Raw genomic sequence first — 57,671 nt, 5'->3', positions numbered from 1 at the left:
AAGTTGAAGATGAAATTCGTCGTGCTTCTCGTCCTGCTGACAATGTAAAAGTCGGCGATATGGTTTCTGGCTCTGTTTATAATTTTACAGAACAAGGTGCTTTTATCTTCACAGACGAACGTTTTATCGCTTTTTTAGATAAGCGTGAAATGACTACTAAGCCACGTGTTGGACAGACTTTAACTACACGTATTACTTTTATTCGTGATGATGGTCGTATCAATGTTTCTATGCGACCAATCAAAGAAAAAGCTATTAATCTTGATGCTCAAATGCTTTATGATACACTTATGGCTCGAGGTGGCAAAATGCCTTATTGTGATGAAACCGCTTCTGAAGTTATTCGTGAACGCTTTGGTATCAGTAAATCTGCCTTTAAACGTGCATTAGGACATTTAATGAAGGAAGGCAAAGTAGAACAAAAAGATGGTTGGACTTGTTTAATATCACAAGAATAACCTACAAGCTATCTGACATATTTTGCCGGATAGCTTTTTTTGAGCAAGGAAAGGAGAGCATTTTGTGCTTACAATCAAAGAATTTCGCAAAGTATCCTCTATAGAAGAAGCTTATGAATTAAATCAAAAAAAGACTAATCGCATCATTGGCGGTATGTTATGGTTGAAAATGCAAACTGGTAATGTAAATATCGCTATCGATTTATCTGGTTTAAATTTAGATACTATCGAAGAAACTGATACAGAATTTAAAATCGGTGCTATGACAACATTACGCGATTTAGAACTTCATGCTGGTTTAAATCAATATACTAATAACAGCATGAAAGAAGCTATGCGTCATATTGTCGGTGTACAATTTAGAAATCTTGCTACTGTTGGTGGTAGTATATATGGTCGTTATGGATTTTCTGATGTATTGACTGTATTTATGGCTCTTGATGCTTATGTAGAACTTCATCATGCAGGTATCATTCCTATCAGTGAATTTGCTAAAATGCCTTATGATAATGATGTTTTAGTCAATATCATTGTGAAAAAAACTGCTTTAAATTGTGCATATTTATCACATAGACAGACAAAAACAGATTTTCCTGTATTGGCTGTTGCTGTATCTAAACTTCATGACAAATGGCAAGCTGTAATAGGTGCTACTCCTCATCGTGCAGTAATCATTGCTGATGAAGAAAATATCTTAGGTGAAAAAGTATCACCTGAAACTATTGAAGCATTTGCAAATTATGTAAAAGATAATGTAAAAACAGACTCTAATATTCGTGGTTCTGCACAATATCGCAAACATTTAGCATATGTTTTAGTCAAACGTGCTTTAGTATCTATAGGAGGAAATGCTTAATGATTTTAAATGTATGGCTCAATGGGAAAAAAATCAGTGAAGAAATTTCAGCTGATACATTATTGATAGATTTTGTCCGCAAACATGGCTGTAGTAGCGTAAAACGTGGTTGCGACACTTCAAACTGTGGGCTTTGTACTTTATTTGTTGAAGATAAACCTGTATTATCTTGCTCTATGCTCGCTGCTCGTGTTGATGGCAAGCATATAACTACACTTGAAGGACTCCAAGAAGAAGCTCGTGAATTTGGTGCTTTCATTGCCAATCAAGGTGCAGAACAATGCGGTTTTTGCAATCCAGGTTTCATCATGAATGCCATTGCTTTATTTAGAGAAAATCCTAATCCTTCCGATGAAGAAATTCTTGAATATTTAGCTGGTAATCTCTGCCGTTGTTCTGGTTATGAAGGTCAACTTCGTGGTATTCGTGCCTTTTTAGATTATAAAAATGGTAAAACGGAGGAACAAGCATGACTAATTTAGATAATTTAAAATATGTCAATCAACCTATCATGAAATCTGATGCTATGTCACTTGTTACAGGTAAACCTGTATATCTTGATGACGTTGCACCAAAAGATTGCTTGATTGTAAAAGTTTTACGCAGTCCTCATGCCAATGCTATCATTGAAAATATCAATACAACTATAGCTAGTAAAGTTCCTGGTATCGAAGCTATTTTCACTTATCAAGATGTATCTCAAAAACGCTTCACTATGGCAGGTCAGACTTATCCTGAACCTAGCCCTTATGACCGTTTGATTTTAGATAAACATGTTCGCTATGTTGGTGACCCTGTAGCTATCGTTGCTGGGGAAAATGAACAAGCTGTAGATAAAGCTTTAAAATTAATCAAAGTTCAATATCAAGTTTTAGAACCATTATTAGATTTCCGTAAGTCTAAAGATAATAAAATTCTCGTTCATCCTGAAGATACATGGCGTTCTCTTGCTCCTGTCGGTGCAGATAATAAACGCAATCTCTGTGCTTGTGGTTCTGAAGGTGAAGGCGATGTTGATGAAGTATTAAAAAATTGCGATGTTGTAGTTGAAGGAACTTATCATACAAAAGCTTGTCAGCAAGCTATGATGGAACCATTCTGCACATACTGCTACATGGATACTTATAATCGCTTAAATATCATAAGCTCCACGCAAATTGTATTCCATGTTCGCCGTATCGTAGCTCACGCTCTTGATATTTCTCAATCAAAAATTCGCGTAACAAAACCTCGTATTGGTGGCGGTTTTGGTGCAAAACAAACTGTAGTAGCTGAAGTTTTCCCTGCTTTTGTAACTTATAAAACAGGAAAACCTTCTAAAATGATTTTCACTCGTACAGAATGTCAAATAGCTTCTACACCTCGCCATGAAATGGAAGTTTCCGTGCGAATTGGTGCTACAAAAGAAGGTAAAATCCAAGCTATAGATGTATATACACTCTCTAATACTGGTGCTTATGGTGAACATGGTCCAACGACTGTTGGCTTATCTGGTCATAAATCCATTCCACTTTATCGTGGTTTAAAAGCATTTAAATTTGCTTATGATGTAGTATATACAAATGTAATGAGTGCTGGTGCTTATCGTGGCTATGGTGCAACTCAGGGTATTTTCGCTGTAGAAAGTGCTGTTAATGAACTTGCTAGCAAATTAAATATTGACCCTGTAAAACTTCGTGAAATGAACCTTGTCAAAGAAGGCGACGTTATGCCAGCTTATTATGGTGAAACTGCTACAAGCTGTACACTTGACCGCTGTGTAACTCGCTGTAAAGAAATGATTGGCTGGGACGAAAAATATCCTGCTCGTGATATGGGCAATGGCAAAATCCGCAGTGTTGGTATGGCTATGGCAATGCAAGGCTCTGGTATCACATGTGTTGACGTTGGTTCTGCTACATTAAAATTAAATGATGAAGGAATTTACACTTTATCCATCAGTTCTGCTGATATGGGTACAGGCTGTGATACTATCTTAGCTCAAATAGCAGCAGAAGTATTGATGTGTCCATTAGAAAATATCTCTGTAATCGCAGCTGATACAGATGCAACACCTTATGATTCTGGTTCTTATGCATCTAGTACAACTTATGTAACTGGTAAAGCTGTAGAAAAAACTGCTCTTGGCTTAATCACTAAAATCAAAGCATTTGGTGCTAATATGCTCAAATGTTCTATTGATGATGTTGATTTTGATGGTAAATCTGTAATCAATATGCATACAAATGAAAGCGTTTCTTTAAATGATATAGCTGTAAGTTCTATGTGCGGTGCAACTCAATCACTTCAACATACTGAATCAAATTCTATGCCATCATCTCCACCACCATTTATGGCTGGCATGGTAGAAATAGAACTTGATAAAGAAACAGGTCATGTAGAAATCCTTGATTACTGTGCTGTAGTTGACTGCGGTACTCCAATCAATCCAAATCTTGCACGTGTACAAACAGAAGGTGGTATCGTTCAAGGTATCGGCATGGCATTATATGAAGATGTAACTTACAACAAAAAAGGTGTTCTCGCTGAAAATTCCTTTATGCAATATAAAGTGCCATCTCGTCTTGATATGGGTAAACTTCGCGTGGAATTTGCTAACAGCTATGAACAATCTGGTCCATTTGGTGCAAAATCCATCGGTGAAATCGTTATCAATACACCTTCACCGGCATTAGCTCATGCGATTTACAATGCTACTGGCGTTTGGTTTAAAGAACTTCCTATCACTAGCGAAAAAATTGCTATGGCTTTATTAAATAAACAAAAATAAGTCATCCATATATAAAATTTTTGAGATTTAAATAGGTTAGATTATATCTAGCCTATTTTTTCTTATATATCCATTAGAAAAATCTTGCAACAATCGCAAAAAATAGGTAAAATATAGTTTATATATTTATAGACGGAAAATTTTTAGGAGGAAAAGTCGCATGCGATTACTCGAAGAGAGAATACAAACAGATGGTATCGTTAGAGAAGGAAATGTTTTAAAAGTTGATAGCTTTTTAAATCACCAAATGGATATCAAATTATTCCGTGAAATAGGTAAAGAATTTAAACGATTATTCGCTAATGAAGAAATTACAAAAATACTCACTATTGAAGCTTCTGGTATAGGTATTGCTTGCATTGTTGCTGAATTTTTTGATGTACCTGTAGTTTTCGCTAAAAAAAGTAAATCTAAAAATATTGCAGGTGCCGTATATACAAGTAAGGTAGAATCTTTCACTCATAATAAAGTTTATGATGTAATTGTTTCTAAAAAATTCTTAACTAAAGAAGATAAAGTATTATTAATTGATGACTTTTTAGCTAATGGAAATGCTTTAAAAGGTCTTATCGAAATCGTAAAATCCGCTGGTGCTGAACTTATTGGTGCTGGTATCGTCATTGAAAAAGGTTTCCAAAAAGGTGGCGCTGATTTACGCGCTCAAGGTGTTCATTTAGAATCTCTTGCTATTGTTGATTCTATGGACGATGTTACAGGTAAAATTAATTTTAGAGAACAATAATATATGTATTTATTATTAAAATAAAAGCATTTAATAATTAGATTTTTGCTCTAACTATTGAATGCTTTTATTTTATTATTAACGAAAATACTTTAAATCCCTTTATAGAGAAATTTTAGGCTAAAAATAAAAAACTTGCTTAAGTCAAAATGTCAAATTATAATATAATTAGTGATAAAAATTTTTAAAATAAAGGTGATTAATATGAGCAATATAGCTGACTTAATTGAAGATTATATCCTACGTCGTCTGGCGGCTGAGCATAATCGCAAAGTAGAATTAAAACGCTCAGATATTGCCGATGAAATATCTTGTGCTCCCTCACAGATAAGTTATGTACTAAGCACACGTTTTACTCAAGACAAAGGTTTCGTTGTCGAATCTCGTCGTGGTCTTGGTGGCTTTATTCGCATTGGTAGAGTTCCACTACAAGATTTAATTTACCAAGATATATTAGCTAAAATAGATGAAGATATCACTTTAGATGAAGTAAATAATATCATTCATTATTTATTTAAACGAGAATTAATCCAAAAACGTGAAGCAGCTTTGCTTTTGCAAACGCTCTCCACTGTATTTGACAAATTAGACGCCAAAGAACGCGTATCTTTTATCAAATCATTAATTATGACTTTGGCTAATTTTAGCTAGATTATTTATAAATAATTTACAAAGGAGGCATTTTTTATGTTATGTGATGAATGCCATAAACATGAAGCTAGTATTTATGTGACTGAAATTACCAGTCAAGGACAAATAGAACATCATCTTTGTGAATTTTGTGCTACAAAATTAGGCCTATTAGCTGAAAAACAAAATGTATTCTCTATAAATGATTTTTTATCTGGAATTTTCAATCATGAACCTAAAACCACTAAACATAGTGATACAAATAATTTAAAAAAACCTCTCATCTGCCCAAGTTGCCATATGAGTTATCAAGATTTTACTAGAACTGGCAAAATAGGTTGCAGTGATTGTTATAAAACTTTTGCCCTTGCCCTAGAACCTTTACTTCGTCGAATTCATGGCTCTAGTACCCATATCGGCAAAATTCCTAATCGCGCTGGTGGCACATTGAGTTTAAAACAAGAAATTTTAAATTTACGCAAACAGATAACTAAATATGTAGAAGCTGAAGAATATGAACAAGCTGCTGTTTTGCGCGACCGCATTAAAGTTTTAGAAAATCAATTACATGCTAAACAAAATTTAGATAAAGGAGTTGACCAAAATGCCTAAATTTACCACTCCTCAATTATCTTGGCTTACTACTTTAGGTAAAGAAGCAGATATTGTTTTAGCTAGCAGAGTTCGCCTCGCTCGTAATTTAAAAAATTTACCATTTCCTAATCGCGCTAATATCAATGATTTAGCTCAAATCAAAGAATTAATCATTCGCTTAATTCCAGCCATAGAAAGTGCTACAGGTTTAAAATTTGACTATCTGGAAATTGATAAATTAACTCATCTTGAACAACAAGTTTTAGTGGAAAAACATCTCATCAGTAAAAAGTTATTGACCAACCCCGAAAATAGATTATTGATTTTGAGCAATGATGCTTCTGTAGCTATCATGGTAAATGAAGATGACCATTTACGCATTCAATGTATGGCTTCAGGCTTAGATTTAAATACACCTTTAGCCAAAGCTTTTGCCATTGATGATGCCATTGAAGCTTATTTAAATATTGCCTTTGATGAAAAAATGGGCTATTTAACAGCTTGCCCTACTAACTTAGGCACAGGTCTTCGTGCTTCTGTCTTACTGCATTTACCTGCACTTGTGATGACTCAACAATTATCAAAAATTGTCAACATTTCACCACAATTAGGCTTAGCTATCCGCAATTTCTTTGGCGAAGATAATGCAGGTAATATTTTCCAAATAGATAATCAATTAACTCTAGGCTTTAAAGAACAAGAATTAATTGATAATCTCAATAGTACTGTAACTGAAATTATCTCCCATGAACGCGAAGCAAGAAAAGCTCTTTTAAATTATTCCCCTGATAAACTCGCTAATCGTGTATGGCGCTCTTTTGGTATTTTAAAATACGCTCGTTTTATCTCAGAAAATGAAATGCTTGATTTAGTAAGTAAAGTGCGCTTAGGCGTTGACCTTGATATCATTGATGAAACAAAACCAGAGCTTTTAAATATCTTATTGATTGCCAGTCAAAAAAATTATATTCAAAACTTACAACAAAATGAAAATATGACACCACAAGAAATTGATAAACAACGTGCTCATATCATCAGAAAAATATTGCAAGAATTAGCCCCAGATATATCTATGAGCTGATTTTAATTACAGAAAGGATTTATTTATGCAAGGACGTTTTACTCAATCTGCTATAAAAGTCTTAAAATTAGCTCAATATGAAGCAAAACATTTAAAACATGCTCATGTAGGCACTGAACATATCTTACTTGGTCTATTACATGAAGGTACTAATGTAGCTGCTAAAGCTCTCTCTTCTATAGGTATAGATTTATATACAGTAAGACAAAGAGTTCATGAATTAGTGGAAAAAGAAGATTTTGACGATCTTGAAACTGAAGAAATAGGCTATTCTCCTGAAGCTAAAACTATCATGGAATATGCTGTTGAACAAGCCCAAGCTTTAGGGCATGATTATATTGGCACTGAACATATTTTACTTGGTATCATCTACGATACTGAAAGTATAGCTTGTGAAATTCTCATCTCTTTAGGCGCTGATTTAGATATTATCCATGATGCTATCTTGGATTTATTAAATGAAGATACTTTAAACGATATGCCTAAATTAAATGTCTTTAAAGAAAACAAATCTCCTAAAAAAGATAATAATACCAAAGATAACAAGCAAAAAAATAATTCTGCTACACCTCTATTAGACAAATATGGTAGAGATTTGAATATATTGGCACGAGAAGAAAAAATCGATCCTGTAATCGGTCGCAATCGTGAAATCGAACGTGTAATTCAAATTTTATCTCGCCGTACTAAAAACAATCCAATTCTCATTGGTGAGCCAGGTGTAGGAAAAACTGCTGTTACCGAAGGATTGGCTCAACGTTTAATCAATGGTAATATTCCTAAAGTCTTAGCTTCTAAACGCATCATTTCCTTAAATATGGCAAGTTTAGTTGCTGGCACTAAATATCGCGGTGATTTTGAAGACAGACTCAAAAAAATCATTGATGAAATCATTGAAAATAAAAATATTATTTTATTCATTGATGAAATGCATACTCTTGTAGGTGCAGGTGCTGCTGAAGGCTCTATGGACGCTGCTAATATTTTAAAACCAGCTCTATCTCGTGGAGAAATCCAAGTAATCGGTGCTACTACTTTAAAAGAGTACAAAAAATATATTGAAAAAGACTCTGCCCTTGAACGACGTTTTCAAACTATCATGGTGAATGAACCTAGCGTTGAAGATGCTATCAGCATTTTAAAAGGCATTCGCAATAAATATGAAGAATTTCATTGTGCTAAAATTACAGATGAAGCTATCAAAGCTGCTGTAAAAATATCTCAGCGCTATATCACAGATAGATTTTTACCAGATAAAGCCATTGATTTAATGGACGAAGCAGCTGCTAAAGTTCGCTTAAAAACAGTAAATATCCCTACAAATATTTCACAATTAGAACAAAAAATTCAAGATTTGAAAAAAGCTAAAGAAAAAGCTATTGATAATCAAGATTATGAATTAGCAGCTACTATCCGCGACCAAGAAATACAAATCAAAGAAGAATTAGCTACTGCTAAAACTGCATGGGAAACACAAAATAATGCTCAAATAGCTGTAACTGAAGAAGATATCGCCGATGTCGCTACTCTTTGGACTGGTATCCCTGTAAAAAGATTAGTAGCTAAAGAAGCAGATAGACTTTTGCATATTGAAGATATAATTCATAAACGTGTAGTAGGTCAAAATGAAGGTGTAAACGCTGTAGCTAAAGCCATTCGTCGTGCTAGAGCAGGACTTAAAGACCCAAAACGTCCTATAGGTTCATTTTTATTTTTAGGCCCTACTGGTGTAGGTAAAACAGAATTAGCACGTTCATTGGCAGAAGCTATTTTCGGTGATGAATCCGCCATGATACGCTTTGATATGTCCGAATATATGGAAAAACACACAGTATCTCGTATGCTCGGTGCTCCTCCAGGTTATATCGGCTATGATGAAGGCGGTTTATTAACTGACGCTGTTCGTCGCAAACCATATGCTGTTATTTTATTAGACGAAATCGAAAAAGCCCACCCAGATATTTTCAATATTCTTCTACAAGTCTTAGATGATGGTCGCCTAACTGACAGCCAAGGCAGAACTGTTGATTTCAAAAACACAGTCATCATCATGACATCAAATGCAGGTGCTTTTAAATTGCAACCACAAAAGACAAATACCATGGGCTTTGCTGTCAATGAAGATAAACAGATTAAACAAAACGCCAAAAAAATCGTCATGGACGAAGTAAAAAGACAATTCAAGCCAGAATTTCTCAATCGTATTGATGAAATAATCATCTTTGAACCACTAACTGATAAAGAATTGACTCAAATCGTTACTTTATTATTAAATGATGTTCAAAAGCGATTAGCTGAAATGGATATTGAATTAATCATTAAAGATGAAGTAAAATCTTATCTCTTAAAACATGGCACTGATACAATCTATGGTGCTAGACCGCTAAAACGTGCTGTTCAACGCTATCTTCAAGACCCACTTGCTGAACAATTATTACAAAAAAATATAAAATCTATGCAAAAAATAATTGTAGATTGTGTCGATGATAAATTGACTTTTAAAGTTGATGATGTATTGCCTACAGAAAATATCGAAAATCTAACAGATAATTTTGAGGTTACAAATAAATAATGAATAAAGTACAAAAAAATTTTTTAGCTGAAAAATCTTTGATAAAACGCATAAAAAATTTTACTTTAAATTTTTTAATCGCCATTGTTTGGCTAGTAAAATCCATGGCAAAATATCTCAAAAAATATTTACACATTAAATCCAAATAATAAAAAATTACAAGGAAACTTATTATGGCTAAACGCAAAACCTTATATGTATGTCAAGAATGTGGCTATAGTGTTCCTAAATGGCTTGGCAAATGCCCAGGTTGTGGTCAGTGGAATACTCTAGTTGAAGAGTTAGAAGAAGTTACTCCTTCTAATAATCGTGGTTTTAGCCTTAGTACAAATAAAACAAATAGTTCACCTAAACCCATAAAAGAAATTGCTACAGAAGATTTACCTAGATTTAGTGCTGGCTCTGTAGAAATGAACCGTGTTTTAGGTGGAGGTATAATTCCAGGGTCACTTGTCCTCATGGTCGGTGACCCTGGTGTTGGTAAATCCAGTTTAAATTTGCGTATTTGTGCTAATGTAGCTACTACCCATAAAGTTTTATATGTAACAGGTGAAGAAAGTGCTCGTCAAATTCGCATGCGAGCTGATAGATTAAATGCACTTCAAGATAATCTCTTTGTTCTAAGCGAAACAGATTTAGAACGCATTGAACGTCATGTACTTGAAACAAAGCCAGATTTATTGATTATCGACTCCATTCAAACTATTTTTCGCCCTGATATCCAAAGTGCGCCAGGTAGCGTCAGCCAAGTACGTGAATGTTCTGTAAGCTTACTTCGCATTGCTAAACAAAATAATATCTCCATCTTCATCATTGGTCATGTAACTAAAGACGGCACACTTGCAGGTCCTCGTGTACTTGAACATATCGTTGACACTGTACTTTATTTTGAAGGCGAACGCAATGCTGAATATCGCGTCTTACGTGCTGTAAAAAATCGCTTTGGTAATACTAATGAAATCGGTATTTTTGAAATGCGTGAAACTGGTCTTGTCGATGTTCCTGATGCTTCCAAAATGTTTTTATCTGAAGAAAATAGCAATGAATCTGGTACAGTAATCATACCTGCCCTTGAAGGAACTCGACCTCTTTTAGTAGAAATACAATCTCTAGTAGCTCCTACACCATACGTACCGCCACGCAGAACTTCTGACTCTATAGACATCAAAAAAATTCAATTGTTATTAGCAGTCTTAGAAAAACGCGTGCATTTAAATATGGGTACTTGTGATGTATATGTAAAAGTAGCAGGTGGCATAAAAATAGATGACCCAGCTGTCGATTTAGCTCTTTGCTGTGCTATGGCTTCAAGTTTTCGCAACCAAAGTATCAAACCTCAAACTATTATCTTTGGTGAGGTCGGACTTTCTGGCGAAGTACGCTCTGTCAGTCAACCGGATATAAGAGTTCGCGAAGCTATTCGCATGGGCTTTACAAATATCATCTTACCTGCCAAAAACTTAGAACGCCTTGAACATTTTGCTTCAAATGTACAAATCCATGGTGTTCGTTATTTAAGTGAAGCCTTAAAAATTGCACTTAACTAGAGGTTTTATCATGAATATAATAATTCGTCCTATAAAAGAGAATGAAATTCCTTTATTAACCGATTTTTTATATGAAGCAATTTTTCTTGCAGATACTGACCAAATTCCACCCAGAACAATAATTCAAGAACCTAGTTTATGGCGTTATATAAATAATTTTGGTAAAGAAAAAGATGACTATTGTTTTATTGCCCAAGTTGATAATTATATAGTAGGTGCTGTATGGATACGCTGTATTCAAGGATTTGGTCATCTGAATGACAATATTCCTGAACTAGCTATGTCCATATACCCTCAATATCGAAATAAAGGTATTGGTACTTCTTTATTAAAAAACTTTTTAACTTTTTTACGGCAAAAAAATTATACTCAAATATCACTATCTGTGCAAAAGAATAATTATGCTGTAAATATGTACAAAAAATTAGGTTTTAAAATCGTTTCTCAAAATCAATCTGAATATATTATGAGTTTATGATTAAAAAATTATAATTTGATTATAATTTTGCAATCTTAATGGACTTTTGTTCATTATTTTAGTAGAATAAATTTATAACACATTCGTAAAGGGGGTTTAATTTCAACAGTGTTATTAAATAGAGTTTTAAAATTTTTTATAACAGTCTTTGCTGTTATTATCGGGGCAACCTTACTAGAGTTTGCTAGTCCTGTTTTAGCCTATATTATTAGTGCTGAATTTTTACAAATTAACCTCGATATTTTAGATATGACTATGATGAATGCTCTATCTATTCTCATCGGTGGTATTATTGGTGGTTCTATTGGATTTATTTCTTCTTCTTATTGTATAAACAAGTTACGTATCTTCTCTATATGGGTAGAACGTCAGCTCAGTAAAATGCCAACACATGATGTTGTCGCTGGTGTTTTAGGTTTAGCTATCGGTCTTATTCTTGCTAATCTTTTAGGTGTCGCATTCTCTAGAATTCCTTTAATCGGTCCTTACATTCCAATCATTTTCAGTATTGTCTTTGGTTATTTAGGTTTATATATTACCATAAAGAAACGAAAAGATATTATTGCATTATTACCTTCTCGTATTAAAGAAGACGCTAATAAAAATGATGATAATTCGTCTGTGGATAAAATAAAGACAGAATTAAACACTCCATCATATAAATTACTCGATACAAGTGTTATTATTGATGGTAGAATTGCTGATATCTGCAAAACAGGTTTTATTGAAGGTACTTTGTTAATTCCTGTTTTCGTATTGGAAGAATTACAATTCATCGCTGACTCTTCAGATTTACTCAAAAGAACACGCGGTAGACGCGGTCTAGATATCTTAAAACGTATTCAAACAGAATTTGATATGCTTGTAAAAATCGACCATCACGATTATGATGATGTTACAGGTGTTGATTCCAAATTAATCCGTTTAGGACAAGAAATCGGTGCTAAAATCATCACTAACGATTTTAATTTAAACAAAGTCGCTGATTTACAAGGCGTTCAAGTTCTCAATATTAACGAATTAGCTAATGCTATAAAACCAGTAGTTATTCCTGGTGAAACTATGGTAGTAACTGTAGTAAAAGATGGTAAAGAACAAGGGCAAGGTGTTGCTTATTTAGACGACGGTACAATGATTGTTGTTGAAGGTGGTCATAAACATCTCAATGAAACATTAGAAGTTGTTGTTACTTCTGTATTACAGACAGCAGCAGGACGCATGATTTTTGCCAAACCAAAATAAAAACTATGAAAAGACTATGGGGTTTATACTTCGTAGTCTTTTTTTAAGGAGGTATTCTTATGGTTTCTGTTATTTTTCCCGCAGCCGGTCAAGGAAAACGCATGGGACTTGGCTTCAACAAAATTTTCACTGAGCTTTCAGGTAAACCAATCTTAATTCAAACTCTACTTACTTTTTCTCGTTGTGATTGTGTTGATGAATTAATCATTGCTGTCGATATCAACGAGATGGAAATTATTCGCAAAGTCTTAAGTAAAATTCCTAAACTAAAACCTTACAAAATCGTAGCAGGTGGTTCTGAACGTCAATATTCTGTTTATAATGGCTTAATGGCAGTAGACCCTGCTTCTGATATCGTACTTGTTCATGATGCTGCTCGTCCTTTAATTTCTGAAACAGTAATCCAAAACGTAATCAATGAAGTCATGATATCTGGTTCAGCTGTTTGTGCCGTTCCTGTAAAAGATACTACAGCTGAAATCAATGAAATGGGCTTTATCGAACGAGTACCAGATAGAAACAAATTATGGGCAATTCAAACACCACAAGGATTTAAAAAAGAAATTTTAATTGAAGCGCATAAAAAAGCTCAAGAAGATAATTTCTTAGGTACTGATGAAGCTAGCCTTGTTCGTCGCACTAGCCATGCAGTAAAACTCGTTATGGGAGATTATAATAATATCAAAGTTACAACTCCTACAGATTTAGTCATCGCAGAAATGTTATTCGGACAAAAAGTAAAAAATCACGCTAAAATAAAAATCTCTTCATTATTTAATGAAGTCTTCACTAAGGTCTCAAAATAAACATAATAAATAGAATAGAAAAGAGGTTTAATTATGTCTAGAGTTGGTATAGGCTATGATGTGCATAAATTAGTAACTGACCGCAAACTTATTTTAGGAGGCGTTGATATTCCTCATGAAAAAGGTCTACTTGGTCATTCTGATGCTGATGTATTACTTCATGCAATCTCTGATGCTCTACTTGGTGCTGCTGCTCTTGGTGATATCGGCAAACATTTTCCTGACACAGATGAAAGATTTAAAGGTATCTCTAGCTTAATATTGTTAAAACATGTAGGAGAACTTTTACAAGCTAAAAACTATAAAATCAACAATATCGATGCTACTATTGTTGCTCAACGACCAAAATTATTGCCATTCATTCCTACTATGCAAAAAAATGTGGCTGAAACTTTAAATTTGCCTATTGAAGATGTCAATATCAAAGCTACTACAGAAGAACGTTTGGGCTTTACAGGTAATGAAGAAGGTATTTCATCTTACGCTGTTTGTAGCATTGATAAATTAAATTTATAAAAAATTAATTTATCCTTATTTCCCTGCTCAAGTGCTTGCCTTTGTATGGTATAATAGAATTTGCTAAATAAATTTCATAATTATCAATTCATATATTTGGAGGTATCACTAATGTCTGAACAAATCAGAGTTAGATTTGCACCAAGTCCTACTGGTCCATTCCATATTGGTGGGGCAAGAAGTGCATTATTCAACTGGTTATTAGCGAAAAAATACACTGATGGAAAATTTGTTTTACGTATTGAAGATACAGATAGAGTTCGCTCTACAAAAGAATCTGAGGAAAATATCAAAGCTGCTTTAAAATGGCTCGGTCTTGATTGGAATGAAGGTATTGATGTAGGTGGCGAATATGGTCCTTATCGTCAAACTGAACGTTTAGATATTTATAAAAAATTCACTGATAAATTATTAGCTGAAGGTAAAGCTTATTACTGCTATTGCACAGAAGAAGAAATCGAAGCTGAACGTCAAGCTCTTCGTGCACAAAATAAAATGCCTCTTTATGGTGGCCATTGCCGTAACCTTACACCTGAACAAATCGCAAAATACGAAGCTGAAGGTAGAAAACCTGTTATCCGCTTCCGCACTCCTTGCGACCAATCCGTAAACTTTGATGATATGGTTCGTGGAAAAATGAGCTTTGACTCCAACGGTATTGGTGATTTTGTTATCGTTAAAGCTGATGGTATCCCTGTATATAACTATGCTGTAGTAATCGATGATGCTCTAATGCATATCACTCATGTAATCCGTGCAGAAGAACATTTATCTAACACTCCTCGTCAAGTAGTTTTATATGAAGCACTTGGCTTCCCTGTACCAAAATTTGGTCATATTTCTCTTATCTTGGGTAAAGACCATACAAAAATGAGTAAACGTCACGGTGCAACTTCCGTTGAGCAATATAAAAACCTCGGATATTTACCTGAAGCAATCGTTAACTTCTTAGCACTTTTAGGCTGGGCTCCTCAAAGTGAACAAGAAATCTTCTCCATTGATGAATTAATCAAAGAATTCTCTATGGACCATGTAGCTAAAAATCCAGCTGTATTCGATATCGATAAATTAAACTGGATCAACGCTCAATACATGAAAAAAATCCCTGCTTCTCAAATCACACAGATGGCTATTCCTCATCTCATCGAAAAAGGCTATATCTCTGATACTCCAGATGAACAAGAAATGGCTAGATTAAATCGCTTCACAGAAGTTATTCGCGATCATTTGAGTTTCGCTGCTCAATATGTAGATTTCGCTGACCTCTATTATAAAGATGATTTCACAGTAGAAGATGATGAATGTAAAGCTGTTCTTGAAGAAGAAACTGTAACTGAAGTTATCACTATGTTTAAAGATAAATTAGCTGAGCTTACAGAATTCACAGCTGAAAATATCCAACCAATTTTCAAACAAATCATGAAAGACTTCAAAGCTAATAAAGGTATAAAATTAGGCGGAAAATCCGTTTATATGCCTATTCGTATTGCTTTAACTGGTCAAATGCATGGCCCTGACCTTGCTGGTCTTGTAGAAGTTTTAGGCTATGAACGTGCAGCAAAACGCATTGAACGCACTTTAGCTTAAATCTAATTAAAATTTATAAAGAAATAATCCATATAACCCAGCTATTTTTTGGCTGGGTTATACGTTATAACGGTGAGCATTATGAACTTATTATCAACTTTAAAAAAAGATATTCGTGTTGTATTTGAGCGTGACCCTGCTGCCAAAAGTATATTTGAAGTTCTCTTATGTTATCCTGGTTTGCATGCTATTTGGCTTTACCGCTTAAGTCATTATTTCTACAAAAAAAATTGGGTAGTCATTCCTCGTTTAATCTCTCATTTAGGTAGATTTTTGACAGGAATTGAAATCCACCCCGGTGCGCAAATAGGCCCTGGTTTATTCATTGACCATGGTTCTGGTATCGTCATTGGCGAAACTACTATTATCGGTAAAAATGTTACCTTATACCAAGGAGTTACTTTGGGTGGTACAGGCAAAGAAAAAGGGAAACGCCACCCTACTATTGGTAATAATGTCGTAGTGGCTTGTGGTGCTAAAGTTTTAGGCTCATTCACTGTAGGCGACCATGCCAAAATTGGTGCTGGCTCTGTCGTAGTAAAACCAGTACCAGCATATGCTACTGTTGTAGGTATTCCGGGTAGAGTCATTTTAATCAAAGGTGAAAAAACACAAGTTGAAGAAAAACCAATTTCTCCAAAAATGCGTGAATTAGCTGAAGAACTCGACGTCGATTTATCTCATGATAAATTACCAGACCCTGAATTAGATATGATTAAAACACTTTCTCATCGTATTTCTGATTTACAATTACAATTAGAAAAACTAAAAAAAGAATTGGAGGATTCCAAGAATAATCATGCTTAAAGTTTATAATACTCTAACAAAACAAAAAGAAGAATTTAAACCACTAAAAGAGGGACAAGTAAGCATTTATGTTTGCGGTGTTACACCATATAATCACCCTCATATTGGTAATGCTCGCCCATTTGTTACTTGGGACGTAATCAAACGCTATTTCACTCATCTTGGTTATAAAGTAAAACATATCCAAAACTTTACTGATGTAGATGATAAAATCATCCGCACTGCTAACCAAGAAGGTGTAAATTGGAGCGATATCTCCACAAGATATATCAATTCTTATTTTGAAGTAATGGATAAACTTCATGTAAAACATGCTGATACTTATCCTAAAGTATCTCAAACTATTCCAGAAATCATTGACATGATATCTGTACTCATTGATAAAGGCTATGCTTATGAATTAAATGGCGATGTTTATTTCAGCGTAGAAAAATTCAAAGGTTATGGTAAATTAAGTGGCCGTAAACTTGAAGATATGATGGCTGGCGCTCGCATTGAAGTCAATGAAAGCAAACACAATCCTATGGATTTTGCACTTTGGAAAGCAGCAAAACCAGGTGAACCATTCTGGGAAAGTCCATGGGGCAATGGTCGTCCTGGCTGGCATATTGAATGTTCTACTATGTCTTTAAAATATCTTGGTAAAACATTCGATTTCCATGGTGGCGGTAGCGATTTAATCTTCCCTCATCATGAAAATGAAATTGCTCAATCTCAAGCTTATTGTGGTGATGACCATAGCTTTGCTCGCTATTGGCTTCACAATGGATTCATCACAATCAATCAAGAAAAAATGAGTAAATCTCTCGGTAACTTCTTCACTGTAAAAGAAATCCTTGATAAATACCCAGCAGAAGTACTTCGCTTCTTCATCGTATCCACTCATTATCGTAGCCCACTTGATTTCAGTGATGCTCGTCTTGATGAAGCTACAACTAGCTTAAACCGTTTAAAAAATGCTCTTGATAATCTCAAAGAATTAGCTAAAAACACAACTGATGCTACATCTGGTGAAGAACTTATCGCTAAAGCAAAACAGTGCAAACAAAATTTCTTTGAAGCTATGGACGATGATTTCAACACAGCTCTTGCTATTGCAAATATGTTTGACCTTTCTAAAGAAATCAATATCTACTACAATGAAGTAACTTCCGGTAAAGTAGCTTGCAGTAAAGTAGCTGTTGATACTGCTCTTGATGTATTCAGTGAAATGGCTGATATCATTGGTATTTTAGAAGACGATGATAAATCCGCTGATGATGGACTTGTGGATAATCTCATGAATTTAATCATTGATATTCGTCAAAATGCTCGTAAAAATAAAGATTGGGCAACTGCTGATAAAATCCGTGATGAACTTAAAAATATCGGTATTACATTAGAAGATTCTCCTACTGGTGTTCGCTGGAAAAAATAATGAAATTCAAACAATATCAATATTTAAAACAACATCTTTTTGAATTTACAGCACTTGATGAATTAAAAAATCGTTATGAAGATATACCTACGCGCAATCTATCTCCGCTTGTTTTAGCCTATGTAGGTGATGCTTATTATCATCTTTATATACGCACAAGATTACTTAATTTTGAACAATCTCGCGTACATCTTTTGAATGATTTCAGTATGAAATTAGTTTCAGCTACGCTTCAAGCACAAGCTTATAAAGCTATCAAAGATGATTTAACGGAAGATGAAGCATATGTCTTCAAGCGTGGAAAAAATGCTAAATCGCACGCTCCACGTGTGGCTTCAGTCCATGATTATCATATAAGCACAGGATTTGAAGCAGTTTTAGGTTATCTATATCTCAATAAAGATTTTGCTCGCTTAGATGAACTTTGTGAAAAATCTTTTATTGCTGTAGCTCAAAATTTATCCCAACAGGAATAATAAATAAAAATAAAGGTATCTTTCTTAATTGAAAGTACCTTTATTTTTTATAAATAGATATCATATCTTTATCATTGAAAAATTTTATTTTTTTAGTATAATATAGTTTATATGTGCCCATAGTCTAATGGATAGAACGTTGACCTCCGGAGTCAAAAATACAGGTTCGATTCCTGTTGGGCACACCAATTTCAAGTATCAGCACAGAAAAATCTGTGCTTTTTATTTTAATCTCATTAAATTAAGGAAGTGTTTCTGTTGGATATAAAATGCCCAGTCTGTCGTAGAAAACTTGGTCATGTAGCAAGACCAGAAGCCAAAGGTCGCTTTTTTTGCACTGCTTGTGATTTATGGGTTGCCTTCACTAAAAAAGATGCCAAAATTTCCTATCGCTTGCAACGACCTGGAAGATAAATTCCTCAAAATTAATCTTGAAAAGCACTTCAATTATTAGTATAATGAAGTTTGGCTATGAGGCATATACATATATTTATCTAACTCATAGTTTATTGTATCCGCCTTTTGGCGGTGTTTTATTTTATATTGGAGATGATTTTATGATTAGTACCTCTATCCATCGTGTTAATTTTTATGATACTGATGCTATGGCTGTCGTACATCATTCTAACTACATACGTTGGTTTGAAATTGGCCGTGTTAATTTCTTACGTGAAATCGGTATCACACTTGGCGAAATGATGGAAGATGGCTATGTTTTTCCTATCACCGAAGTGAAATGTAAATATATAGCTTCAGGTAAATTTGATGATGTTTTACGCATAGAAACTACACCTGTAGCTTTAACCAAAGTAAAAATGGAATTCAGCTATAAAATCTATCGCGATTGTGATAATACTTTATTAGTTGAAGGTTTCACTCAAAATGTATTCACAAGCAAAGCTACTGGTCATATAACTCGGTTGCCTGAAAAATACTATACAAAAATGCAAAATGCTTTAAAATAATAACAATAAGGAGCAACAGTAATGGATAGCAATTCACCTATAGGTGTTTTTGATTCTGGTCTTGGAGGCCTCACAGTATTAAAAGAACTAAGACGCCTTTTACCTCATGAAAATTTTATATTTATCGGAGATTCTGCTCGTGCCCCATATGGTTCACGCACTCCTGAAGAAATCATTTCTTTTCTACAACAATTTATGGATTATTTCCAATCTCGTGGCGTAAAAATGGCAGTTTGTGCTTGCAATACTATGACATCTTATGGTTATCCAGTAATTAAAGACAAAACTTCTTTTGCTTTAGTTCCTATGAACCCAGCTATCATTCCTGCTGTTAAAGCTTCTGCAAATAAACATATCGGTGTTATCGCTACAGAAGCTACTATCAAAAAAGGTATGCATAAACAAGCAGCTTCTAACCTTGATCCACAGATAAAGGTTTTTGGTGTAGGTTGCCCAAAATTTGTACCATTGATTGAAACAGGTCATATTCATGATGATGCTATTGATGAAGCTGTACAAGAATATGCAGACAAGTTTAAAACTAGCGATATTCACTCTTTGATTTTAGGTTGTACACATTATCCTATCATCAGTGAAGTTTTAACAAAACATTTTGGCAAAGATGTTGCTTTAATCAATCCAGCCTTAGAAACAGCTAAAGATGCTGCTACTATACTTACAAAAAATAATTTACTCAATACACAAGAACAATCTGGTTCTCTTGAATTACGCTTTTCTGCCAAACAGAATAATTCTGAAAAAATGGCTGAAATTATTTTAGGTAGTGATATTCCACCTATTACAGATGTAGATTTAACTACATTTGCAAAATAACACAATTGGGGGCATTGATGTGGATTTTATTATCACAATTATTCTATGGATTTTAATTATTTTATTCTTACTCAATGAAGTAATCATTCGTGTTGTTGGTGATGCTATTGTCAACATGAAAGCTAACGAACATACACCATTTACTGTTGATGAAATCACTCAAGACAGTATTTCACTTAGCACTACTATCAATGTTGCCAATGAAGGTAAACAATGTGCTACAATCATGGACTGTTACGTTCGTCAACTTTTACCATATGAACAATTCGATGGTGTAAAAGTTGAAGCAAAAGCTGAATTAAAAGGCGTTCCTCGTGAAGATGATTATTTTGAAGCTGTATTAATTCAGAAAAAAGAAAGCATTGACATTGTTATTCGTGTTAAATTAATTGACCGCAAAAACAATGATATCAAACAAACACTTACTCATATGGTTGATTTACCACTTGATATCGTTTATCAGCATGCTGCACGTTACCCATGGAAAATCTCCAAAGAAACAATCGTGCTTACATCTGAAGAAATTGCTAAATTAGCAGATATCAAGCTTGCAGATTAATTTATAAGAACTTGTTAATATTTTAAATTTATAACTGTAAAAAAGGAAGGTAAATCATGTCTGAAGTTAAAATTATACCCATTCCGACTCGTATTCTAACAAAAAAAGATGATATTGTAGATACTATCGAAAAATATACAAAAGATAAAATTGGTCCTGATGATGTCATCACTGTAGCTGAAAGCGTTGTAGCTATCACTCAAGGATTATACATTCGTCCTGAAGACCTCAAAATTTCTCATATGGCTCAATTTTGTTGCCGTTTCATTCCAGATTATGGTAGTCTTGCAACTCCTCACGGCATGGAATCATTAATGATTAAAGAAGGTCATTTCCGTGTAGCTGCTGGCTTATTCATCGGCTTCTTAGCAAAATTAGTAGGTAAATCTGGTGTATTCTATCAAATCGCTGGCCGTCAAACAGCTCTTATCGATGATGTAACTGGCACAATGCCACCATTTGATAAATCTATCGTTTATGGCCCTGAAAACACAAAAGAAGTAGTTAATAATTTAAAATCTCGCCTTAACTGCTTTGGTGCTGTAATCGCCGATGTTAACGATTTAAAACGTTCTCGTATCGTAGATGTAACAGATGGCTGTAATGGTCAAATGGTTGCTAAATTACTTATCGATAATCCATTTGGTAACGCATCTCAAAAAACACCAATTGCTATAATTAAAAACTTTAAACAATACCAAGAACAAAATTCTTAATTCAATTATATATAGGCAAAATAAAAAAGATGTTTTCAAAAGAAAACATCTTTTTTATTTATTGTCTATCAAAGTTTTTATAGTAATCTCTGAAAATTTTTCTTTAATTATATTTTGAAAATTAGTATAAAATTTTCTTATCGAACAATTATCAACAGCATCTCTACTGCAATAATTGTCTTCTTCCAAACAACGATTTACATACATCGTTGGTTCCATTACTTTAACTATTTCTAATAAAGATATCTCTTCTGGCTTTTTAGCCAATAAAAAACCACCATATACACCCGAACGACGTTCTATCAACTCAGCAGCTACTAAACTGCGTGTTATTTTCAATACATATTTTTGAGGAATTTTCATCGTCATAGAGATATCTTTTGAAGATACTACTTCGCCATCTCTATTAGCTAATGCTAAAATAATTCTAATAGCATAGTCTGTTGTAATATTCAACTGCATCGCTTTCTATTTCTCCTTATATAACTCTATATAACTACTTCAAGTTAGTTTATCAGTAAAATATTTTATCTAAAAATTTAACTATAAATCAATATCTAAAAAGCTGTTTTTATTATATTTTAATTATATTTCAAGTCATTAAAAAAACTAATATAAAAAGACCCCACAAGAAGTGGAGCCTTTTCATATTTAAAATTAAAAGTAAAATTATTTAGCAGCAAAGAATTTTTTTGCAACTTCAGCATCGAGGTTGTAAAGTAAAACATCTTCGTCAGTTGGGTTAGCAATGCCAAGTTCTTTAAGAGTTTTAACAGTACGTTTTTTGAAGAATTCTTCAGCAACAGCTGGGAAGAGAGCATAAGATAATACATCTTCTTCGCTAGCGTTAGGGAAGCCTTTAGCTGCAAGTTCTGCTTTGAATTTATCCATACCTGGTTCGAGAAGGTCTGCTGGACGGCAAGTAACCAAGTCTTCTTCTTTAATGCCGCATTTTTCAAGAACTTCTGGGTTAACAGGCTGTGGAGTACGACCGAATTCACCACGAGCAAGTTTTTTGAATTCGTCTGGAACCATTTTATAACGTTCGCCAGTCATAACGTTGAATGTAGCCATAGTACCTACAATCTGACTAGAAGGAGTAACGAGTGGTGGGTAACCAAGGTCAGCACGAACGCGTGGCATTTCATCAAGAAGATCTTGATATTTATCAGCCATGCCCATTTCTTTTAACTGATTAACAAGGTTGGATAACATACCACCTGGAATCTGGAAGTCAAGAACGTTAGGGTTAACATCGAAGTAACCTTTTAAACCAAATTCGTCAATGATTTCTTTTTTAACACCGAGGAAGTGTTTAGCGATTGGAGTCATAGCCTGACGGTCAAGACCTGTATCATATTCAGTACCTTCAAGTGCAGCAACCATAGTTTCTGTACAAGGCTGAGAAGTATCCATAGCGAATGGAGAAAGTGCACAGTCAATTACATCTACACCAGCTTCGATAGCTTTCATGTAAGCCATGGAACCAAAACCGCTAGTATAGTGAGTGTGTAACTGAATAGGAAGTTTTGTGGATGCTTTTAATTCTTTAACGAGTTCATAAGCATCATATGGTTTTAATAAACCAGACATATCTTTAATGCAGATGGAATCAACGCCCATAGCATCAAGTTCTTTAGCTAATTTACCAAATTCAGCAATAGTGTGAGGACCGCCAACTGTGTAAACTAAGCAACCTTGAACTTCTACAGAATGTTCAACTTCAGCTTTAGCTTCTTTAGCAGCTTCTACAGCTGTTTTGAGGTTACGAGTATCATTGAGAGCATCAAAGATACGGAATACACCAATACCATGTTGAGCAGCTTTTTTTACGAAAGCACGAACAACATCATCTGGATATTGGTAGTAACCTAAAAGGTTCTGACCACGAAGCAACATCTGAATAGGAGTTTTAAGATGAGCTTTTAATGTGTCAAGACGTTCCCATGGATCTTCATCAAGGAAACGAAGGCAGCTATCAAATGTAGCTCCGCCCCAAGCTTCTAAAGATTTGTAGCCAATAGCATCGAGAGCTTCGAGCTGTGGAAGCATCTGGGAAAGACGCATACGTGTAGCAAGCAAGGACTGATGGCCATCGCGTAATACTGTTTCAGTAATTTTTACTTTTGCCATAATAAAATAAACACTCCTTCATATATATGCAATTGACAATTCACATATCTATGTGATTTTAAGACATAATGACACCACCTATATTAATTTATAACATAGGATTTAAATATCTATCTTAGAGGTTGTTGCCCCAACCTTTTATATTCATACGCTCTTAAATTAAGAGCATTATGTTATACCAAAGTCATACAACACATATAATATTAATTATATCTATTATATCATATTTTAAGTTTTTATAAAGTATTCTCACAAATAAATCTTTCATACTTATTACTTATGAAATACCCAAAAATTAACCTATGTACAATATAAAAAATAGAACATAACATTCTATTTACAGTATAGGTATTAATAAAACTATTGTCAATGACTTTATGTGATTTTTTTAACATATTTAATGTTATCATAAATTTTATTTATGATAATGAGATTTTATACAGCTTCTAATAAATAATTAATTACTTTTTTGCTTTTCTACTATATCTTTTAGCCACTTGGGCATATCTAATCCATAAATGCATACAAAACAATAAACTGTAATATATGTGTCAATCAAACTATCATGAGCTTTTCCTAAATTCGGACATCTATAATACTGCGCGCAAGATTTCAAACTAGGCATATTATTATCATTACTATAAACTCGTGAAAAAGATTTTTGTAAATCATAGATAATAGTATTTTTACCTACAAAAATTTTATCTTTTTTCATAAAGCGCAAATCATTTTCAATGCCATAGCCAATGACCATATCTGCATGTTTAAATAAATTTTTTATTGTTGCTTGATGAGCATTTATCGTAAAACAATCTTTTACCATTTCTGGTGTTATATGGTGTATAGCTTCTGTATCTTTCCACGATTTACATTTTCGTGGCTTTATATACTCATTGAATACCACACCTTTATATAAATCCACAATACTAAATTGCAAAATTTCATCATATCTAGTATTGCCACCAGTCATTTCTAAATCAAAAAATAATATAGAGGGATTTGTTTCTACTGATGCAATATATTCTTGTTTAAAAAACAAATTTTACACATCCTAAATCTCTGAAAATTATACTTTTACTATTCCTTCTTTTTATATAAGATTATTGCCAAAATTAAACCTATAGTCAAAATAACAGTTTCAAATACTACTATACCGTTCCAACCATAATTACTTAAAAAAGTACCACCAATTGTACCAAATGTACTAGCACCAATATAATAAAATAGCATATACATCGCAGAAACTTGCGCTTTATCGTTTTGACAACTCTGCGGTGCCCACGCACAAGCATTTGAATGCACACCAAAAAAGCCATAAGTAAATATAGCAAGACCTATTATCTTCACGATTAAAGGCATAAATAAAGTCAATAAAATACCAACTAATTGAATAATAACAGAAATCACGATTATTATTCCATGACCATAATGGTCAGATAATGTTCCCATAACGGCTGAACTTACTGAACCTACTAAATAAAGCACAAAGATAAAACCAATTATAGTTTGGCTCAAATTATAAGGTTCTGCCATCAATACATAAGAAATAAAATTATACGTACATACAAAACAGCCCATTACACAAAAAGCTATTAAATATATCATAATTATTTTCTTATTTTGCAATAAACTCAAAAAATCTTTCCATTGTATTTTAATTTTACCATGTTCGATTTTTTTATTTAGAGATGGTGGCAAGAAAATCCACATCATGATTGCACTCAATAAATATAATATACCGGCAATCATCAAGCCCATTCTCCATGAAGCTACATCTGTTAAGGTACTGATTAAAATACGACCAACTAGACCGCCAAGAGGCGTTGCTGCTACATAAACACCAATAGCAGCACCGATTATTTTAGGATTGAATTCCTCATTTATATAAGCTACAGCTAAAGAAGGAAAACCTGCCAATAAAATTCCCTGTACAAAACGCAAAGCCAAAATCAATGCAAATTCTTCTGTAATTGACATCAACAATATCAATATAGAAGAAATCCCCAAAGCGATTACCATGACTTTTTTACGTTCCAAATGTTTGGAAATACTAGCTATCAACAACATTGAAAAAGCCATACCGATTGTGCCAAAAGACATGGATAAACTTGCTTGTGTCGGAGTCAAGTTAAAATCTTGTGCCAAAATAGGTATAACTGGTTGCAAACAATACTCTGCCCCAAATGCTGCCAAACTACCAAAAAACATCATGATTAATGCACAGGTATATTCTCTAGTACCTTTATCTATTAATCTTGCCATCTTCAAGACCTCTTTTATTTATTTTTCATCAAATTAATTCACGGACAGACTTTATCAATCATAATATTCAACACTTCAATATCTGTTGATTTCATTCCTTCTCGACCAATATATCCTACCGCTCTAATAGTTTTTTCTAAATCATCTTTTACAATACCTTCATCAGCATGGAATACATCATCATGCATACTCATTGTATGAGCTAAAAGTGCCGCATCTAATGCTGAGGAAATTTTCGCTGCGCAAGAAGGTTTTGCCCCATCACAAATAATACCACTTGTATTAGCTAAAGTATTAATGATAGTATTGGCAATCTGATTAAAATTACCACCTAACATATAAGTGATAGCTGCACCACAAGCATAACCTGCACTTACTGCACCACAAAAAGCAGATAATTTTCCTATATATTTCTTTTGATGAATAGCTAATAAATTACTTACAAGCAACGCTCTATATAATTTCTCTTGAGAAATCTTATATTCATCTGCATAAACTACTAAAGGAATTGTTACAGTCATTCCCTGATTACCACTTCCTGAATTGATTACTACAGGCAATGAACAACCACTCATGCGAGCATCAGAACCTGCTGCTGCCATAGCTCTAGCTCGAACAGGTAAGCAATCTCCATATAAAGCTAATAAATTAAGCCCTACATTAGCACCAAAATTATTTTTTATACCTTCTCTCGCAATAGCCATATTACAATTTATCTGTCTTGATAATATATCTTTTACATCTTCTAAATTTACAGTATCAGCAAATTCAATAATATCTTTTACATTTAATAAATTTCTATCCGCTTCGATTTTATCAGCTTGATTATCTATTTTATTCACTTTATCATATAATACTTCATCATCTTTTACTATTCTTACGATATTAGTATGATAATCAGATACAATAACTTGAGCTTTATGTTCATCTGCTACTACTGTTATATCTATATATAGATTGTCTGTATTTTCCACTAAATCACAACTACAGATTTTAGCTTTTAATAACTCTCTTAATTTTACTCTATCTTCATCAGTTACAGATTCTAAAACTTCTAATTGCATATCAGCATTACCACCGATAATACCGAGTAGCGCTGCAGTATCAATGCCCTTTAAATCGCCAGAATTTGGAACTGTTACGCCTTTTACATTTTTAATGATATTACCACTGCATTTTACTATTACTTTTTGCGGAAATGTTCCCAAAATTTCACGAGCTTTAGCACCAGCATAAGCTATAGCAATAGGTTCAGTACATCCCAAAGCTGGCACTAATTCCTCTTTTAAAATATTTATATAATTATCGTATATTTTCTGCTCCATCGTATTACGCCAACCTTTCTATTAAAAAATTAATTATATCCTCTATAAAAAAAATATCGCAAAATAAGCAAAAAGGCAATATATTACAAGAAATTTATAATATATCACCTCTTTGACAAATTCACATACTAATTTTTATTTATTTCATTATATATATTTTCATCTAAATTGCCTAATCTTTTATCAATAATCAAAGCATTCGTTACTGAGCCAGATACATTCAACATAGTTCTAGCCATGTCAATCAATGGATCTATAGCCAAAATTGGGCCAATCAAACTAAAAGAAGACGCCATGCCCACGCCAGATAAACCTACAGATGCTGCCATTGTCGCAGTCCCTGGAATACCTGCTATACCAAGTGAACCTAGCGTTACTACAATTATTGTCATGACGATCATACTAAAATCCATAACTGTTCCTGTCAAATGGCATACATAGACAATTAATAGTGAAGGAAAAATTCCTGCACAACCTTGCATACCTGCCGTTGTACCAAAACCAGCTACAAAACTTGCTGTTGCTTGATTTACGCCTAATTTTTGCGTCAAAGTTTCAATCGTAATAGGCAAGCACCCTACACTAGAACGAGAAGTAAAAGCTAAAATGAGCAGGGCTAATGATTTTTTCATGTATACAATAGGATTTATGCCATTTACACTCAATGCTATTAATTGAATAATAAACTGTGCAATAATCGCTAAGTACAATACAAAAATAAAATATACTACACTTAAAATACTATCTAAACCTTTTTGCGCAATAGTATTAGCTAATAGTGCAATTACTGCCCATGGCATATAATCTAAAATCAAAAGTGCCATATTCATCAAAGCTTTATGCAAACCATTGACTAATTTGCGCATAAATTCCTCAACTTTTGGCTCATCAGCTTTTATCCACCAAATAGCTCTACCTAAAAATGCTCCAAAAATAACCATGCCAATGATATTATTTTTTACCATAGCATCAACTAAATTCCCTGGTATCAGCCCTCTAAGTGTAGTCGCTACAGAAACAATTTCTTTCGCTTTTGCCTCTGTTGCCACATTTGTCAAAGCATCGCCACCAACATTGAAGAAAATACCAAACGCTATACCAACTATAGAAGCTACAGCTACCATAGACATTGTAACTAAAATAGTTTTCTTCACTAAACGGCTCATTTTTTGCTCAGATTTCATATTCACAATGACATGAGCGATAGAAACTATTACCAGTGGTATTACTATCATTTTGATTAAATCAATATAACCATTACCAAATAATTGTAGCCAATTCGTTGTTTCTTTAATAAAAGTAATCTTCATTGGGTCATTAGGAAAACCTGCCATATACTGCATGAGTATACCTAAAATACAGCCAAGACCCATACCGATTAATACCACTAAGGAAAAATCCATTTTACGTTTGCGATAGAGATAATGAATAATGCCAAAGAAAATACATAATAAAATTAAAAATCCTACCGTATATATATCACTTATCATCAAAAATGATTGCCAAAAATCGCCATTCATAACCATACCACCTTTCATACTATTTCTATATGATTTATTATCATAACATATAATATGGAAAATTGACAATAACTTTAAATATTCATTTTTTTATTTCTTTACGATATAATATAGATTATCTAATTTTATATAAAAGGGTGATATGATGTTATATTTTGACAGCGATTATTTAGAAGGAGCACATTCCTCTATTTTAGAAAAACTTGTAACTACTAACTTTGAACAAACTCCTGGTTATGGCAATGATACATATTGCGAATCTGCTCGCGAAAAAATCCGTCAAGCTTGCAACTGTCCTGAAGCACAAGTTCATTTTCTCGTTGGCGGTACACAGACAAATGCTACTGTAATCGATGGTCTATTAAAATCATATGAAGGCGTCATTGGCGTAGATAGCGCTCATATCGAACTTCATGAAGCTGGTGCTATTGAATTTGGTGGACATAAAGTCATCACTTTACCACAAGAAGAAGGTAAACTCAAAGCTAGTGAAGTAGAAAAATATCTCACTAAATTTTATGGTGATGAAAGTTTCGAACATATGACTATTCCTGGAGCTGTATATATCTCCCACCCTACTGAATGGGGTACTTTATATACTAAACAAGAATTAGCTGATTTATCCGCTATCTGCCACAAATACAATCTACCATTATTTTTAGACGGAGCTAGACTTGGCTATGGTCTTGCTTCTTTAAACACTGATGTTACTATGCAAGATATAGCTAAATATTGTGATGTATTTTATATTGGTGGTACAAAAGTTGGTGCATTATTCGGCGAAGCAGTAGTAATCACAAAACCAAATTTAATACCTCATTTCTTCACTATCATCAAACAACATGGCGCATTACTTGCTAAAGGTAGACTACTCGGTATTCAATTTGATACATTATTTACTGATAATCTCTATCTAAAAATCGCTAAAAATGCCATTGAAAAAGCTGAACAATTAAAAGCTATCTTCAAAGAAAAAAATTATAAATTCTTCTTAGAAACAGATACTAATCAACAATTCATCATTTTAGAAGATAGCACATTAAAAGAACTCCGCCAAAAAATCAGCTGTAGCTTCTGGGAAAAATATGACGATACACATACAGTAGTGCGTTTTGCCACTAGCTGGGCAACACCACAATCATCTATTGATACATTAAAAGAAATTTTATAAAAATCTTCATAAAAAAGTAGTTTGATATTATATTTATCAAACTACTCTTTTTTATTTTACATAACTTTCGTTAAAAATTATCTGTGGATTAGAAGTATTTGCATCAAGTGTTATTTCTACATTCAAAGGCAAAAATCCATTTATCGCTCCATGACCTACTGGCATATCATAGACTACAGGAATATTGGCTTTATCTGCATATTGCTTGATTACCTGCATTACAGAATAATCAAATTGTGTCGGCTCTGTTGGCTCACATCTTCGCATATTACCAATGATTAAGCCCTTCACTTGCTTTAACACTCCACTTTGCCATAATTGCTGAAAACATCTATCTATTACATAAGAGTCCTCACTGACTTCTTCAATGAATAAAATACAATTTTCACCATTTGGCTGATATTCACTGCCAGATAAAGAAGCTAATACAGATAGATTACCGCCAATGATTTTACCTTTAGCATAACCTTCTTTTAACACTTTTAATTTATGATTGCTTGGCAAAACAAATTCATTATTTGCCCCCAAACTTTCATTTGCCAAACCCAATTTTAATTGATTATCTGTATAATTATAGCCATTGTCATTAATATCTATAACCATAGCCCCATGCACTGGCACTAAATCTACTTTTTTTATCAATGCCATATGCAATGCTGTTATATCACTATAGCCAATCACCATTTTAGGGTGCTGTTTTATCATTTCATAATTCAATAAATCAAGTATTCTACCGCTACCATAACCGCCACGCAGACAAAGTATCGCATCGACTTCATCATCAGCAAAAAAATTATTTAAATCATCAGCTCTCATTTGGTCGCTACCTGCTAAATATCCTGATTGCTGATATAAATTCGGTGATAATTTCACCTTATAACCCCAATTTTGCAATTTATTGATAGCATCAGCTATATTCATATCTTCAATACCTGAAGCAGGTGCTACTATACCTATACAATCGCCTTGTTTTAGAGCATTTCCCTTCAAACTTTCAGCAAAAACAAATTCACTATGCAAACATAGACCGATGATAAAACATATACTCAAAAAATATTTAAAATAATTTCTCATCACTTCACCTCCAACCAACTATCAATCTTGCTCAACAATATGTTTACGCACCTTCATAGGTGTATCGCCAAAATGCTTTTTAAACAAAGTCCTAAATAATTTATAATTATTAAAACCATGTCTTGATAAAATCATGGACAAACTATCTTTTGTATTGATTAAATCTCGATAAACATAAGATAATTTCACTTGATTTTGATACTCGATAAAAGTAACACCCATATGCTTTTTGAAAAATCTACAAAAATAATTCGTCTGAAAATGTACCAATTTTGCTATATCTTCTAAAGCTATATTTTGCTTATAATTCTCTTGCAAATATTTCAAAATTATATTCAATCTAGCTAAATCTTTTTTCCTTTGACCTACATTGACATTCATCATTTTTACACTAAAATGAGTCTTCAATTCAAACAACAACGAAAACAATAAACTATTAAACTTCAATAAAAATCCGTCTTCCTTTGCGTCATAAACCCTTTTCATTTCCAACAATATAGATTTTACCTTATTTAAACATTCCTGTTTTCTTGGTGTATTTTTACTGTCATTGAGTACAAATATAATCTCTTGTATATCTGGTACAAATTGCTCTAAAAAATCTATAGGAATTTGCAACAAAATAATCGTATTTGTTTCCATCAATTTCATAGAGTGAATAGCGTTTGCATTGACTAAAACACAATCACCATCATGAAGCAAAAACGATTTATTTTCTATAGTCGCCAATCTTTCACCCTTGATTAGATAAATAAACTCTATGGATTGATGCCAGTGATTTGGTATATAATTGCATTTTTCCACCAAAGTACAAAAACGCACCTTCGTTATCTCCGAAAAATCTATATGCTCATAGGCAATATTCTTATTCATATTCTCCATGACTACCTCTTATTATTTTATTTAGTACACTTATTTTAACATAAAAAGAGTTATCTACTAAATCTAGTAAATAACTCTTTCTTTAATCATTTATAATCATAACTTAGAGATTCAACTTCATATACCTTTGTATCTATGCAAGTAAAAATACTTTCATCAAATATTGCTAAATTATATCCCGTTTCAGATAAAGTACTTTTATACATAATTCCTGCATACTTCTTTTTCTTTATAAAATCGCTTATATATTGTGTTGGTAAATAATCTAATTTACTATCATGTCTTCTCATTGGTCTTGATATATCATATGCTATTTTATTTAATATATCAACATTTATAGCATATTCCATACATTCTAATTCAGATATAAATGGACTAATTTTATCAAGACTTGATAAGTCTATTATTTCTATATCCTTATTTAATTCAAATCTTCCTACACATACATAATCATAAGCAATAGCCCTTATTTCATAAAAAGTTGTTTTTTCATCACTTGCTAAATATAAACAACTGATGCCTTCTGCATTAGCTCTTCCTGCACTAGCTAAGTTAGCTGGTGGAGCTCCCATTTCTGTTATATTATAGCCCTTCTTATCTTTAGATATCCGTGCTCTATAAAATACTTCACCTTTTTTTAGTGTTTTAACCGTATAAGATAATATTTTTTCTAACTCATTTTCATTAAAAAAATCTGTATGAAATCTATTTTTAGTTTTTATACTTTCAACAAAATCTTCCCATGTATTTGTCTTTAATATAGCATTATTTTCTAAATATAAACCAATATGTTTTAAATGCTTCAAATGCAATTCTTTAAAACCTACTTTTTGTTCAAAAACATCATCTATTCTAGTATAACTTTTCTTGCAAAGCTCTTTTACAAGCTTTATCATAGATGCTTTATCTAAATTAAATATATGCCATTCATTCATTAAAATATCTTCTAATTTTTCCAATTTATTTGTAGGAAATTCACGAGGCAAAGTATCTTCTAATGTGTATATATAAAGAATTTCTGTAAGAAGTTCACCTATTTTATTATCTTTTTCAATGTCATATACATACACATTATGACTATGACAGAAATCACAATCGCCTTTTTCTTTTAGATGTTCTATAATATTTTTTAGCTCTACATCTTCAAAACAATTTATACAACACTTCATTTTATTTCTCCATTAAGATATCTATTCATCAATTCTAAGTGATGCATTATAGTATATTTTTTGACTGAACCTAATCCTGGATATCCCTGACTTTCAAAACTATCAATTAATTTTTTCAATCCTAAAGTCTCTTTTTCAGTTCTTTCCTTTTGCCAATTAACTAATTTTATAAGAGCCTCATAATATTTATTAGGCGTATCTTTTATATCTTCATTAGAATCTGAAACAAAATGATGTACTCTTAAATTTTTTTCTTCATCAAAATAAATAATATGAATTGCTACTGCCATTGGAGCAAATCCACCTTTTTGTTCATCATCTCCAATTATAGAGAAATCAGCAAAACCTTTATATCCATCTTCTTGATAATATAAATGAGTATCTGAAAAAAACTCATCTACATTATCCTTATAATCTACATTACGCTTTTGTTTATTAAAATTATCTTCTAATAAAATTTTATCTATTTTTACTGTTCTACGAATTTTTCCTTCGCTTTTTATTATCGCTATCTGTGGATTATATTCTTCTACTAATTTATTATATATTGATAAATTATCTACTTCTGATACCATGACCATGATATCATCAATATTTATATCAAATTTAAAATTTTTGATATACTCATATCCATCTCTAGCGATTATAACTTTTTTACATAGATTACTTGCAAAAAGTTCATTAACTTTATCTAATGTATCTTTATCATCATCTATTCCCATAAAAACATCTTCTTTAGGATTTAATGTGATTGCAAATTCATGATTTTTTTCAATAAAAGCCTTTATTGTTTTAAAAAATGTAGATGTTAATTTTACAGGTTCTATAATAGGTACAATTTTTTCACTTAATAAATTTTCATTTACTAACTCTCTTAACGCTAATAATTCAAATTGTCTGCCTCTTAAATATGGATAATACATAATTTTATCCTCCATAACTACTATTTAAAAATTTTTCTAATTTTGATATATCCTTATATGATATTTTGGCAAAATAAATTAACGATTTTAATTCATAAGGTATTTTACTAAAAATATTCTCATCTATTTGATTTCTTTTTTTTAGCTGTTTTAAAAACATAGTATACAATACATTCATAGGTATTTTTTTAAATAACTCATAACAAACTTTATAATAAAATACTATAGATACTGTTGGCAATTTTTTATAATAACTTAATAAAATTTCATCTATTTCTTTTTTATTAAGTACATCATAAATTACTTTATAATCTAAATAATTTTCCTCACAAATAGGTGCTTTTCTATTACTAATAGTATTCCTTTTTGTAAATATAGAAATACCTACTTTTGTATCTCCATATAAATCACATAATTTATTAAAATTTTCTTCACAAGAAATAACTGTTACATATTTAAATGCTTTATAATAATCTTTTATTTGTTTATCTAATCGTTCCAATGTATCTAATTCAGATTTTATTTCATATACTACAGCTTTTCCATTTATCAAAATAAAATCCGCTTTTGATTTTGATATTGGTATTTGTGTTAAAGCTGTTGTTGTATTCAAACTATGTTTCCCCAATAATAATTTATTAATAATAGTATTTTGATATATATATTCATTTCTATAATACTTCAACATATAACTATATATATCCTTTATTATTTCAGAGTTGTTTTTTTTATCACTATCTTTTACATAATCATTAATAATCGTTTTATATACAGAATTCATATTCATATCTATTAACTCTTTAAAAATGTATTGTGTAAAAAATCTATTTAAAACTAAACCTCTCAAAAAAACACCTCCTTTTTAAATTATTTTTCAGCTAAAATCTCTTTTAATAGATTTTCAGCACTTTCTTCGTCAGGATTATTTGTGCCTAATTCACCACGAAAAGCTTTAGCTAGTATTGCTTTTTTCAGTAATTCTATTTTTTCTAATTGCTGTTCTAAGTTTTTTATTTTATTATACTTAGCCAATAAATTATCCAAAATATTAACAATTTCCTGTTGTTCTTCAATAGTAGGTACTGATATTTTAAATGCACCTATTTTTTTTGCATTGATATTAAATTGACTGGCTCCACTAGATTTTATTTTATTGCAATATGCTCTAGCTTTATTAGAATTCATCATATAGTTAAGATATTCACCAATAATATCTTTTCCATAATCTAATTTTATTAAATAACCTGCATATATAGCTGGATATTCACCACGATAAATTGATGTTTTTCCTATCAAATCAGCACTACCATTTGTACGATTAAATAATACATCACCTTTTTTTAACAAATATTTTTCTATATCTTCTTTATCATCTGTGTACATAAGATTAGACCAATCTATTTCCCCATTTTGTAAATTTCCCATTCTCAATACAACTACAGAACCTTCGGGTTTAGATTTTTTTGATGTACCATATTTTAATGATGTACACAACTCATCTATTGTTTTTTCTTGCCAACTAGATAAATCAATATTATTTTCTTTTCTCCATTTTGCTGTTAATTCACCAGTAAAAGCTTTATGCAGTATTGCCATTTTATTTTGTTCAAATTGAGCTAAAGTATTTTCTATTAATTCTTTTGCTCTATCTAATTTAGCAAATAAAGACTCTATTATATTTACTATTCTTTGCTGTTCTTTTATTGGTGGTAAAGGTATTGATATAAATTCTATAACTTTAGGGCTAATATTAGGTTGCGCTCCACCATATGCCAAATTTAATATATCTTCATTTTTTAAAGCTATATAATAATTTCTATATTCATTAAGAACTTTTTCTTTATTCTTTATTTTTATATTTCCTATACGCTGATTTAAATATGCTATTTCATCTAAATAATAAACGCCATTTTTTCCTGTTGTTGCTCCCGATAAAGCTATTAACAAATCACCTTTTTCTATAACATATTTTTCTTCATTCTTTTCTAACTTATTAACATAAATACATTCATTAATGTTTACTATACCATTTTCTATATTAGATATTCTTACTAAAGGTATTCCTTCCTTTTTATAATCTATTTTTTTAAAAGCATATCCATTTTCTATATAAAAAATATCTTTAAAATATGTCCAACACCAATTACTAGGTATTTTATATGGTTGTTCTTCTTTTGGTACTAAGGCATTTTGCAATTTTTCTTCTATGGTTAACTCTATTTGTTTTTTCTTTGCCATTTTAAGCCTCACCATTTTCTAAGGATTTTAGTTCATTTACCACTTCATTAAGCAAGGCTTGTGCTTCGGATAAGTCTGCAATCATTTCTTCTGTGCAATCAATAGGATTTGGCAAGTCTTCATAATCTAAGATACTATCATCTTTTATCAAGCCTAAATCAAGGCTATTGCCTTTTTCGGCGATTTGCTCTCTTGTAAATACAGAAAATCTTTCATCTTGTATTTTATGTCTATCTTCTGCTGTATAAGCTTTGATAAAATCGGCAAAATCGCTTTTTTTGAGTGGATTTGTTTTACCAAAAGAAGGCATATTCGTTCTTAAATCATAGAACCACACTTCTTTTGTATTATCTTTATCTGTTTTGCCACGTGTGAAAAATAATACATTCGTTTTTACACCTTGAGCGTAGAAAATCCCTGTAGGTAATCGCAAAATTGTATGCAGATTGCATTTATCCATTAAATCGGCACGGATTTTTTCGCCATCACCGTCAGCAAATAATACATTATCTGGAAGTACAACACCTGCTCTAGCTTTGCCATTGGCTTTTAAACTACGATAAATATGTTGCAAGAAATTCAACTGTTTATTGCTCGTAGGATAAGTGAAGTCATCACGTGTTGCACGTTCACCACCTTTTTTCGTACCAAAAGGAGGATTGGCAAGCACTACATCAAAATCTTTTAATGCTTTTCCTTGATTGGATAATGTATCAGCAAGCATGATATCGCCATCAATATCGTGAAGCATTGCATTCATCAAAGCTAATCTATGCGTATCATGTACTAATTCGCAACCTGTAAAAGCTTCTTTGTATTGAAAATCACTTTGTTCTTCATCTAAATCATCATAATCATCGGTTTGAGATTTTACATAATTATTTGCAGAAATCATAAAGCCAAAAGTTCCGCAAGCTGGATCATTACAACGTTCGCCTGCCTGTGGTGCTACAAGCTCTACAATCACATCAATAAGTACACGAGGGGTAAAATATTGCCCTGCTCCAGATTTTTTCTCATTGGCATTTTTTTCGAGCAAACCTTCATAAAGATTTCCCAATCCTTCTTCTTTGGCACTGTACCAATCAAGTTCATCTATAGTTTTAATTATTTTTTCTAAATTCTTTGGTTCTTCAATATTAGTCGCTGAACCTTGATAAATCTCTCTAATTCTGCCTGTAGTATTAGTGCCTAATTTATCTAATAATTCTTTATAGAAATTTTTTAATTCAATACCGCTTTTATTTACTAAATTATCCCAGCGATATACTTCAGGAATATTTTTTTCTACGCCTGTTTCTTTTGCCATTTTCAAAAATAAAATATAGGTGAGTTCTGTTACATATTGATGATAAGTTATACCGTCATCTCTTAGTACATTACATAAAGTCCAAAGTTTTCCTACTATCTCTTGTGTGTTCAAGCTATTTTTCCTCCATCTTCATATAAATATTGGTTTAATTCTACTATAATTTCTGCTAAATGTCCGCCAAATTTTTTATCAATAGTTTTAAAACCACCTTTTTTTACAAATCTTGTATCTGTATCAAAGGTTTCTTTATTGATTACAGACTCATGCAATAAATATTTCTCTATGCTTTTCAAGAAAGTTTCTTCACTTACAGAAAAATAATGATTTGCTTTCAATTTTTCCATAGCCTTTTTTATACGTTCTTCATGACTAACTCTAGCACTGCCAAGCATACATTGACGAATTATACTGATGATATCTGCTGTTATCTCTTGATTAGTCATTTGGTTTAAAGCTGTATTTAAATGTGTTTGACTAAAACCATTACTATCTAGTTTTAAGCATAATCTTTTTAAATCTTCACGTTTTAAATCGCTAGGTTTTGTACAGATTAATTTCAAAGCAATTATTTCATTCATATTATCTTTTAAATATTGAGTGAAGCTTTCTATATAATCTTGTGGTTTTTGCGTATTTCCATAATCTCTAGTATGAGATACTACTTCATCTTCACCCTCATAAATAATGCGAGTCTTGCCATGATAAGCATCTTTTTCTTGTAAAAAAGTAAAATAGCTTTCATGCTCTTGTATATAAGAGCTAATTTTTTCTACTGGTAAAGCTCTCAATTCGTCAATAAAATCAGTCGTTGATTTACCTGTCATTGTTTTGAAATCTTTTTTCTTTTTATCGCTCATAGATTGTTGTTTACGATTTAATTTACCGACTAATTGCTCTAATTGATTTTGTTTATATTTCAGTTCATCTGCTGTATATATGCCATTATCTTCTTTTATTTTATTGATGATATCTCCTATGCTGATATTAGGATTTACCACGACAGGTTTCATAGTATTTACACTGTCTAAAGCTTCATATACACCTACAGGATCATAAATCTCAAAACAAGTCTTATCAATTTGCGGACATAGACGAGTTGCTCTGCCTAACATCTGTTCAAATAAAATACGAGATTTCACTCTGCGTAAAAATACTAAAGTATCTATCTTCGGCACATCAACACCTGTAGTCAACAAATCTACAGTAACGACAATAGAAGGATCTTTTTCATTTTTAAAACGACGTATATATTCTGAAATACGGTCTTTATTGCCTTGACCTGCACTAGCAGTGATTTTGATAATTGTATCACTAGGAATATTATAATCAGGGCAAATTTCTTTTAAGATTTTTACGATTAAATCTGCATGATTATCGTCAACAGCGAAAATTAATACTTTTCCTTGCTTATCTTCATCTTTTTGATTATTTTTTCTACTGATACTCTCTATGATTTCGATTAAGACTTTGCGGTTAAAATCTTCGGTGATTACTTCACGATTAAATTTATCCACTTCGATATGAACTTCATCTTCTAAGCAAGCTACATTTGTTACCTCTTTTGTAGCTGTATCATAAAGTAACATATTATCGCCTTTATGATAGACTATACCTTCATTGTATAATCTTGTACGAATATTGTGCGGTACATCATGGTCTACCAAAAATCTATCATTAACAGCTTCACGATAAGAATAAGTAAATACTGGTTCGCCGAAAATTTCTGTAGTATGCAGTGCTGGTGTAGCTGTAAGCCCTATTTTGACAGCATCAAAATATTCAATGACATAGCGATATTTACTGATATAATCCTGTTGATTATTATACAAAAGTTCTTCTTCGCTCATTTGTCTATCCAAGATATAACCTCTGTGAGCTTCATCTACAATGATTAAATCAAAATCGCTGACAGACGGCATTTTATTATATTTTTCACCATCTTCATCATTTTGATACAACAATCTTTTAACCATACTTTGTACAGTTGCTATCTGTATTTTAGTCTCTCTATCTATCTGTTTATTATTTAACCCTTTTATATTATAGATTTCATCTAAAGTCATCAATTCTTCAAGCTTTACTTCACGAAAAGTTTCATAAGCTTGCTCACCTAGACTCGTTCTATCCACTAAAAATAATATGCGGTGAAATCTCTTTGTCTTTAAAAATAGATATATCATGCCTAAAATAGTGCGAGTCTTTCCTGTACCTGTAGCCATGGCTAATAAAATATTTTTCTTGCCTGCTACTATAGCATCAACAGTTGCTTTTATCGCATTTACTTGGTAATATCTCAAATTCAAACCTTGCTTATCTACTAAAAAGCCTTGATTATAATTTGTTAATTCACTATTTACTTTTTCTATGTCTAATTGCAATAATTCTTGCAATCCTTCTGGAGATTTAAAACCTCTCAAAGCCACAGGATAATTTAAACTACTGCGTAAATCTCTAAACCAAATACCTGAAGCTGTTTCTATCTGTTTTAAATATGGTCTACCATTTGTCGCAAATACAAAAGGAACCTTATAATCACCATATTGACCAATTAAATATTTTTCATCAATTATAATTTGACTAGCATATTCTTTAGCTTGATAATCCATTACAGATAAAATATCTTTATCTATACTTTTAGCTTCTACTACTGCTACAAGTTTTAAACCAATAAATAATGCATAATCTACATGACCTGTAGTTTTTTTATCTGTCATTGTAGGCCATTCAGCTATTGCCATATTTACATTTTTCTGTGGTCTTGAGCCTTTGCTATAGCGAATATTTCTTGTATCTACTTGCCACCCAGCTTCTCTTAGTTGTGCATCAATGATATATCTTGTCTGTTCTTCTGTTAATTTCAATCTATCTGTTGCTGATTTTATTAAATTCAAACGTTTATCTCTTTTAATAGCTTTTGCTTTAGAAGCTGTTTGCAGTGCAGATTGTGTTAATTGTTGTAATTCGTTCTCTTCAATATTTGTATAATAAATATCTTCTTTTTTAGGTAAAATAAATGGTTTATGTTCATATTTATAATCTCCATAAGTCTGCATAAACCATTCACTAAGCACATAGGCAAATTCTAATAAAAGACCACAAGGCTTTTCATAATTTTCATGAACAGCTTTATTTCTTGCTTTACGCAAAGCATGTAAAATATTTTTAAGTTGTTCATCAATATAACCTTCACGAATTAAAATATTTATACGATTTACCGCTTTATCTTCTGTCGGTTTTTTTATATTATCATATTCAAAAATTAAATTTACAACAGTCTCCCCTATCATGCCTAATTTAATCAAACAAGAATTAGGGTCTGTATATAAATATTTTTCTGCTAAATCACCCAAATTTGCTAATACTGGAAATTTTTCTTTTAAAAAATCAAAATTACTCATAATCTATCACCATAAATTATTTTTTATACTTATAATCTTTATTATAATATTAAATTCTATCTTTTTGCGCAAATAATACACCTATTTTTACATATTAAAAAATTTTTTGAAAATAGCTATATTTGACAACAATTTTAAGATATAAACTTTCTTCAAATTCATTGACTCTTGATTATAAAGCGTTATAATAATAACCGAAATAAATTTTCACGAAAAAAATTATACAACATTTTATATATATTTTTTTAAAATCAGGAGGAATTTCATTATGAAAACTGTTCTTATTATTCGTGCTTTATTAGTAGCTATTGCAAGTTTCATTCTTTCCCTTTATATAAATAATCCAACAATTACTGCTTTAACTTTAGGCATTATTTATTTAGGCTTCTTAGCAAATCTCATCACTTATAGACTTATTACTAAAAGAGATGACGAAGAAGAAGCATCTTATCACAGCGCACATAGTTTACAATAATATTAATAATATATTGTAGGCTATTATTATACCTCTGACATAAATACACTTATGTCTTCAAATCAAAACCTATATATTAATTAAATCTTAATCTAATGTATAATTTTTGTGGAGCTTATTATGGATTGAAAAATCTTTAATAAGCTCTTTTTTTTATAGTTACATTTCATTAATTTATTCCTTTAAAGTCAATATATTGTTAGTCAAATATTAACATAGTATAATCTTAAAATATGAAATTTATTTTAGGAGCGTTATTTTATGAAATTGAAGCAATGGATTCAAATTTTTCCCATCTTGTCGGGCATAATGTGGGGTTCTGCGGGGATTTTTGTCCGAAAACTTAGCGAATTAGGTCTAAATAGTGTTTCTATTGTCGAAACTCGCATCATTGTTGCTATTATCATTATTATTGCCGGTTTACTATGTTTAGACAAAAAATTACTCAAAATCAAATTAAAGGATTTATGGATTTTTATTTGTGCTGGTATTTTTAGTATGTTAGGTCTAAATCTTTGTTATAACTTCGCCATAAATGAATTGACCTTATCCTTATCTGCTGTTTTATTGAGCCTTGCCCCTATATTTGTATTGATTTTAGCTAGTATTTTGTTCAAAGAAAAACTCACTTTGCAAAAAACCGTTTGTGCTATTTTGGCTTTGATTGGTTGTATATTATCTAGTGGCGTCTTAGAAGAAGTCGGTGCTATGAAATGGACTACCATCGGTATTATCATTGGCACTTTAGGTGCATTTTTCTACGGTACATATAGTATATTCTCCAAAATCGCCATGCTTAAAGGCTATCATTCTTTCACAGTTACAATTTATAGCTTAATGGCTGTTGGCATAGCTTTATTGCCTTTTACAGATTGGTTAAAAGTTTGGGAAATCATTCAAATTGACCCAGCGCCTATGAGCGGATTTTTATTATTACATTCTTTGCTTACTTCTGTATTACCATATATTTGCTTTACTGTAGCTTTAAATTATGTCGAAGCTGGCAAAGTTGCAATTTTAGCCTCTGGTGAACCTATAGCTGCTATGCTCTTTGGTATCTTCTTTTATCAAGAAATACCTACTATCTTATCTTTAATCGGTCTATTCACTGTTTTATTTGCTCTAGGATTATTGACCATTCCTTTTACAAAACTAAAAAAAATCTTTAATTAAATAAAACTAATCTACAGATATATTTTTCTTATGAAATCTATATCTGTTTTTTTATTTGACAAATATCTCATCTTTCTTTAAAATGTTAACTAAAATTATAGAAAGGTTGACAATATGAGATATAAAACTTCTACACTTTGTGAAATTGCTATTTTAGTTGCCATGATTTCTATATTAGGCTCAATCAAAATTCCTAATATCATTCCTGGCATTGAATTTCAATTATCCGCTCCCTTAGCAGTAGCTATTTGTAGTGTCTTTGGTTTTAAAAAATATATCATCAGTGGCATTTTATCTAGTGTAATCTGTTTAGCTTTAGGTACACAAAATATATTAAATGTAGCTATTGCCATGCAATTTCGTCTGATCGTTGGTCTACTTTTATATTTAGCTCAAAATCATCTTTATATGATAATTTTCGCTGGCCCTATCGCTTCACTCATCGCTAGATTTAGTCTATTTTTCTTTTTAGGCAATCTTGGTGCTTTGACATTTTCCATGATTTTATTTACCATTCCTGGACTTATCTTCACTGCTATAGCTTCCCCTATTTTAGTGAATATCTTAAAGAAAATAATTCATAAAAGGAGATAATATTTATGCTCTATAGTATTCGTATGCGTTCAGCTCAAGGTGGAGCCCATGAACATGGTGGTCATCATATTTCCGGTGCTGAACGTTTGATTACAACACAAGATTTGACTACAATCACAGAAAAATTAATTCAACGAGCTTTAACTCATGAAAAAGGCAAAGCAGATTTTATCCGCCTTACTATTGAAGAAGTCAAACCCAAAGATATCATAACTATTCCCATGCTTAAGATGGAAACGTATACAGCTATTGATGTAAATGATGGACATAAAAATGCTTGTGAATTTTTAGCAAATGCAAGCATTTCCAAAATAGCCATAGATAATGCTATGTCATCTTTATTATCACTACAAGAAAATATGCGTGGTGCTATTTTAATTGATGCCACTACAGGAAAACGCTTGGATAATACAGGCATGAGAGGAATTCGTGTCAGTCGCATGGATTTTAAAGATACACTACAAGCCAAAAAACATTTTGATGAATTAGGCTATACAGACAATCATGTACAAGAAGCTCTCGTCTTAGCTAGTAAAGTTTTATCCGCGCCAAATGTCGTAGGAGAATTATGTTGGTCTGATGATCCTAATTATATTATCGGTTATGTATCTGCCAATAATATTTATCACCGTATTACTAAAATGAAACCACTACATAGCAATCAAGGTGGTCGAGTATTTTTTGTAAAAACACCTGTAGATATCACAGCTTTGCAAAATTATCTTGAAAGACAGCCCGTACTTGTAGATATTAATTTATAAATTGAAATGGAGTATATCATGCAAGATAATTTAAATAAATATTTAACTGAAATAGAATTTTTACATCAACAGCAATTATATCGAAAACCTATAACTTATATTCCCATTTCTGCCACTAAAGTTCTAAAAGATAATGAAGAATTTTTAATGATGGCTTCTAATAATTATTTAGGGCTTACACATCACCCACAAGTGAAAAAAGCTGCTATTGATGCTATCGAAAAATACGGTACAGGCTCTGGTGGCTCACGTTTGATATCTGGCTCTCATATTTTATTTGCCAAATTAGAACAAGCACTCGCTGAATTTAAATCTACAGAAAAAGCATTGGTCTTTAATACTGGCTATATGGCTAATGTTGGCACTATTAGTGCATTGACTAATAATAATGATTACATCATCAGCGACGAATTAAATCACGCAAGTATAATTGATGGCTGTCGACTCAGCAAAGCTAAAACTTTAATTTATCGTCATAAAAATATGGCAGATTTAGAAAATATATTAAAAAATTTGTCATATTCTCATACGAAATTAATCGTTACTGATAGCGTATTTAGTATGGACGGCGATATCGCTCCTTTAGATGAAATAGCCTATTTAGCACATAAATACAATGCTTTAACTATGGTTGATGATGCTCATGCTACAGGAGTCTTGGGCAAAGGTCATGGCAGTGTAGAACATTTTCGCCTACAAGGAAAAATTGATATTCAGTTAGGCACTTTAAGCAAAGCCCTTGCTTCGGAAGGTGGCTTTGTCACTGGCAAAAAAATTCTTATTGAATATCTCATCAACAAGGCTCGCAGTTACATTTTTTCTACAGCATTGACACCAGCAGATATAGCAAGTAGCCTTGAAGCATTGTCCTTAATCGCTAATGATAATAGTTTAGTTAATAAATTGTACGATAATATTTCCTATGTACAAGATTTATTACAACAAAATAATATAGATGTAAACTTAACGACTCCTATCGTGCCTATCATTGTGCATAGCAATGAAAAAGCTCTGCAAATAGCTCAAAAACTCTATGAAAAACATATTATTTTATCTGCTATCCGTCCACCGACAGTCCCACAAAATCAAAGTCGATTGCGTCTTGCTATATCAGCTAGTCATACACAGGAAGATTTAAATTTTGTCATCACTGAATTAATTAAATTACTTTAAATTAAGACTTAGATATGGATTTACTACAAATCTAATATCTAAGTTTTTTTATTTTTATATTCTAATAAATTCAAAAATAAAACTAGACAAATTATTTATAATTTTGTAAAATATATTTTGTAAGATATATTTTACAAATGAAATAATTTTAAATTTATTATAATTCCTAATTGTACGAAGGTGATTTTTATGAAAAATATTACTGATGAAAGTTTCAAAAAATATGGTAGAATTTTAAATCTTGATACTACAGAATTTGTTGAAACAATGTTAAAAAAAGATAGTATTCCAGAAGGCACTGCTTATGTTGCTTCTGATCCTGACCTTGAAAAACTTCCTTTATTTAAACAATTACAGACTGAAGTTTACGGCGATGTTCCTATCGAATTTGGTTATTGCAATGGTCGCAACAATAAATTAAATGCTGTTGAATACCATCGTTGTTCTGAAATTGATATAGCTGCTACAGACCTTATTTTAATGCTTGGTCTTCAACAAGATATCAATTATGATAATAATACTTATGAAACAAGTAAAATCGAGCAATTCTTTATTCCGGCAGGTACTGCTGTAGAATTATATGCTACTACACTTCATTTTGCTCCATCTCGTCAAAATAACGAAGAATTCCGTTGTGGTATTGTACTTATCAAAGATACTAATTTACCATTAGAAACAATTCCTACTGATTTAACTGGTGAAAATCGTTTGTTATTTGCTAGAAATAAATGGTTAATTTGCCATTCTGAAAGTAAACCTGCTACAAGAGGCGGTTGCATTGGTTTAATCGGTAAAAATCTTGAAATTTAATAAAAACAAAAATGAGGATAAGAATTTTCTTATCCTCATTTTTTATTCCATATATTTTTATACTTTTATCTTTGCTGAATATATTCTATTACCTAAAATATTTATTTTTTCTCCTACTAAATTTATTTCTTCTTTAAAGATAATATTTTCTGAACTATTTCCTACCATTATATTAGCTCTTCCTGGCTCTACTACAAATTCCATATCTTCATTATAATATCCTAATTGTTTAGTATTTATCTCAAAAATTATATTTATTTCTTCATTTGGTTTTAAACTTATCTTTTTAAAAGCTATTAATTGTCTATTAGGTCTTATAACATAAGCATCTTTAAAATAATAATATATCTGTACAACTTCTTTTCCCTCTATTTTACCAATATTTTTTACTGTACATGATATCACTATATCTTCACCAGTTTTTATACTTTTATCTTTTATATTTATATCATCTATTAAAAATTTTGTATAACTTAAACCAAAACCAAATGGATATAATGGTCGATAACTTTCATCAATATAGCCACCACTAAAAATAGTTTGCATCACTTCATCACCATTAGAATAATATCCACTACCTACTTTATGATTATAATATATTGGTATTTGACCTACACTTCTAGGTATACTAATTGGTAATTTACCACTTGGATTAACTTTTCCACTGATGATATTACTGATAACATTTCCACTATATGGTCCTGGTAATCCTACATATAATATAGCTTGAATATTTTTCATTGATGGTATTACATATACTCCACCATATAAGACTAATACTATCGGCTTATTTGTCATTTGCAATTTTTCTAATAATTTTTCTTGTATCCCTGGCAAATTCAGTTTACATCTATCTTTTCCTTCACCACTAGTCACATTAACCCAGCCACAATTACCACCTAAAGCTACTACAATAACATCATTTTTCATAGCTAAATTATAACTTTCCTCAAATTCGTCATAATCTTTACCAATTAATGTACAACCTTTAATATAATCTATTTGATAATATTTTTCTAAGGATTCTTTTAATGATACAGCTCCTATTTCATCTAGAATATGAATTTCATCATCCAATTTTTTCCAATCATCTTCATTTAAAATACTATATATAGAATTAAAACTTTGTGTATCCTCATCTTTTTGTTCTTCATCTATAATACCATTAAAAGATACATCTTTTTTAACATTCTTTTTTAATGATTTAAGCATTTCTATATATGCTGGATAAGTATATCCTGCAATAGGATATCGCTTATTATCTGCATGTGGCCCTATTAATGCAATTTTTCTATTCTTAGTTAAAGGTAATATATTATCTTTATTTTCAAGTAAAACTATAGACTCCTCTGCTATAATTTCGCTCAGATTTCGTTTTTCTTGTACTTTTTCTATATTTATTACATTTTCTTTTATATACGAATTTTCAAACAAACCTAATTTAAATTTAATAGCTAAAACACGTTTTACAGACTCATCTATTAATTGTTCATCTAATTGATTATTTTTAACAAAATTTCCTAAATATTTATATGCCCCTCCAATCGGTATTTCTGTATCTAATCCTGCTTTTTTCGCTAATAAACCTGCTTCTTCATAAGTCTTAGCTAATTTAAAATAATCATATATCTTCCATATTGCAGCACCATCAGAAGTCAATAATCCTTTAAAATTCATAGTTTTTCTCAATAAATCATTTATGATGACTTTATTACAACCTACAGGTAATCCATCTATTTCTGAATAAGAAGCCATCATTCCATCTACATTAGCCACTTTATCTAAAGCTTCAAAAGGAGTTGCAAAAACTTCATATAATTCTCGATTATTTACTCTAGTAACTGCTGTATTCAAACCACCTTGAGTCTCTGCATACCCCAAGAAATGCTTTGCTATACAACTTACTCCTTCATTTTGTATTGCTTTTACATAATTTATTCCCATTTGTGTAGTTAAATATACATCTTCACCAAAAGTTTCATAACACCTTCCCCATCTAGGATCCCTGGATATATCAACAACTGGACTCATAACAGTATTTATACCTACATCTTTACATTCTTTGCCAATAATTTTTGCCATATCTTCAACTAATTTAGGCGCCCAACTAGCAGCTAAGTTTATCATTGCTGGAAAAATTGTTCCACCTTCACTAGGATATCCTGATAAACATTCACTTTGTAATATTACAGGAATGTTTAATCGTGTCTCATTTACAAAAACTTTTTGAATTTCATTACTAAATGACCTTATCCTTTTTATATCAGTTAAACCTACTAATGAATATTGTGTTATTCTTCCATATCCACATTTAGCTATAACTTTTAATCTTTTGTAATCTATTTTACCATCTTTTACAAAACTTGATGGTAATTGTCCACATAACTGCATTACTTTTTCTTCTAAGGTCATTCTTTTTATTAGATCATTTACTCTATCTTCTATAGAATAATTCGGATTTTTATATATCATTTTTTCCATTTTCTTTTTCCTCATAAACAAATCCCCTTTTTATTAATAATAAAAAGGGGATTTATCATCATATTATTTATTATTCTGTCTAATTTTTATATAATCAATAATTAAATCAGCTGCTTTTTCTAAAGGCATTTTACTTGTATTGATTATACAATCGTAGTTTTTAGGGTCTCCCCACACTCTACCTGTATGGTACTTGTAATACTCTGCGCGTTTTTTATCTTCTGCATTGAGTTCTTTCAAGGATTTTCCAGCATAAGTTGTTTTTCCTCTACTAGCTCTATAATCGTCATCAGCATAGATAAAAAATGAATAATGATTTTCTTGTTCGCTTAAAATATAATCTGCACAACGACCTAAAATAACACATGGACCATCATTAACTAATTGATGAATCACTTTTGATTCTGCTAAAAACAATTCAGTATTAACATTTGGGCCAGCATGAGAACCAAAAGAATAAAATGGCATGAATGCAGAAGAAAGTGGTAATACTTTATTTTCTAATTCGCGTAAAGATTCATCTGTTAAATCACCAATGCCTAACATCGCTGCAGCCATATGAATAATTTGTCTATCATATAATTTTACGCCTAGTTTTTTAGCTAAAATTTCACTTAATTCTCTACCACCACTACCATATTGTCTACTAATGGTAATAACTGTATTACTCATATCTTTTACCCCCTTAAATTAATTAAAATTGTAATTCAAGTTGTCCAAAGAATTTACTTGCATCTTGATCTGTGGAAATATCTTTACCATCAAAATATTTTAATGTTGCTAATACATTTTCAGCTGGTACAAATTCTACGCCAAATTCAATACCTTTCTGGTCAGTCCATGCACCTTTATAAACTGGACCAATAGCAACCATTGCACCTAAATAACGATATGCAACAAATGCATCCCAAGAACCTGGATCTTTTGTATCATAGCCTTTATATGTTAATTCAACACTATAAGCTTTAGATTCATCACCTTGTACTGTGAAATCTCCTGTTGTATTATAGCCTTCGCCTTTTGTATTTTCAGCATAATTTCCAGCTATTTTAAAGTTATCATCAAATTTATAACCTAAACCAACATTCCAAAGACTCAATTCATCTGTATCAAAATCTGCGCTAGATAAAGTTTTTCCATTACCTAAATTAATAGTATTTTCTTTGAAATAATCTTTAAATAAATAATATCCAGCCTGACCTGTCCATTTATCTTGAGCATAATCAAATTGTACAGCATAATAATCTGCTGTAGTTTTATCCATATCTGGATTAGCTGCAGATCTATCAGTATTAAAACGACCAGCTTGAATTGTAGTTTTTAAATTATCATTATTAAAGATTACTTCTGCACCAGATACTTTATCATCTAATAATAAACCATTCATCGGTAAAATTGGATATTTACCTAATTTCCATGTTCCACCTAAAGCAGGACCTTCTACCCATGCTCTATCTACTGTAGCATCAAAATTTTCATCATTACCAATATCGCTTAAATATTCCACACGAGAATGTGCCATCCAACCTGTATTACCAATATATGCATGAGGTTCTATACGGAATAATAAATTATGTTCACTATTTCCACTAGGTTTAGTTTTATCTACATCAGTATAACGATATCTTACAGTTCCTGACCATTTTACATTATCAGATTTTTTCTCTAAATCGCTAACTCTAACACCTAGATTATCTAATTCTTCAGCAAATTCAGCAGCTAATTTATCTACTAAAGCTTTATCTGCTTTATCTAAATCAGTTTTTGCCATAGCACGAGCTGTAATTTGAGCCATTTCATAACGAGTCATTGTATTTTGACCTTTATATGTACCATCTGGATATCCATCAATAATACCATCAGCTGCTAATTGACTTACTGCATCATATGCCCAACTATCTTCTGGAACATCAGAAAAAGGATTTTGTGCTGCTAATGCTGTTCCTGTAATCAATCCACTTAAAACCATCGCACTAAGTGTAGATGTTAACATTTTTTTATTCATAAATAACTTCTCTCCTTGCTCAATATAAATATTGAAAATAAAAAATATTACAAAAATATTTATAGCTTATTTAAATATTAGACAGCTTATATTTCTATAAGCTGTCTATTCTATTATCAAATTTCTTTTACACCATTGAATAATTCAGTCCATGCACTACCTTTGCGGAAGAATACTGGTGGTTTTCCAATTGGAGCATCAATTGTAATACTTTGACCACCTTGGATTTCTTGCATATTCCAAATATTTACCCATGGTTGACCTGCTGGTAAATATACCTGCCATTCTTTTACATCTTTTTTATGAACAGGTGCTACCAACATATCTGGACCAAACATATATTCATCTTGAATAGCATAAGTATTTATATCATTTTCAAAATGAACAAATAATGGTCTTTGTACTGGATAGCCTTTTTGACTAGCTTCTTCAGACAAGGATTTTAAATATGGTTTTAAATGACGATGAATATTTGTCATTCTAGCTAAATGAGCCATTGTTTGAGCATCTTGGTCAAATTGGAAGTTTTCATATGGTCTATTGCATTCATGAGTTCTCATCATAGATGTGAATGTTGCCATATCTACCCAACGATCAAATACTTCTTTAGTTCTGCGGTTACCAAATAAGCTTGTATAACCACCAATATCACTATGATGATATGCATTACCTAAAAGACCAGAGGATAATGCACCACAGATAACAGTATTCAAGCCATCATGACGAGAGAAATCTACGCATTGGTCACCAGCCCAAAGCATTGGACAATATTTCTGTGTACCTGTACCACCTGCACGCATGAAGAATGTTACTTCATCTGTTAAGCCTCTTTCAGCAACACCTTTAGCATTTACTTCTGCCCAAAGTGCTGGCCAAGCATTATGCATGATTTTTGCATCTACGCCATTTGCAAGATAAACATCATCTGTTGGTAAATATTCACCAAAGTCAGCCATCCAGCCACGTACACCAAAATCAAGCATATTTTTCTGAATGATTTCTTCTTTAAACCAATCTGCTGCTTCTGGATTTGTGAAATCTACGATACCACAATAAAATTCACCAAAATCTACAAGTGCTGTTTCACCTTTAGAATTTTTAGCAAAATATCCTCTTTCTTCAGCAATTGGGAATAAATCTCCATCTGTGCAAAGATATGGACAAGCATATGCTAAGAAGCGAATACCTCTTTGTTCAAGTTCTTTGATTTTTTTATCTAAATTAGGATAACGTTTTTTACCCCATTTCCAATCCCAGAAATTTCTTGTACCAAAAGATGTTTCTCTTACACCAGCCCAGTCTTCACTCCATACACCTACAACTGGAATACCATGGTTTATAGCATTTTCCATACGAGAGAATGTATTTTCTTCTCCGCCTTTTAATCCCAAAATAACACCATCATATAACCAATCTGCTAATTTAGGCTGTTTACCAAATCTATCACTTAATTCTTCAATAATACCCAAGAAAGTATCTGCTGTGAAAAATTCTATAGATTCAGGAACTTCCCAAATTTGTAATTCATGGAATGCTTCATTTCTAAAATCGAAATCTGCATAAGCTGTGCTGTTTACATGACAAGCATATTTTCTTGAAGATACAAAAGTTGGTTGTGGATAGTTAGTATTATAATAATCGCCACCAGCTTTATTGTATTTATCAGATAAAAATGTTATTTCTGTTGTTTTATCACGACCAACACCTGGTTCAGATGTCCAAAGAGGGAAATGTCTTCCTCTCAAATTGAAATAAGACATCTGTTCCCCACAGCCCCAAACAAATTCTTCTTTTTGAGCTGGAATTCTAATCCAAATACGATTTACATCATCATTTGTAGCTTTAATATTTACTTTTGCATAATTATCTTTAGTTTCAACATTTAATTCAATTTCAGCTACATCATTATAAGCTGATAATAATACTTTATTACCATCAACTTTAGCATTTTTTAATGGATATCTTTCAATTACATAATCTTCTATATCAAAGTTGCCACGATAAATATCCATTTTTTCTTTACCTTTACCAATAAAGATAGCTGGATTATCTATTGTATGAGAAAATACTACTTTATCATTTTCTATTAAAGAAAAACCATTTTCAATATTTACTAATTGCATAATCTTTCTCCTTATTTTTTAAAATTAAGGCTATCTGTTAATTCTGTGAAGATAACGCCTAAAGCATATGCACCAGCATCTGGATATCCTATACTTCTTTCGCCTACAGTACCTGCTCTACCCATGCGAGCTACAATTTCTTTTGTACTATCAGCACCAGCTACAGCAGCTTTTGCACCTTCAACAAATGCACTTTCCATATCACAGTTTTGTTTTACTGCTACTTTCCAAGTATCTGCACATGGAACTAATGCATCTATCAATGTTTTATCACCAACTACAGCACCTCTACCGAATGCTCTTTTACCTACAGCTTGTATTCCATCTACAGCACCTTGTAATAATTGAGCAAATTCTGCTACAGTTAATTCTTGTTTACCTTCTGCAACTTTACCTGCTGTTTTGAAAGCAAATCCCCAAACAGGGCCAGAAGCACCGCCACAATGTTCCATGATAACCATAGAGCAAGCTTCTAAAAATGCACCGATATCTTTTCCTTGAGCTACTACTTCATGCCATTGACGTTTCAATTCTTTAAAACCTTTAGCTACACTCATACCGAAGTCACCATCACCTGCATGAGAATCTAATTCGCAGAATGGTACTTCATTTCTAATAATAATTTCACTCATTTTATCAATAATATAAATCATATTATTTAAAGTGATTTTATTATCTACTACATCAGCATAAGCTAAATCAGTTTCTACATCAAAAGAAACTTCTTTTGCTACTTTATTTTCATCTTGTTTTGCAACAAGGCTCATATCTACATCTTCTTCATTTTCATTGATTTTTAAAGAAGGTGTATCTACAGGTGCTACTAAATAAGATTTTAATTCTTCATCTAATTTCAATAAAGAAACAGAAGCTCCTGCCATATCTATACTTGTCATGTAATTGCCAACAATAATGCGTACTGGTTTTAAGTTTTTGCTAGCTAATTCTTTATTTACAGCGTAATTTAATACATTTAATTCCATTAATGGTGTACTGCCAAAACCATTTACTAAAACAGCAACTTCATCATTATCAGCTAATTTTAAATCATCAACTAATGCTTCTACCATACGATGAGCTAATTCATCAGCAGTTGCAATTTTTTCACGTCTTATACCAGGTTCACCATGAATACCTACACCATATTCCATCTCATCTTCAGCAAGTTCAAATGTAGGTGTTCCTTTTGCTGGTACAGTACAAGAAGTAAATGCAAAACCTAAGCTTCTAACATTATCAGCAGCTTTTTGTGCAATTCTTTTTACTTCTGCTAATTCTAAACCTTTTTGAGCTGCTGCACCTGCAATTTTATGCACAAAAACAGTACCTGCAACACCACGACGACCAACTGTATATAAGCTATCTTGTACTGCAATATCATCTTCAACTTTTACATAATCTACAGTGATATTATCCATTTCTGCTAAATAAGCAGCACTTTGGAAGTTCATCATATCACCGCTATAGTTTTTAATGATAAGTAATGTGCCTTTATCACTTGCTGTAGCTTTAATTGCTTGGTATACCTGTACTTGTGATGGAGAAGCAAATACATCACCACATACAGCAGCATCTAACATGCCTTTACCGACAAAACCTGCATGAGCTGGTTCATGACCGCTACCGCCACCGCTGATTAAGCTTACTTTATTTTTATCTATATTTTTTTTCTTTACGATTTTATATTTTTCTACAAATTCTAGTGTAGGGTTTGCTAAAACAAACCCTTTACACATTTCTTTAACAATTGTTTCTGGTGTATTAATTATCTTTTTCATGTTCGTACCCTTATTTCAAATATTATTTAGACATTTTTTTCATTTTATATTCTTTACCAATTTTATCAGCTGTAATAATAGCTGCTGCAACATCATCTACAGTGATAGGGAATGGCATAGAATGTACGGATTCTTCTGGAATACAAGATTTTTCTGCAACCTGCATCAATTCTTCATCAGTAATAGTATCCACACCGATATCTTCTAAACATACAGGAAGACCTACTGCTAAGCAGAAATCAAGTACTTCATGTAATTCTTCTGTTGGTGCATTTTCTAATACTAACTGAATAATTGTACCAAATGCAACTTTTTCACCATGCATATATTTATGGCTACCTTCAAGAATAGTTAAGCCATCATGAATAGCATGAGCAGCTGCAAGTCCGCCACTTTCAAAACCAATACCAGATAATAAAACATTTGTTTCAATAATATTTTCTAAAGCTTGAGTTACTTTTTTACATTCGCAAGCTTGTTTTGCTTTTACACCATTTTCTAACAACATTTCATAGCAAGTTTTAGCAAAGATAAATGCTGCATTTGTTGATTTTGCAGGGCCGCAAAGACCTTCACGATAGCCACAAGGAAGACCTGCATTTACATTAGCAAAAGCTCTTGTAGTAGCACGTGCTTCAAAATATGTGGATAAAGCATCACCCATACCAGATACTAAGAAACGTACTGGTGCATTTGCAATAACTGTTGTATCAATCAAAATAACACTTGGGCTTTGTTTGAAATATGCATAATCATCAAAAGCTCCATCTGGAGTATATAATACAGCAGAATGACTAGTTGGAGCATCAGTTGCTACAATTGTAGGTACGATAATCAAAGCATCACCTTGAGCTACACATTTTGCTGTATCGATAGCTTTGCCGCCACCAAGACCAATAGTGCAATCGCATTTATTTTCTTTAGCTACTTCCTGTAAACGAGCTACTTCTTGTCTAGAGCATTGACCACTAAAAGAACTTGTTACAAATTTTACACCGAATTTTTCTGCTGTTTTATCTAATTTATCTTGAACACGTGCAATATCATCTGGATGAGCAATCAACAATGCTGTTTTTCCATAAGTAGATACAAAATAACCTAAATTTAAAAGTTCATCTTCACCTTGAACATATTTTGTTGGACAAATAAACGCTTTTCTCATTATAATTACCTCTTTATCGTAAAACTAATCAAACAATTATTTAATTACTTTATATACAGCTACGCAATCTTCCATACCATAGCCTTCATTATCAGCTTTTTCAAAATAAGATTTTGCCAATTTTGTAAATTCTGCACTATATCCCCATGCATCGCCCATTTCACAACCTAAGCGAACATCTTTTAATGCAAGTTTAACACCAAAACGATTTGCATAATCATTAGCAAGCATTAAAGGTCCTCTCATATGAAGTTGAGCTGAATCCGCTCCAGTTTCTGCTAATAATTCTTGGAATAAATTACCTTCAATACCAGCTTTTTCACAAAGACGCATACCTTCGGATAATACAGCTAAATTTGTCATACCAACCATATTACTAATTAATTTAAAAGCATATGCTTGAGTTGCTCCACCCATATAATATACAGGGCTACCAACGATTTCCAAAATTTCTTTTACTTTTTCAAAAGTTTCTTTTTTACCACCAGCAAAAATAGGCTGTTCTGCTTTTTCTGCTTGAGCAGGACCTTTACCAAGTGGACAACCCATAAAACCAATGCCTCTTGCTGCTGCAAAGTCTTCTAATTCTTGAGCTGTTTGTGGATCAATAGTGCTTACATCAATATAAACACTACCTTCTTTCATTTTATTTAATAACCCATTTTCACCAATCATAGTGGATTTAATATGCACAGGTAATGGCAAGCTTGTAAATACTACATCACAATCAGCTAATTCATCTGCAGATTTTACGCCCACACCTGTTGTACCTACTGCTAAAGTTCTTTTGATACTTTCTTCATTTAAATCAAAAACTTTTACTTCTTTACCAGCTCTAATTAAATTTCTAGCTAAAGGGCCACCCATTAAGCCTAATCCAATATATCCGATTTTCATTTTATTTACCCCTATTCTTATAATGTTCAAAATTAATATTCAAAAACTCTTATTTTCAAAAGATTACACATAATTTTTACTTCATCTATGATATCGCCATAAGCAATAACAAAATGTGGTTCCCAACCATCTTTAACGAAGTTTTTAACATATGCTGCTGCATTGCCATTTTCAGGTCTTACTGTTACAGATGTACCATAGAATTTTTGTGGTTCATCTAAAGCTTCACCTTTATAAATGAACATTCTATAACCATCTTTATCTTTACCCAATCTTAAAACAGTAACTTTACCTGCTTTTAAACCAAAATCCATTACTGGGCCAATTTTTCTATTAGGATGTACACCTAATTTAGCACCACAAGATGCATTTGCTAAAGAACTTGCGCCTGCTCCGCAATGCCAATAAACAATACTATCACAAGCTTCATCAATAGCTACTGGATCACCAAAATATGTTGCAGTATTAGTTAATTTACTGCCGATAAACATACTGATAGCACCGCCGATATCAGTTTCACAAGATGATGGAATATTATTGTCATTTAACATGGATAATACTGCACAAACAGGAGCTCCAAAACCAGTGAAGAAATCAGGCCAACAACGAGAAGCTAATGCGCCTATTTTGTTTTCATCAACAAAGGCTTGGAAAGCTTTTCTAAGTCTTGCATATTTTTCCATATTTTCCTGTGGAATATTTACGTTTATTGTACGGCTATTTAATTCTTCTAAATCTTTTGCAAGTTCTTCGCTTGTATAAGATTTAGCTTTTTCCATGATGCTTGCTGCTTCTACACGAGCAACTCTGCTACCTAATGCACCTACTAAATCAGTTTCATTAATAGCACCAAAGCCAAAACCTGCTGGCTGATTACCAACTACACCAATAACTAATTCTTTTAAATCATTGATTAAAGTTATAGCTTTATTGTATTTTGTAAATTCATCGATTACATATTGTTCATCTGGATTACCAAAGACAAAATCAAAATCTCTATCTTGTGTATACACACTATTACCAGCAGAAAATGCTCCTGTTAAAGAATTTAATTTTAATCTTGTTCCATCAATAGATGGTTCTCTGATTGCCCAAATAATCACAGGACATTTAAATTTACGCATTAATTCATACATAAATTCAGAGCCGATAAATGTTGTACATTGATAAATAATTAAA

53 protein-coding genes and 1 tRNA gene (2 of these 54 cut by a window edge) are annotated in these 57,671 nt (G+C 32.0%); 32 read left to right on the top strand and 22 right to left on the bottom strand.

Features of this window, described 5'->3' with window-relative positions; genetic code table 11:
• The 25 genes from F553_RS0101565 to F553_RS0101445 form a co-directional block, all read left to right on the top strand.
• Positions 1 to 458 carry the 3' portion of a CvfB family protein gene (locus F553_RS0101565; RefSeq protein ID WP_224169872.1) on the top strand. 370 nt of this gene lie to the left of the window's left edge, so the window shows 458 of its 828 coding nt (coding positions 371-828); its start codon lies off the left edge, out of view; it ends in the stop codon at positions 456 to 458.
• A 64-nt stretch (positions 459 to 522) separates the two neighbouring features.
• Positions 523 to 1,314, top strand: coding sequence for an FAD binding domain-containing protein (locus F553_RS0101560; protein ID WP_008537365.1), 792 nt, complete (start codon positions 523 to 525; stop codon positions 1,312 to 1,314).
• The gene (locus F553_RS0101555; RefSeq protein ID WP_008537364.1) at positions 1,314 to 1,787 is read left to right on the top strand and encodes a (2Fe-2S)-binding protein; all 474 of its coding nucleotides are present in this window, start codon (positions 1,314 to 1,316) and stop codon (positions 1,785 to 1,787) included. The genes F553_RS0101560 and F553_RS0101555 overlap by 1 nt, the downstream gene beginning before the upstream one ends.
• Positions 1,784 to 4,084 carry a xanthine dehydrogenase family protein molybdopterin-binding subunit gene (locus F553_RS0101550; protein WP_018998722.1) on the top strand — a complete coding sequence of 767 codons (2,301 nt, stop codon included), beginning with the start codon at positions 1,784 to 1,786 and terminating at the stop codon, positions 4,082 to 4,084. The genes F553_RS0101555 and F553_RS0101550 overlap by 4 nt, the downstream gene beginning before the upstream one ends.
• A gap of 160 nt (positions 4,085 to 4,244) precedes the next feature.
• Positions 4,245 to 4,826: a xanthine phosphoribosyltransferase gene (locus tag F553_RS0101545; RefSeq protein WP_008537362.1), complete on the top strand. Its 582-nt coding sequence runs from the start codon at positions 4,245 to 4,247 to the stop codon at positions 4,824 to 4,826.
• Positions 4,827 to 5,030: 204 nt separating this feature from the next.
• Positions 5,031 to 5,477 (top strand): CtsR family transcriptional regulator, encoded by a 447-nt coding sequence (locus F553_RS0101540; protein ID WP_008537359.1) that lies wholly within the window; start codon positions 5,031 to 5,033, stop codon positions 5,475 to 5,477.
• A gap of 36 nt (positions 5,478 to 5,513) precedes the next feature.
• Positions 5,514 to 6,068 carry a UvrB/UvrC motif-containing protein gene (locus tag F553_RS0101535; protein WP_008537358.1) on the top strand — a complete coding sequence of 185 codons (555 nt, stop codon included), beginning with the start codon at positions 5,514 to 5,516 and terminating at the stop codon, positions 6,066 to 6,068.
• Positions 6,061 to 7,131, top strand: a complete 1,071-nt coding sequence (locus F553_RS0101530; protein ID WP_018998721.1) for a protein arginine kinase — start codon at positions 6,061 to 6,063, stop codon at positions 7,129 to 7,131. The genes F553_RS0101535 and F553_RS0101530 overlap by 8 nt, the downstream gene beginning before the upstream one ends.
• 25 nt (positions 7,132 to 7,156) lie before the next feature.
• The gene (locus F553_RS0101525) at positions 7,157 to 9,703 is read left to right on the top strand and encodes an ATP-dependent Clp protease ATP-binding subunit (protein WP_018998720.1); all 2,547 of its coding nucleotides are present in this window, start codon (positions 7,157 to 7,159) and stop codon (positions 9,701 to 9,703) included.
• Positions 9,703 to 9,852 (top strand): hypothetical protein, encoded by a 150-nt coding sequence (locus F553_RS12550; RefSeq protein ID WP_008537355.1) that lies wholly within the window; start codon positions 9,703 to 9,705, stop codon positions 9,850 to 9,852. Before F553_RS0101525 ends, F553_RS12550 begins: the two co-directional genes overlap by 1 nt.
• A 24-nt stretch (positions 9,853 to 9,876) precedes the next feature.
• Complete coding sequence (radA, locus tag F553_RS0101515) at positions 9,877 to 11,250, top strand: DNA repair protein RadA (RefSeq protein WP_018998719.1); 1,374 nt, start codon at positions 9,877 to 9,879, stop codon at positions 11,248 to 11,250.
• A 10-nt stretch (positions 11,251 to 11,260) separates the two neighbouring features.
• Positions 11,261 to 11,728, top strand: coding sequence for a GNAT family N-acetyltransferase (locus F553_RS0101510; protein ID WP_018998718.1), 468 nt, complete (start codon positions 11,261 to 11,263; stop codon positions 11,726 to 11,728).
• A 108-nt stretch (positions 11,729 to 11,836) separates the two neighbouring features.
• Positions 11,837 to 12,970: a PIN/TRAM domain-containing protein gene (locus F553_RS0101505; protein WP_018998717.1), complete on the top strand. Its 1,134-nt coding sequence runs from the start codon at positions 11,837 to 11,839 to the stop codon at positions 12,968 to 12,970.
• Positions 12,971 to 13,029: 59 nt separating this feature from the next.
• Entirely contained in the window at positions 13,030 to 13,776 is a 747-nt protein-coding gene (ispD, locus tag F553_RS0101500; protein ID WP_008537350.1) for a 2-C-methyl-D-erythritol 4-phosphate cytidylyltransferase, read from the top strand.
• Positions 13,777 to 13,809: 33 nt separating this feature from the next.
• The gene (gene ispF, locus F553_RS0101495; protein ID WP_018998716.1) at positions 13,810 to 14,292 is read left to right on the top strand and encodes a 2-C-methyl-D-erythritol 2,4-cyclodiphosphate synthase; all 483 of its coding nucleotides are present in this window, start codon (positions 13,810 to 13,812) and stop codon (positions 14,290 to 14,292) included.
• A 111-nt stretch (positions 14,293 to 14,403) separates the two neighbouring features.
• A complete protein-coding gene (gene gltX, locus F553_RS0101490) occupies positions 14,404 to 15,879 on the top strand; it encodes a glutamate--tRNA ligase (protein ID WP_018998715.1) in 1,476 nt (491 codons plus the stop codon).
• A gap of 81 nt (positions 15,880 to 15,960) precedes the next feature.
• Positions 15,961 to 16,686 (top strand): serine O-acetyltransferase, encoded by a 726-nt coding sequence (cysE, locus tag F553_RS0101485; RefSeq protein WP_018998714.1) that lies wholly within the window; start codon positions 15,961 to 15,963, stop codon positions 16,684 to 16,686.
• Positions 16,679 to 18,103, top strand: a complete 1,425-nt coding sequence (gene cysS, locus F553_RS0101480) for a cysteine--tRNA ligase (protein WP_018998713.1) — start codon at positions 16,679 to 16,681, stop codon at positions 18,101 to 18,103. Before cysE ends, cysS begins: the two co-directional genes overlap by 8 nt.
• On the top strand, positions 18,103 to 18,579 hold the full coding sequence (locus F553_RS0101475) for a Mini-ribonuclease 3 (protein ID WP_018998712.1): 477 nt from the start codon (positions 18,103 to 18,105) through the stop codon (positions 18,577 to 18,579). Before cysS ends, F553_RS0101475 begins: the two co-directional genes overlap by 1 nt.
• A gap of 113 nt (positions 18,580 to 18,692) precedes the next feature.
• Positions 18,693 to 18,767: transfer RNA gene (locus F553_RS0101470), tRNA-Arg, on the top strand.
• A gap of 70 nt (positions 18,768 to 18,837) precedes the next feature.
• Positions 18,838 to 18,993, top strand: coding sequence for a hypothetical protein (locus F553_RS12545; RefSeq protein ID WP_008537344.1), 156 nt, complete (start codon positions 18,838 to 18,840; stop codon positions 18,991 to 18,993).
• Between the two features lie 143 nt (positions 18,994 to 19,136).
• A complete protein-coding gene (locus F553_RS0101460; RefSeq protein WP_008537343.1) occupies positions 19,137 to 19,544 on the top strand; it encodes an acyl-CoA thioesterase in 408 nt (135 codons plus the stop codon).
• Positions 19,545 to 19,565: 21 nt separating this feature from the next.
• On the top strand, positions 19,566 to 20,378 hold the full coding sequence (gene murI / locus F553_RS0101455) for a glutamate racemase (protein ID WP_018998710.1): 813 nt from the start codon (positions 19,566 to 19,568) through the stop codon (positions 20,376 to 20,378).
• 19 nt (positions 20,379 to 20,397) lie between these two features.
• Positions 20,398 to 20,937 carry a hypothetical protein gene (locus F553_RS0101450; protein WP_018998709.1) on the top strand — a complete coding sequence of 180 codons (540 nt, stop codon included), beginning with the start codon at positions 20,398 to 20,400 and terminating at the stop codon, positions 20,935 to 20,937.
• A gap of 56 nt (positions 20,938 to 20,993) precedes the next feature.
• On the top strand, positions 20,994 to 21,653 hold the full coding sequence (locus F553_RS0101445) for a coenzyme F420-0:L-glutamate ligase (RefSeq protein WP_008537340.1): 660 nt from the start codon (positions 20,994 to 20,996) through the stop codon (positions 21,651 to 21,653).
• Positions 21,654 to 21,707: 54 nt separating this feature from the next.
• Here the strand turns inward: F553_RS0101445 and F553_RS0101440 are convergent, their stop codons facing one another.
• From F553_RS0101440 to F553_RS0101415, 6 genes are all read right to left on the bottom strand, one after another.
• The gene (locus F553_RS0101440) at positions 21,708 to 22,115 is read right to left on the bottom strand and encodes an RrF2 family transcriptional regulator (protein ID WP_018998708.1); all 408 of its coding nucleotides are present in this window, start codon (positions 22,113 to 22,115) and stop codon (positions 21,708 to 21,710) included.
• 207 nt (positions 22,116 to 22,322) lie between these two features.
• Positions 22,323 to 23,786, bottom strand: a complete 1,464-nt coding sequence (locus tag F553_RS0101435; protein ID WP_018998707.1) for a pyruvate carboxylase subunit B — start codon at positions 23,784 to 23,786, stop codon at positions 22,323 to 22,325.
• 457 nt (positions 23,787 to 24,243) lie between these two features.
• Positions 24,244 to 24,825 (bottom strand): 3'-5' exonuclease family protein, encoded by a 582-nt coding sequence (locus tag F553_RS0101430; protein WP_008537336.1) that lies wholly within the window; start codon positions 24,823 to 24,825, stop codon positions 24,244 to 24,246.
• Positions 24,826 to 24,863: 38 nt separating this feature from the next.
• The gene (locus F553_RS0101425) at positions 24,864 to 26,048 is read right to left on the bottom strand and encodes an MFS transporter (RefSeq protein WP_008537335.1); all 1,185 of its coding nucleotides are present in this window, start codon (positions 26,046 to 26,048) and stop codon (positions 24,864 to 24,866) included.
• A 38-nt stretch (positions 26,049 to 26,086) separates the two neighbouring features.
• Positions 26,087 to 27,373: an L-cysteine desulfidase family protein gene (locus F553_RS0101420; protein ID WP_026296891.1), complete on the bottom strand. Its 1,287-nt coding sequence runs from the start codon at positions 27,371 to 27,373 to the stop codon at positions 26,087 to 26,089.
• A gap of 128 nt (positions 27,374 to 27,501) precedes the next feature.
• Positions 27,502 to 28,893 (bottom strand): cation:dicarboxylate symporter family transporter, encoded by a 1,392-nt coding sequence (locus F553_RS0101415; protein ID WP_018998705.1) that lies wholly within the window; start codon positions 28,891 to 28,893, stop codon positions 27,502 to 27,504.
• 145 nt (positions 28,894 to 29,038) lie between these two features.
• Between F553_RS0101415 and F553_RS0101410 the strand changes: the two genes are divergently transcribed.
• Complete coding sequence (locus tag F553_RS0101410) at positions 29,039 to 30,064, top strand: threonine aldolase family protein (protein WP_018998704.1); 1,026 nt, start codon at positions 29,039 to 29,041, stop codon at positions 30,062 to 30,064.
• A gap of 51 nt (positions 30,065 to 30,115) precedes the next feature.
• Here F553_RS0101410 and F553_RS0101405 read toward each other — a convergent pair whose 3' ends face one another.
• The 8 genes from F553_RS0101405 to hsdR all read right to left on the bottom strand — a co-directional run bounded on the left by F553_RS0101405 (position 30,116) and on the right by hsdR (position 41,060).
• On the bottom strand, positions 30,116 to 31,138 hold the full coding sequence (locus F553_RS0101405) for a S66 peptidase family protein (protein WP_018998703.1): 1,023 nt from the start codon (positions 31,136 to 31,138) through the stop codon (positions 30,116 to 30,118).
• A 21-nt stretch (positions 31,139 to 31,159) separates the two neighbouring features.
• The gene (locus F553_RS0101400) at positions 31,160 to 32,020 is read right to left on the bottom strand and encodes an AraC family transcriptional regulator (RefSeq protein WP_018998702.1); all 861 of its coding nucleotides are present in this window, start codon (positions 32,018 to 32,020) and stop codon (positions 31,160 to 31,162) included.
• A gap of 86 nt (positions 32,021 to 32,106) precedes the next feature.
• The gene (locus F553_RS0101395; protein WP_018998701.1) at positions 32,107 to 33,189 is read right to left on the bottom strand and encodes an RES family NAD+ phosphorylase; all 1,083 of its coding nucleotides are present in this window, start codon (positions 33,187 to 33,189) and stop codon (positions 32,107 to 32,109) included.
• Positions 33,186 to 34,112, bottom strand: coding sequence for a sce7725 family protein (locus F553_RS0101390; RefSeq protein ID WP_018998700.1), 927 nt, complete (start codon positions 34,110 to 34,112; stop codon positions 33,186 to 33,188). Before F553_RS0101390 ends, F553_RS0101395 begins: the two co-directional genes overlap by 4 nt.
• A gap of 4 nt (positions 34,113 to 34,116) precedes the next feature.
• Positions 34,117 to 34,959 carry a sce7726 family protein gene (locus F553_RS0101385; RefSeq protein WP_018998699.1) on the bottom strand — a complete coding sequence of 281 codons (843 nt, stop codon included), beginning with the start codon at positions 34,957 to 34,959 and terminating at the stop codon, positions 34,117 to 34,119.
• Between the two features lie 20 nt (positions 34,960 to 34,979).
• Complete coding sequence (locus tag F553_RS11595) at positions 34,980 to 36,350, bottom strand: restriction endonuclease subunit S (protein ID WP_018998698.1); 1,371 nt, start codon at positions 36,348 to 36,350, stop codon at positions 34,980 to 34,982.
• 1 nt (position 36,351) lies between these two features.
• Positions 36,352 to 37,773 (bottom strand): class I SAM-dependent DNA methyltransferase, encoded by a 1,422-nt coding sequence (locus F553_RS0101375; protein WP_018998697.1) that lies wholly within the window; start codon positions 37,771 to 37,773, stop codon positions 36,352 to 36,354.
• Positions 37,770 to 41,060, bottom strand: coding sequence for a type I restriction-modification system endonuclease (hsdR, locus tag F553_RS0101370; protein ID WP_018998696.1), 3,291 nt, complete (start codon positions 41,058 to 41,060; stop codon positions 37,770 to 37,772). The genes F553_RS0101375 and hsdR overlap by 4 nt, the downstream gene beginning before the upstream one ends.
• Before the next feature lie 268 nt (positions 41,061 to 41,328).
• On the opposite strand from hsdR, the gene F553_RS0101365 reads away from it, so the two are divergent.
• From F553_RS0101365 to F553_RS0101340, 6 genes are all read left to right on the top strand, one after another.
• Positions 41,329 to 41,535, top strand: a complete 207-nt coding sequence (locus F553_RS0101365) for a hypothetical protein (protein ID WP_018998695.1) — start codon at positions 41,329 to 41,331, stop codon at positions 41,533 to 41,535.
• Positions 41,536 to 41,796: 261 nt separating this feature from the next.
• Positions 41,797 to 42,708 (top strand): DMT family transporter, encoded by a 912-nt coding sequence (locus F553_RS0101360; RefSeq protein ID WP_018998694.1) that lies wholly within the window; start codon positions 41,797 to 41,799, stop codon positions 42,706 to 42,708.
• Between the two features lie 114 nt (positions 42,709 to 42,822).
• On the top strand, positions 42,823 to 43,302 hold the full coding sequence (locus F553_RS0101355) for a hypothetical protein (RefSeq protein ID WP_008537322.1): 480 nt from the start codon (positions 42,823 to 42,825) through the stop codon (positions 43,300 to 43,302).
• 5 nt (positions 43,303 to 43,307) lie between these two features.
• On the top strand, positions 43,308 to 44,063 hold the full coding sequence (locus tag F553_RS0101350; RefSeq protein WP_018998693.1) for a 6-carboxyhexanoate--CoA ligase: 756 nt from the start codon (positions 43,308 to 43,310) through the stop codon (positions 44,061 to 44,063).
• A gap of 18 nt (positions 44,064 to 44,081) precedes the next feature.
• Positions 44,082 to 45,236: an 8-amino-7-oxononanoate synthase gene (gene bioF, locus F553_RS0101345; protein WP_018998692.1), complete on the top strand. Its 1,155-nt coding sequence runs from the start codon at positions 44,082 to 44,084 to the stop codon at positions 45,234 to 45,236.
• Positions 45,237 to 45,425: 189 nt separating this feature from the next.
• On the top strand, positions 45,426 to 46,046 hold the full coding sequence (locus F553_RS0101340; RefSeq protein WP_018998691.1) for a DUF4867 family protein: 621 nt from the start codon (positions 45,426 to 45,428) through the stop codon (positions 46,044 to 46,046).
• Positions 46,047 to 46,103: 57 nt separating this feature from the next.
• On the opposite strand, the gene F553_RS0101335 is transcribed toward F553_RS0101340, so the two are convergent.
• The 8 genes from F553_RS0101335 to F553_RS0101300 form a co-directional block, all read right to left on the bottom strand.
• On the bottom strand, positions 46,104 to 48,527 hold the full coding sequence (locus F553_RS0101335) for a glycoside hydrolase family 3 N-terminal domain-containing protein (protein WP_018998690.1): 2,424 nt from the start codon (positions 48,525 to 48,527) through the stop codon (positions 46,104 to 46,106).
• Between the two features lie 63 nt (positions 48,528 to 48,590).
• The gene (locus F553_RS0101330; protein ID WP_018998689.1) at positions 48,591 to 49,199 is read right to left on the bottom strand and encodes a cytidylate kinase-like family protein; all 609 of its coding nucleotides are present in this window, start codon (positions 49,197 to 49,199) and stop codon (positions 48,591 to 48,593) included.
• 22 nt (positions 49,200 to 49,221) lie between these two features.
• On the bottom strand, positions 49,222 to 50,532 hold the full coding sequence (locus F553_RS0101325) for an S-layer homology domain-containing protein (protein ID WP_018998688.1): 1,311 nt from the start codon (positions 50,530 to 50,532) through the stop codon (positions 49,222 to 49,224).
• 116 nt (positions 50,533 to 50,648) lie between these two features.
• The gene (locus F553_RS0101320; RefSeq protein ID WP_018998687.1) at positions 50,649 to 52,655 is read right to left on the bottom strand and encodes an alpha-glucosidase; all 2,007 of its coding nucleotides are present in this window, start codon (positions 52,653 to 52,655) and stop codon (positions 50,649 to 50,651) included.
• Between the two features lie 11 nt (positions 52,656 to 52,666).
• Complete coding sequence (gene dhaK, locus F553_RS12260) at positions 52,667 to 54,433, bottom strand: dihydroxyacetone kinase subunit DhaK (RefSeq protein ID WP_018998686.1); 1,767 nt, start codon at positions 54,431 to 54,433, stop codon at positions 52,667 to 52,669.
• A gap of 22 nt (positions 54,434 to 54,455) precedes the next feature.
• Positions 54,456 to 55,595 (bottom strand): glycerol dehydrogenase, encoded by a 1,140-nt coding sequence (locus F553_RS0101310; protein WP_018998685.1) that lies wholly within the window; start codon positions 55,593 to 55,595, stop codon positions 54,456 to 54,458.
• A gap of 36 nt (positions 55,596 to 55,631) precedes the next feature.
• Positions 55,632 to 56,492, bottom strand: coding sequence for an NAD(P)-dependent oxidoreductase (locus tag F553_RS0101305; protein ID WP_018998684.1), 861 nt, complete (start codon positions 56,490 to 56,492; stop codon positions 55,632 to 55,634).
• 32 nt (positions 56,493 to 56,524) lie between these two features.
• Positions 56,525 to 57,671, bottom strand: the 3' portion of a protein-coding gene (locus F553_RS0101300) for a hypothetical protein (RefSeq protein ID WP_018998683.1). It continues 185 nt past the right edge of the window; the window shows 1,147 of its 1,332 coding nt (coding positions 186-1,332); its start codon lies off the right edge, out of view — the gene reads right to left on this strand; its stop codon occupies positions 56,525 to 56,527.

It is taken from the genome of Megamonas rupellensis DSM 19944 (assembly GCF_000378365.1).
In the GTDB taxonomy this organism is placed as follows: domain Bacteria; phylum Bacillota; class Negativicutes; order Selenomonadales; family Selenomonadaceae; genus Megamonas; species Megamonas funiformis.
The sequence above is the reverse complement of the archived record's forward strand: the minus strand, read 5'-3'. Positions and strand labels throughout refer to the sequence as shown.

What these genes read in the sequence shown, in the direction of transcription:
- F553_RS0101555 (WP_008537364.1), top strand. Translation starts at nt 1,314, where the DNA reads ATGATTTTAAATGTATGGCTCAATGGGAAAAAAATCAGTGAAGAAATT.
- F553_RS0101550 (WP_018998722.1), top strand. Translation starts at nt 1,784, where the DNA reads ATGACTAATTTAGATAATTTAAAATATGTCAATCAACCTATCATGAAA.
- F553_RS0101545 (WP_008537362.1), top strand. Translation starts at nt 4,245, where the DNA reads ATGCGATTACTCGAAGAGAGAATACAAACAGATGGTATCGTTAGAGAA.
- F553_RS0101540 (WP_008537359.1), top strand. Translation starts at nt 5,031, where the DNA reads ATGAGCAATATAGCTGACTTAATTGAAGATTATATCCTACGTCGTCTG.
- F553_RS0101535 (WP_008537358.1), top strand. Translation starts at nt 5,514, where the DNA reads ATGTTATGTGATGAATGCCATAAACATGAAGCTAGTATTTATGTGACT.
- F553_RS0101530 (WP_018998721.1), top strand. Translation starts at nt 6,061, where the DNA reads ATGCCTAAATTTACCACTCCTCAATTATCTTGGCTTACTACTTTAGGT.
- F553_RS0101525 (WP_018998720.1), top strand. Translation starts at nt 7,157, where the DNA reads ATGCAAGGACGTTTTACTCAATCTGCTATAAAAGTCTTAAAATTAGCT.
- F553_RS12550 (WP_008537355.1), top strand. Translation starts at nt 9,703, where the DNA reads ATGAATAAAGTACAAAAAAATTTTTTAGCTGAAAAATCTTTGATAAAA.
- radA (WP_018998719.1), top strand. Translation starts at nt 9,877, where the DNA reads ATGGCTAAACGCAAAACCTTATATGTATGTCAAGAATGTGGCTATAGT.
- F553_RS0101510 (WP_018998718.1), top strand. Translation starts at nt 11,261, where the DNA reads ATGAATATAATAATTCGTCCTATAAAAGAGAATGAAATTCCTTTATTA.
- ispD (WP_008537350.1), top strand. Translation starts at nt 13,030, where the DNA reads ATGGTTTCTGTTATTTTTCCCGCAGCCGGTCAAGGAAAACGCATGGGA.
- ispF (WP_018998716.1), top strand. Translation starts at nt 13,810, where the DNA reads ATGTCTAGAGTTGGTATAGGCTATGATGTGCATAAATTAGTAACTGAC.
- gltX (WP_018998715.1), top strand. Translation starts at nt 14,404, where the DNA reads ATGTCTGAACAAATCAGAGTTAGATTTGCACCAAGTCCTACTGGTCCA.
- cysE (WP_018998714.1), top strand. Translation starts at nt 15,961, where the DNA reads ATGAACTTATTATCAACTTTAAAAAAAGATATTCGTGTTGTATTTGAG.
- cysS (WP_018998713.1), top strand. Translation starts at nt 16,679, where the DNA reads ATGCTTAAAGTTTATAATACTCTAACAAAACAAAAAGAAGAATTTAAA.
- F553_RS0101475 (WP_018998712.1), top strand. Translation starts at nt 18,103, where the DNA reads ATGAAATTCAAACAATATCAATATTTAAAACAACATCTTTTTGAATTT.
- F553_RS0101460 (WP_008537343.1), top strand. Translation starts at nt 19,137, where the DNA reads ATGATTAGTACCTCTATCCATCGTGTTAATTTTTATGATACTGATGCT.
- murI (WP_018998710.1), top strand. Translation starts at nt 19,566, where the DNA reads ATGGATAGCAATTCACCTATAGGTGTTTTTGATTCTGGTCTTGGAGGC.
- F553_RS0101445 (WP_008537340.1), top strand. Translation starts at nt 20,994, where the DNA reads ATGTCTGAAGTTAAAATTATACCCATTCCGACTCGTATTCTAACAAAA.
- F553_RS0101440 (WP_018998708.1), bottom strand. Translation starts at nt 22,115, where the DNA reads ATGCAGTTGAATATTACAACAGACTATGCTATTAGAATTATTTTAGCA.
- F553_RS0101435 (WP_018998707.1), bottom strand. Translation starts at nt 23,786, where the DNA reads ATGGCAAAAGTAAAAATTACTGAAACAGTATTACGCGATGGCCATCAG.
- F553_RS0101425 (WP_008537335.1), bottom strand. Translation starts at nt 26,048, where the DNA reads ATGGCAAGATTAATAGATAAAGGTACTAGAGAATATACCTGTGCATTA.
- F553_RS0101420 (WP_026296891.1), bottom strand. Translation starts at nt 27,373, where the DNA reads ATGGAGCAGAAAATATACGATAATTATATAAATATTTTAAAAGAGGAA.
- F553_RS0101415 (WP_018998705.1), bottom strand. Translation starts at nt 28,893, where the DNA reads ATGAATGGCGATTTTTGGCAATCATTTTTGATGATAAGTGATATATAT.
- F553_RS0101410 (WP_018998704.1), top strand. Translation starts at nt 29,039, where the DNA reads ATGTTATATTTTGACAGCGATTATTTAGAAGGAGCACATTCCTCTATT.
- F553_RS0101405 (WP_018998703.1), bottom strand. Translation starts at nt 31,138, where the DNA reads ATGAGAAATTATTTTAAATATTTTTTGAGTATATGTTTTATCATCGGT.
- F553_RS0101400 (WP_018998702.1), bottom strand. Translation starts at nt 32,020, where the DNA reads ATGGAGAATATGAATAAGAATATTGCCTATGAGCATATAGATTTTTCG.
- F553_RS0101395 (WP_018998701.1), bottom strand. Translation starts at nt 33,189, where the DNA reads ATGAAGTGTTGTATAAATTGTTTTGAAGATGTAGAGCTAAAAAATATT.
- F553_RS0101390 (WP_018998700.1), bottom strand. Translation starts at nt 34,112, where the DNA reads ATGTATTATCCATATTTAAGAGGCAGACAATTTGAATTATTAGCGTTA.
- F553_RS11595 (WP_018998698.1), bottom strand. Translation starts at nt 36,350, where the DNA reads ATGGCAAAGAAAAAACAAATAGAGTTAACCATAGAAGAAAAATTGCAA.
- hsdR (WP_018998696.1), bottom strand. Translation starts at nt 41,060, where the DNA reads ATGAGTAATTTTGATTTTTTAAAAGAAAAATTTCCAGTATTAGCAAAT.
- F553_RS0101365 (WP_018998695.1), top strand. Translation starts at nt 41,329, where the DNA reads ATGAAAACTGTTCTTATTATTCGTGCTTTATTAGTAGCTATTGCAAGT.
- F553_RS0101360 (WP_018998694.1), top strand. Translation starts at nt 41,797, where the DNA reads ATGAAATTGAAGCAATGGATTCAAATTTTTCCCATCTTGTCGGGCATA.
- F553_RS0101355 (WP_008537322.1), top strand. Translation starts at nt 42,823, where the DNA reads ATGAGATATAAAACTTCTACACTTTGTGAAATTGCTATTTTAGTTGCC.
- F553_RS0101350 (WP_018998693.1), top strand. Translation starts at nt 43,308, where the DNA reads ATGCTCTATAGTATTCGTATGCGTTCAGCTCAAGGTGGAGCCCATGAA.
- bioF (WP_018998692.1), top strand. Translation starts at nt 44,082, where the DNA reads ATGCAAGATAATTTAAATAAATATTTAACTGAAATAGAATTTTTACAT.
- F553_RS0101340 (WP_018998691.1), top strand. Translation starts at nt 45,426, where the DNA reads ATGAAAAATATTACTGATGAAAGTTTCAAAAAATATGGTAGAATTTTA.
- F553_RS0101335 (WP_018998690.1), bottom strand. Translation starts at nt 48,527, where the DNA reads ATGGAAAAAATGATATATAAAAATCCGAATTATTCTATAGAAGATAGA.
- F553_RS0101330 (WP_018998689.1), bottom strand. Translation starts at nt 49,199, where the DNA reads ATGAGTAATACAGTTATTACCATTAGTAGACAATATGGTAGTGGTGGT.
- F553_RS0101325 (WP_018998688.1), bottom strand. Translation starts at nt 50,532, where the DNA reads ATGAATAAAAAAATGTTAACATCTACACTTAGTGCGATGGTTTTAAGT.
- F553_RS0101320 (WP_018998687.1), bottom strand. Translation starts at nt 52,655, where the DNA reads ATGCAATTAGTAAATATTGAAAATGGTTTTTCTTTAATAGAAAATGAT.
- dhaK (WP_018998686.1), bottom strand. Translation starts at nt 54,433, where the DNA reads ATGAAAAAGATAATTAATACACCAGAAACAATTGTTAAAGAAATGTGT.
- F553_RS0101310 (WP_018998685.1), bottom strand. Translation starts at nt 55,595, where the DNA reads ATGAGAAAAGCGTTTATTTGTCCAACAAAATATGTTCAAGGTGAAGAT.
- F553_RS0101305 (WP_018998684.1), bottom strand. Translation starts at nt 56,492, where the DNA reads ATGAAAATCGGATATATTGGATTAGGCTTAATGGGTGGCCCTTTAGCT.